Raw genomic sequence first — 57,671 nt, forward strand, 5'->3', positions numbered from 1 at the left:
TCTTAGAAGAAATTATCTTCTAAGAAAGAGAATGTTTATACAGCGCCTTTTGGAGCTGTAAATGCTGTTATTTTAGGCGGTAATCCCTTATATTTTTCTATATTTACTAAGCCTGTATGAGAAATGTTTCCGTTTGCTAATTCAGAAGTTGGCATATCAATAGTTAAGACATTTACATTTCCGTATTTGCACATTCCTTCATCATTTGGATCATACCAGCCACCTTCGCATAATTTTACAACATTTGCCATAATATCTTTAGTTACCACAGCACCTGCGAGAACTTGACCTCTTTTATTGAAAACTCTTACAATATCACCATTTTTGATTCCAAGTTTTTTAGCATCAATAGGATTGATTAAGATAGGTTCTCTATCATTTACTGCATATTTTTCACGCAATGAGGTATGGCACATTTGAGAGTGAAGCCTATCTGTTGGATGATTAGTTAGTAGATGAAAAGGTGTTTCCTTAGTAGCATTTCCTAGCCATTCTATCGGCTCCATCCACATTGGATGTGCTTTGCAGTCTTTATAGTTATACTTTTCGATAGTTTTTGAGTAAATTTCTATCAAGCCTGATTCGGTGCCTAGAGCATTTAAGATAGGATCTTCAATAAATTCAGAAAATCTCACCCATTCCATACTTTCTATAGTTGGAGAAAAAGTTATAGGCTCATTTTTAGCCCAAAATTCTTCAAAACTTGGCATTTTTGGTTCAAATACATCCCCATAAGCTTGAGTTTGTTTTAAAGCGCTATTGTAGTATTCTTTAATAAAATCTTTTGCTTTTTTACCATTTTCGGTATAAGCATTAAATACATCATCTCCATACACTTTACAAATATCAGCAAAAATTTCATAGTCATCTTTGCTCTCGCCTATTGGTAATACTGCTTGCTTCATTGGAGCTATATTCATATTAGAATAATCTCCACTCATGGTAATATCATCTCGTTCATAAGAACTTGTGGTAGGCATTACAATATCTGCCATTTTAGCAGTTGGAGTCCAATAAATTTCATTTACAACTATAGTTCTTGGTTTTTGCCATGCTTTGATGTTAGTGTTTGTATTTTGATGATGAACTAATGGATTTCCACCTGCCCAATAAATAAAGTCAATATCAGGATAGGTTATTTTAGAACCATTATTGTCTATAACTTTCCCAGGATTTAATAAAGCATCAGCTATTCTAGCTACAGGAAAAGAATAACTAGCAGTATTTTGTAGCCATTCAGCACCACCTTGAGATTCTCCATTTTTTGGTATACCTTTAAATTTACCATTTTCCCAAATTCCCACAGCTCCTGCTGTAATACCTCCTATAACACCACCTTTGCATGATGGAACACCACCATTACTATAGTGATAACTTAAGCCAAATCCACCACCTTTAGTGCCAATTTGACCAAGCATTGAAGCTAGGGTTATTAACATCCAATGAGGTTGCTCGCCATGATGAGCTCTTTGCATACCCCAACCACTCATGATCATAGTAGGGTTATCATAAAAACTTTCAGCCAGTGTTTTGATGATTTTTTCATCAATTCCACAAATTTTACTTGCCCATTTTGTATCTTTTTTAATGCCATCATTCTTGCCATCTAAATAAGCTTTGAACTTATCAAATCCACTTGTATAATTTTCTAAAAATTCATAATTGACTTTATTTTTTTCGATCAAATGACTAGCCATGCCTATCATCATAGCAACATCTGTATTTGGTTTTGGAGAGATCCATTGTGCATTTAAAAATTTAGCAGTTTCGGTTTTTATAGGATCTATACAGATAACCTTGATTTTACTATTTTTTAATTTTTCAAAGTAAGCAAGACCTCTTTGATCGTTTGAAGTCCAAGCTATTCTTAAAGTAGCGATAGGATTAGCACCCCAAATAACTACTATTTTAGAATGTTCTAAAATGTTTTCCCATGAAGTTTGCTGTTCATATACTTCAATAGAGCCTACAACATAAGGCATTATTATTTGAGAAGCTCCGGTTGAGTAATCTCCGGTAGTCCCTACAAAACCACCTGTGACATTTAAAAATCTATGGAGCAATATTCTACAATTTTGCATATTTCCACTAGATTTCCATCCGTAGCTTCCACCAAATATAGCTTGAGTTCCTTTTTGCTCTCTTGTTTTTTTAAGTTCTTTTGCTATAAGTTTTATAGCCTCATCATAACTTACACGCACAAATTCATCTTTTCCTCTAAGTTCAGGTTTTGGACTGTCGGGATTTTCAAGATAGCTTTTTCTAACATAAGGATATTTCACGCGCGATTTGTAGATCATATCTGCTGTATAGTGTTGTAAAGGATTGTCAATTTGTGTTACTTTTTCCCATGGCTCACTTTTAATTACCACACCATCTTTAATGGTAAGTTTTAAAATTCCCCAATGTGCTGCTGTTATCACACTTCCATTTTTTACTAAACCAGAATTTATTTGAGAAACTTCTATATTTTTACTCATGGCTAAACTAGGAGCTAAAGGCAACACGCTTAACCCTGCTCCGATTTTTAAAAATTTTCTTCTATCAAGTCCCATTTTATTTTACCTCCTTAAAATCTTTTGCATTTTTTTGCAAATACTGTATCACTAGCCAATGATCTTTTTTATCAATTCCTGTTCTATTTACCATTGATCTAAAAGTAGCAGGCCAGCCATTAGCACTAAATTCACTTTCTTTATGAACGCTATGACAAATTCCGCAATTATTCATATAAAGCTCTTTAGCTTTTATAAACATTTCTTTGTTGCTTTTTGCAAAATCTTTCTTGTCAGTCCAAACTTCTATGGTAGCTTTATCCCATTTTCCATTTTTGCTTTTAGTATAAGTTTTAAAATCAAGTTTTGTATTTTTAGAAAATGCAGCAACTATGATTCTTTGACTATCGTTGTAATAAAGCACAGAAGGCGAAGCAGGATTAACATAGCCTGTGATCTTGATTAAAACTTTATTTCCATCAGTTTTTAATACTTCAAAAGGATTTGTGGGTAGCAATCTACCAACAGCTTTTGTGTCATTTTTGCTTAAGTAAAGTGAGCTTACTTCACTTGTAAAAAATTCATTTTTAGCGCAAACAAAAGAAACAAGCGCTAAACAGAAAACTAAAATTTTTCCCATTTTGCCTCCTTGATATTTTTAATATAAACTTATTGTATAACTTTAGTATTAAAATTTTCTTAGTATAAAAATATAAAAAATGCAATAATAAATATTATCTAATAATTTTTTATTAATTTTTAATTTATTTGTTTTTATATTTTCATAAAGTCTTTTCAATCCTTTAAAGTAAATTTTAGTAAAATATAAAATATTCTTTATAAAGGTTAAAAATGCACTTTACTTTGCTAAATGAAAAAGATTTTTTCAACCCCTACTACCGCAAAAAGCAAATTACACAAAATGAATTTGACACTTTTAGCAAGGCTTTAATGCAGTATTTAGAAAGGCTTGAAAGCTCACAAAGTGAAAATGAAGATTATCTTGTAGCTAACACGCTTAGTCCATTTTTAACCACTCTAAATTTCAAAACCCACATCAAAACCAAGCAAAAAGGCAAAAGCGAGATTGATTTAGCCATCGCTAAAGATGAGCTTAGCAAAGACTTAGAAGTTCTCATCGAAGCTAAAAAGCCCAACTCAAAAGAATTCATCACCCATACAAAGCCAAATTCCAAAGCCTTGCATGAAGCCATTTTGTATTATTTTAGAAACAGAGAGCATAGCTTTAGTTTGAAATTTATCATCATCACAGACTTTTATAAATTCTTCATTTTCAAAGCTAGTGAATTTGAAGAGCTTTTTTATAAAAACACAAGCTTTAAAAAGCTTTTTGAAGAATTTCAAAGCCCAAATTCACTTTTTAAAGGCAACACTGATGAATTTTACAAAGAAGCAAGCAAACTTATAGAAAATTCCAAAGAAAGTTTAAAAGGCTTTTTCATCGATTTAGCCTTTTTAAAAGACAAGCAAAAGTCAAATTTCAAAAATCTAGCAAGCATTTTTAAAACCTTTCATAGAGACTTTTTGCTAAATGAATTTAGCCCAAATGACGCAAACTCACTAAACAACGCATTCTATAAAGAGCTTTTATACATCCTAGGTTTAAGCGAGAGCAAACAGCTTTCTAAATTCATCATCACACAAAGTGAGCAAAGCAAACAAGCCCAAGGCACACTTTATCATCTCATAGCGAGCAAGCTTCCAAAGCATGACTTTGAAGAGGTGCTAAAATTCATCATACTTTGGCTAAACCGCATTTTATTTTTAAAGCTTATTGAGTCTAATTTAGTTAGATTTAACAATGATAAAACCCTAAAATTCTTAAACTATGAAAAAATTCCAAATTTTACTACCCTTTCACATCTTTTCTTTGATATCTTAGCTAAAGAAAAGCACACAAGGACGCAGAGTAAATTTAGCTATTTGCCTTATTTAAATTCATCACTTTTTGAAAAACAAGCCATCGAAAAAAACACACTAGAAATCGCTACTTTAGAAAATGATGCTTTGCTAGAGTACCACCCGCACACACAACTAAAAGATGACAAAGGCAAAAGTAAAAAAGGCAAAGTAGGTTTGCTTGAGTATTTGTTTGAGTTTTTAGACAGCTTTGACTTTGGGGCTGATGAGCAAAGCGAAGAACTCATCAAACAAAAAGAACTCATCAACTCAAGCGTTTTGGGAAATGTCTTTGAAAAGCTAAATGGCTACAAAGAAGGTAGTTTTTATACCCCAAGTTTTATCACTTCATATATGTGTAAAGCAAGTATAGAAAAAGTCGTGCTAGATAAGTTTAACCATACTTTTAAGTTAAATGCCACCAAGCTAAACGAGCTAAGAACCCAGCTACGCCAAGAAAAAATCTCTCAAGAGCAAAAACTAGCCTTGCTAAATTCCATACGCATTTGCGATCCTGCGGTGGGAAGCGGGCATTTTTTAGTTTCAGCTTTAAATGCCATGCTTATGGTGCATTATGAGCTTGGTTTGTTTGAAGAGGACTTTTACTTAAGCGTGCAAAATGATGAAATTTTAGTGCAAAATCACAAAGGTCAGTTTTTAGAGTATAAACGCCCTGATTTTGACAAAGACAAAACCCACCTTTGTCAAAAAGAACTTTTTGAGCGTAAAAAAGACATCATAGAAAACAACCTTTTTGGAGTAGATATCAACCCAAACTCATGTGAGATCACTAAACTAAGGCTTTGGATAGAGCTTTTAAAACACAGCTTTTATGAAAGCTTTGATGATACAAACTATCATGATCTTAAAACCCTGCCAAACATCGACATCAACATAAAATGCGGGAATTCGCTTATAAGTTATTTTGAAATTCACAAAAGCCTTTCTCACTACCCAAACATCAAAGAACGCATGGATAAATACAAACGCATAGTCAAAGACTACAAAGAAGGCTTTTACACCGACAAAACTCTCATCGCAAAAGAGATCAAAAACCTTAAAGAGTCTTTTAAAAATTTCTGCTTAAAAGACAAATTTGCCAAAGAGATCAAGCAACTTACCAACGGCGCTAATGAATACTCTAAAAAATACGGCGATTTTTTAGCACAAGATGAAAAAGATGAGAATTTTAGAGCATTTTTCTCTAAAAATATGTTTGAATTTGACTTTGATGAAAGTGCAGCTAAGAAAGAATTTAAAAAGCTTAAAAAGCTTTATGAGAGTATATTTGACTTAGAAAGTGCAAATCCTTTTGAATGGCGTTTTGAATTTAGCGAAGTGCTTGATGAGGGTGGGAATTTTCAAGGGTTTGATCTCATCATCGGCAATCCACCTTACATAAAAGAAAATGATAATAAAGAAATTTTTGCAAATACTAAAAATTTAAGAACTTATCAAGGTAAAATGGATATTTGGTATCATTTTGTGGGGCGTGGTTTAGATGTACTGAAAGAAAATGGAATTTTATCTTTTATTGCCACAAACAATTGGACTACAAATTCGGGTGCTAAAAAATTACGCAATGTTATATTAGAAGAGTGTCAAATTTTAAATCTTGTCGATTTTTCTTCGTTTATGGTTTTTGATTCTGCAAGCATACAAACTATGATAATGCAATTTCAAAAAACAAAACCACCTAAAAACTATGAATTTAATTTTGCAAAACTTACTACACAAAGTCCAAGTTATGAAGATGTTTTGGATATTTTAGAAAATACAAAGTCGCCTAATAATGAAATTTTAAATATAAATTTTAAGCCAAAGAATTTCATAGACAAAACTTTGAATTTTATAAAAAATGATTATGAAGAGATATTTGAAAAAATCCAAAAATATGGAAAATTTTACCTTGATGATAAAGAAGTAGCAAATGGGATACATCCGCATTATGATTTTGTAAATAATAGAATTAATAGTAATCATAATTTTGTTTTTAAAATAGGGCAAGGTATTTTTGGTCTGAGTGAAGAAGAAAAAGAGAAACTAAAATTAACAAAATTAGAAAATAATCTTGTAAAACCTTATTATGATACTCAAAATTTTATAAAATTCTTTTTTGAAAAAAATAATCATCGATGGATTATTTATACAAATTCATCTTTTAAAAATCCAAATTCTATGGATAATTATCCAAACTTAAAAAAACATTTAGATAAATTTAAAAAAGTTATTACTTCAGATAACAAACCTTATGGACTACATAGAGCTAGAGATGAAAAATTTTTTACAGGTAGTCCTAGAATAGTAGCTTTAAGAAAATGTGTAAATGAGCCTAAATTCAGTTATGTTGATTTTGATTGTTATGTTTCGGCGACTTTTTATGTTATAAAAACGCAAAGAATTGATACAAAGTATCTAGTTGCTATTTTAAATTCAAAACTTATGATGTTTTGGTTAAAACATAAAGGAAAAATGCAAGGCAATAATTATCAAATAGATAAAGAGCCTTTGTTAAATATTCCTATAGTAGATATAAATTCTAAAAATGAAAAACTAGCAAACGAGCTTATAAGCTTAGTCGATGAGATTTTAAATTTAAAAGAGCAAGATAAAAACGCAAACATCAAAACCCAAGAAACCAAAATAAACTCTATCGTTTATAAACTTTACAACCTAAACGAAGAAGAAATAAAAATCATTGAAGGAAAATGATGAATGAATTTGATCAGATATTGACACAATATGGAATTTATGCAACAAATACACAAATATCAATAGGAAAAGATAGAATAAGTGTATTTGGCAATGCAATAATTGAAAAAATAGATTTTAATATTTTACAAGAAAAAGGTATTAAAGATCTTGATATAAGGGTAAATGAAATTAAAAATATTATTTTTACAAAAGATGTTTTGTTAGATATGTCTTTTTCAGGTGTAACTTTTATAAATGAAATCAAAGCTAGCTCTAAATTTATAGGTGAATTAGTTTTTTCAGGTTGTACTTTTAAAGAAGAGGTGAATTTTCAACAAGCAAATTTTGAAAATTTTATTTGCTCTCGTGTTACTTTTGAAAAACAAGTATCTTTTTTAGGTGCTGTTTTTGGAAATACAGAAAATAAAAAAGAGATAAGTTTTTCCAATGTTACTTTTTTAAATGAAGTTGTTTTTTCTAAGGCTATTTTTAGTAGTAATATAGATTTTTATAAAGGTTATTTTCAAAAAGAATTGAAATTTAATAGGGCTGAATTTAAGTGTGATAAAGCTAATTTTTACATAGAATGTAAAGATAAAGTTGCTTTTATTGGAGCTATTGGAAAGAATATAACGATTATAGAATCAAATTTTGAAAATAATTTGATTCTAGGTGTAACATTTGATTTATTAAATATTATTGATAGTGAAATATTGAAAGATTTAACTTTAAATAACTCCACAGGACACAATATAGAAATTATAAATTCCACCATAGAAAAAAATACTGATTTGTCTTTGCTTTCAGCTAATAACATATCTTTAAATAATTCAACTTTTAAAGGAGAAATAAGTTTATCTATAAATAATTTTACACTCACACAAAATATAAATTTTAAAGATATTACTTTTGGAAAATTATATATACCAAAAGAACTTTTTGTAAAGAGCGTGGATTTTGAAAGATGTATTTTTTTGCAAGATATAAATTTGAAGGATTATACCTTCAATGAAGTTGCTTTCAATACTTGCACATTTAAAGAAAGCGTGTATTTTAATAATTCATGGTTTAAAAAGGAAGTTGATTTTCATGAGTGCGAGTTTGAAAAGACAGCTTGTTTTTATGGAGTTACATTTGATAAAGCTCCAAATTTTTCTCAAGCTTTATTTAAGAGTAATATAAATGTTATAAATTCGAATTTAAATTTTGATTATGCTAGAGTAGATGAAAAAATAAAACTATTATCTTCACAAGGAAAAGGTAAGTATAATTATGAAATTGCAAATGATTTTAGAGATTCTTTCAGGAACTTTAAAAGTGCTTTGATAAAAGATAACAATTTTTTAGATGCTTCAAATTTTCATAAATATGAGCTTTATTGTAAAGAGATAGAACTAAAAAATAAAAAAGGCAAGACTCTTAAAGATATAGTAGATAAATGGCAACTCTTTTTCTACCGTAAACTTTGTGATCATCATACAGACTTGCTAAAGGTGTTTCATAATCTACTTATCATCATCATGCTTTTTAGCGTTTTTTCTTTTGTACTTGATAAATTTAAACAACCTAGCATAGAAAATCATGCAAAATACCACATCGTTCAAGTAGATACTAATGAAAGCTATATCTTTAAAGAGCACAATAAAACGACTTATAATTTTTTATCCTTGAATATAGAGCAAGAATTTAAAAACTTGGACAGTTTATTATCTAAAACTGAGATTTATTTTTCTCTCGGTTTTGTATTGTTAGTGATTTTAGTTGCTTTGTTGAATAAAAAATACTTATGGCTCTCGCTTTTGCCTTTGTTTGTAGGGGTGGTTTATTGCATAGGATTTCCTAAGTCGATTATTACTCATTTTATGATCATAATGCTATTTGCATGTACTTTTATACTTATAATGGTTTTTGATAGCAAGCCTAAAAGATTTCTTTTTGTAGGTATTTCTTATATAGTTTGTATTTTTACGCTACTTGCAAAACCTAGTTTAATGCTTCCTGTGTTTGGAAGCTTTTTAGAAAAAGACACCAACGCTACTTATCCTTTATTGCTTAGCTTATCTGTGGTGTATTTTATACTTGTAGCTTTAGTGATATTCTCACTCCAAAAAACCGCACGCAAAAACTCCATAGTACCAAGCTGAAAGCAAAATCATGCTTTTAGCTTTAAAGTGTGATGAAAAATTTGATTTAAAAATACTTTTGATATAAATATTTTTATTATATTTATATTTTGTTTCAAATATAAACAATACTTTATATTTTATTTGTAAAGTGTAAATTTTTGTTTTTATTAAAAGAGAATTTTTATACGAAATGTTACTCTTATACCCATATAGTTAATTTTTTCTAACAAAAATACACAAAAATAAAAATATTTGTTAAGCTAGATATTGGAAATTTTTATCAAAAGGAAAAATATGTGGCAACAAATATATAATCCATTTGACAACATACTTTTAAGTGCTTTGGTGGCTTTTTTGCCTATTTTGTGCTTTTTGCTTTCTCTTGTAGTTTTCAAACTCAAAGGTTATCAAGCAGGCTTTTTAACTCTTATTTTATCAAGTGTTGTGGCATTGTTTGCTTATGATATGCCGTTTTCTTTATTAGGTGCTAGCTTTATACAAGGTTTTGCAAATGGTATTTGGCCTATAGCTTGGATCATCATCGCGGCCATATTTTTATATAAACTTTCTATCAAATCAGGCTCGTTTGAAGTGATAAAACAAAGTGTTATGAGTATCACTCCAGATCATAGAATTCAAGTGATTTTGATTGGATTTTGTTTTGGTTCTTTTTTAGAAGGTGCTATAGGTTTTGGAGGGCCAGTGGCTATCACCGCTGCATTACTTGTAGGACTTGGGCTTAGACCATTATACGCTGCAGGACTTTGCCTTATAGCCAATACCGCTCCGGTAGCTTTTGGAGCAGTTGGAATTCCTATCATAGCGATGAGTAATCTAGCAGGTATAGAACAGCACGGTGTTTCAGCTATGGTGGGTAGAATGCTTGTGCCTCTTAGCTTGACTATACCATTTTTTATAGTATTTTTAATGGATGGTTTAAAAGGGGTTAAAGAAACCTTTCCTGCTATTTTTGTCGCAGCCGTTTCTTTTACTGCTACACAATTTTGGAGTTCAAATCATTTAGGCGCAGAACTTCCAGATATTATTTCAGCGGTTGTTTCTTTGTCTGTTACTACGATATTTTTAAAATTTTGGAAGCCAAAAAATATTTTTAGATTAGATGATGTAAAAGACTTTGAAAACTCACAAAAGCTAGAATTTAAAAAAGTATTTTTAGCTTGGATTCCTTTTATACTTTTGATTATTTGTATTATTATATGGACTCAACCTTGGTTTAAGGCTTTATTTGCTAAAGATGGAATATTAAATTTTATGCAATTTACTTTGAAATTTAATGAAGCCTTAGGAGCTATCATAAGTCCTGATATAGTTAATCCACAAATTACAAAAACAATGATTCCATCACATACTATAGATTTAGTAGCACAAGCAGGAACTGCTATTTTAGTGGCTGCTTTAATGAGCATTGTTGTGTTGAAAATAAAAATCAACGAAGCTACCGAGTGTTTTTGGGAAACTTTAAAAGAAATGGCCACTCCATGCTTAACTATAGGCTTAGTAGTTGCTTTTGCCTTTATAGCTAAAAATAGCGGTATGAGTACTACTTTAGGACTTGCTTTTTCAAATACAGGCGATGCTTATGCATTTTTTTCTCCCATCATAGGATGGATAGGTGTGTTTTTAACAGGTTCTGATACTAGTTCAAATTTGCTTTTTGGGACATTACAGCAAGTTAGTGCTCAAAAGTTAGGAATTTCAGAAACTTTATTTTTAGCAGCAAATTCTGTTGGTGGAGTTGTGGGTAAAATGATATCTCCTCAAAGTATAGCGGTAGCTTGTGCAGCAGTTGGACTTGTAGGAAAAGAATCTGAATTGTTTAGATTTACTTTAAAATACTCAATAGGTTTTATAATTCTAATAGGAATTTGGACTTTTATTATAGCATTTTTCTTCCACGGGATCATCCCTGAAGCAGTGCTTTTAAAATAAGGATTGATGATGAAAAAAGTGTATTTATTTGCTACTTGTTTGGGTAGTGCGATAATGCAAGAAAGTGTTTTAAACGCGGTTAGACTTTTAAGAAGAGAGGGAGTTGAGGTTATATTTAAAAAGCAGCAAACTTGCTGCTCTCAACCCTCATTTAATTCAGGGTATTTTAAAGAAAGTAAAAATATAGCTTTGCATAATATAAAACTTTTTACTCAAGATTATCCTATAGTAGTGCCAAGCGGTTCTTGTGCGGGGATGATGAGTCATGATTATTTAGAGCTTTTCAAAGATGATGAGCATTTTAACTTGGTAAAGGAATTTAGCTCTAGAGTGATTGATCTTAGTCAGTATTTAGATGAGGTTTTAAAGGTTGATTATGAAGACAAAGGCGAACCTATAAAAGTGACTTGGCACTCTAACTGCCATGCATTAAGAATTCAAAAAAGCATACAAGCGAGCAAAAATCTGCTAAAAAAACTCAAAAATGTGGAATTAATTCCTCTAGAATTTGAAGAAGAATGCTGTGGTTTTGGAGGAACTTTTTCTGTGAAAGAGCCTCAAATTTCAAATTCTATGGCACAAGAAAAAATCAAAGATATCCAAAATACAGGCGTAAAATATGTATTAAGTTCTGATGGTGGGTGTTTGATGAATATTGCAGGCACGATGAGTAAAATGGGGCTTGATATAAAAGGAATTCATTTGTATGATTTTTTAAACAAGCGTCTTGAAGGAGTTGCGATATGAAAATGACACATGAACAAATTGTGGATGTGAAAATTCATGATAAGCAAATGCGAGAGAATTTAAGATCTGCTATGCATACTTTGCAAAAAAATCGTTTAAAAGTTATAGATGAGAAATTTAATGATTGGCAAGGACTAAGATCTAAAGCTAAGCAAGCTAAAAACAATGCTTTATCAACTTTACACGATAGGCTTTTAGAATTTGAACAAAATGCCACTAAAAATGGCATAAATGTCCATTGGGCGAGTTCTGATGAGGATGCCTGTGAGATTATATATGAATTAATGGTAGAAAAAAACATCGGTAAAATTCTAAAAGGTAAATCTATGGCTAGTGAGGAAATAGGTTTAAACCACTACCTAGAATCCAAAGGCTTAAAAGCCATAGAAACAGATTTAGGCGAACTTATATTGCAGTTAAATGATGAAACTCCCGTGCATATTGTAGTTCCAGCGGTACATAAGAACCGCTATGAAATTGGTAAAATTTTTCAAGAAAAATTAGGCTCTAATTTAGAAAGTGAGCCAGAAAAGCTAAATTCTATTGCAAGAAAGCATTTAAGAGATGAATTTGAAGGACTTAAAATGGGGCTTAGCGGAGTAAATTTTGCTATGTCTAAAGAAGGCGCTTTTTGGCTTATAGAAAATGAGGGAAATGGTAGGATGTGCACCACAGCAAGTGATATACATGTAGCACTTTGTGGTATAGAAAAAGTTATGGAAAGCTTTGAAGATGCTGCCACTATGGTGTCTTTACTTACTCCATCAGCTACGGGTCAATTTATACCAACTTATAACAATATCATTACAGGACCTAGAAAAAATGGAGATTTAGATGGCCCAAAAGAAGTGCATATTATTCTTTTTGATCATAATAGAAGCAAAATGCTAAATGATGAAGATTATTATGAAGCTTTGCGTTGTATAAGATGTGGGGCTTGTATGAATTTTTGTCCTGTGTATGATAAAATAGGCGGCCATACTTATCAAAGTGTATATCCAGGGCCGATTGGAGAAGTCATAAGTCCTAATCTTTTTGGTATGCAAGAAAATGGTGATATTCTTACTTTTTGCTCGCTTTGTGGAAGATGTTCTGAAGTTTGTCCGGTAAGAATTCCTCTTGCGGATTTAATACGCAAATTAAGAGCAGCAAAAGTAGGTCAAGGAAGTTTTGATAATATCGCTCCAAATACTGCTGAAGCTATGGCATTTAAGATTTTTGAAAAAGTAGCTACAACTCCTATTATTTGGAAAAATACTTTAGCAAATTTACATAATTTTAATTGGCTTTTGCAAAAAGGAAAAAATTCTTTACCAGTAGTTAAAAAATGGAGTGCTTATAAGGAATTTCCACAAATAAAACTTGATCTTTATAAAGAACTTGAAAATATGCAAGGAGTAAAGTGTGAGTAGAATAAATGAAATTTCTTCACAAAGCAAAAAAGCTATTTTGGATAAGATTAAAAATACACATTTATCTTTTGAAAAAATTCCGACTATGGATCCTATAGAGCATATCAAAACAAGTGATGATATGTATAGTGAGTTAAAAGAAAAAATGAGTGCAAATAAATACATAGTAGAAGAAAGCTCGTTAGAAAAATTAGAAGAAAAAGTCAATCAAATTGTTAAAAGTTATGGCTATAAAAGTCTTATTTATCCTGATAATTTAAATTTAGATATAAATAAAATTGAAGCCGAAAAAAAGACTTGTTTTAATCAAGAGATTGAAAAAATACGAAAAGAAGTTTTTCATAGTGATTTTTCTATCATCCAAGCAAGAGTTGGAGTAAGCTCACATGGAGTTGCTTTAGTTTTGTCTGATAAAACTCAACCAAGAATGCTTTCTTTGGCTCCTATGCTTTGTATTGTCTTATTAAAAAAAGAAAATATTGTAAAAAGCATTAGCCAAGCATTGAATTTAGTAAAAGAAGAAAATGAAATTTTACCTAGCAATATTTTGTTTATAGCAGGGCCATCAAGAACTGCAGATATTGAACTTATCACTGTTTTTGGAGTTCATGGATCTCAAAAGGTTCATATTATACTTTATTGATTTATTTAGAATTTGCACTTAGTGTAAATTCTAAAATCACCTTCAAATCAAAAATTAACTTCTTGGTTTTTAAAACATTAATTAAATTATATTTTTATCAACCTTTGCTATTTTATTGATTTTAGTTATATTTAAGATATTTTTTGACATAGTAAAAAAGGTATTAACTTAAATTTTAAAACTATAAAAAGGAAAATCATGTTAAAAACAAGTTTTAAAAAGGCAGTATTTTTACCAAGTATTAGTATTATAGTTGTTTTAAGCCTTAGTTGTATTTTCTTGCCTAAACTTACAAATGATTTTATCAATCATATAAAAAGTGGAATTTTTGCAAATTTTTCATGGTTTTATATATTAAGCGTGAGTTTTTTTGTGTGTTTTATGCTTGCACTTGCACTTTCAAAATTTGGCGATATTAAACTCGGCGATGATGATGAAAAACCTCATTTTAAATTTACTTCTTGGCTTGCTATGCTTTTTGCTACGGGTATGGGTGTGGGGCTTATGTATTTTGGTGTGGCTGAACCTCTCATACATAAAAAAGCCTTGCAAACAAGCGATGAAGAAGCTATGCTACATACTATCTTTCACTGGGGAATTCACCCATGGGCTATTTATGGGGTGTGTGCTTTGGCTATGGCGTATTTTGGTTTTAGATATAAAATGCCTCTTAGTTTGCGTAGTGCTTTTTACCCTTTGCTTAAAGATAAAATTTATGGTTTTTGGGGAAATTTAGTTGATATGCTTGCTTTAATTGTCACGGTTTTTGGCATTAGTACCACACTTGGTTATAGTGCATCTCAACTAAATGCGGGCTTTTCAAATTTGGGTATTTTAAACGGACAAAGCTTTTTAGAACAAAGCGTGATTATAATCATCATTATTTCTTTAGCCACACTCTCATCGATTAGTGGCTTAACAAAGGGTTTAAAAATTTTAAGTGAAGCAAATTTAGTTTTTGCAGTGTGTTTAATGCTTTTTGTGCTTTTTTCAACAAATACCATCCAAATTCTTTCACAATTTAGCTCTAATATTGGAAATTATTTGCAAAATTTAATTTCTTTGAGCTTTAAGACTTATTATTATGAAAAAGAACATATAGAATGGTTTAATAATTGGACTATTTATTATTGGGCTTGGTGGCTTAGTTGGGCGCCTTTTGTGGGCTTTTTCATTGCTAAGATTTCTCGTGGTAGAACGATAAGGGAATTTATTTTTGGCGTGCTTGTAGTGCCTACTAGTTTTAATATACTTTGGTTTAGCATTTTTGGCAATAGTGCTTTAAATTTCAATGATATTTTAAGTCCTTTTACTTCAGCACCTGAAAGTTTGCTTTTTTATTTTTTACAAAATTTTTCTTTTTCTTATTTTAGTTCTTTGCTTGCGCTTTTAGTTTTAGCTTTGTTTTTCATCACTTCAGCAGATAGTGGGATATTTGTGTTAAATTCTTTAAGTAGTGGTGGTGCTCATGAGCCATACAAATGGCAAAATATCCTTTGGGGTTTTGTGCTTGCGCTTTTAGCTACTTCTTTACTGTATTCAGGCGGCTTGGGGGCGATTTTAAGTATCACTATGATAGTGGCTTTACCTTTTGCATTTTTGCTTTGTTTGATGTGTTTTTCATTGCTTAAAGGCTTAATTGTAGATGTGAATTATTCTTTAACTAAGCTTAGTCAAAGTAGTGTGTATTTTACAGGAGAATTTTGGCAAGAAAGACTTGCTAGAATTTTAAAACAAAGCAAAGAACAAGACATACAAAATTTCTTAAATACCAAAGTTAAAAATGCTATGGAATCACTCAGCCAAAGTCTAAAAAACTACGGCTTGAAAACACAGATCGTTCAAGAAAAATCAAGTATAAGTTTGATTATAAAAAAAGAATTTGCAAAAGATTTTATCTATGGAGTGCAAGTAGTAAAAAAACAAGCAAGCCAAAGCATAATCGATGATAAATTTATGCCAACTTATTCTAAAGAATTTATCTTTGAGCCACAAACTTTCTTTGCTGATTCGCGTAATGGTTATAATATAGAGTATTTAAACGAGCAAGAAATCATCGTAGATATACTAAAGCAGTATGAGAGGTATTTGCAACTTTTATTTGATGATAAAAATGAAATTTTTACCAAAGCTTATGATTAAAAAGCGTTATAATTACACTTTATTCTTATAAGAAAGGCCTTTTATGTTGAGATTTTTTTTAATGTTTTTTTGTGCTTTAAATCTTTTTGCTATTACGCCAAAAGATACGATCGTTATAGCAGTGGAAAATGAGCCAGAGCGTATAAATCCGCTTTTTAGTGAAGATCATGATGTGGCAATTGCTCTTGTGTTTTCAGGACTTACACGCTTTGATGAAAATATGAGCTTAGCGCCTGATCTTGCTAGATCTTGGAAAGTTAGTAAAGATGGGCTTGTTTATGAATTTACTTTAAGAGATGATATATTGTGGCATGATGGGACTAAATTTAGTGCCAAAGATGTGGAATTTAGTATAAATGCTTTAAAAGATGAGAAGTTAAATTCACCCTCAAAGGTAAATTTTGACGCAGTTAAAGAAGTAAAAATCATTGATGATTATCATTTGATTATCACACTTTCAAAGCCTTTTCCTGCATTTTTAGACGCTTTGAGTGTGGGAATTTTACCAAAACATTTACTTGAAAAAGAAAATTTAAATACTACTAAATTTAATCAAATGCCTATAGGAACAGGACCATATAAGCTAAAACAATGGAAAAAAGGTCAATACATGATCTTAGAAGCAAATGAAAATTATCATTTAGCTAAGGTAAAAACACCAAAACTCATACTAAAACATATTAAAGATCCAAGTATTAGTGCTATTGAGCTTAAAAATGGTTCTATTGATGTAGCTTTAGTTGATTTTGCTCTAGCTTCAAATTTTGCAAATGATAAAAACTTTAAAATGCTTATAGAACCTTCAGCTGATTATCGTGCTTTGATGTTTAATTTTAATCATGAGTTTTTAAAAGATCAAAATGTGCGTTTAGCACTAAATTATGCTATCGATAAAAAAGCTATTGTGGATTCTCTTTTGCATTCTTTTGGAAAAGTAGCAAATCATCCTTTGGAAAAATCATGGGCAAATCCTAAAGAATTTGCAACTTATACTTATGATGTAAAAAAAGCAAATGAGCTTTTAGCAAAAGCAGGCTTTGTGAAAAACAAAAATGGAATTTTAGAAAAAAATGGCAAAGAATTTAGCTTTGAAATGTATGCTATGAGTGAAGATCCACTAAGAATAGCTTTGGTAAATATCTTACAAAGTGAGTTTTTAAAGCTTGGCATTAAGGCAAAGGCAGTTGCTAAGCCGAGTGGAAGTTTTGACTATACTAAGATTGACAGCTTTTTGGTAGGTTGGGGTAGTCCTTATGATCCTGATTTTCATACTTTTAGAGTTTTTGAAAGCTCTCAAGATAGTGCTTTAAACTCTAGTGGATGGAATTTTGGTCATTATCAAAATGCTAAAGTTGATGAAGCTCTGATAAAAGCGAGAAATTCGCTTGATGTAAATGAAAGAAAAAAATACTATAAAGAATTTATTGACGCTTTATATAAAGATCCTGCATTTTTATTTATAGCTTATATTGATTATCCTTTAGTTTTTGCTAAAAATATCCAAGGTATAAAACCTCATATTTTAGGTCATCATGGGGTAGGTTTTACTTGGAATGCTTATGAGTGGAGCAAAAATTAGTGTTAAAACTCATTTTTAAACGCCTTTTATGGGCGTTTTTTTTGATGATTTTTGCAAGTTTTTTATGTTTTGTGATGATTTATCATGCTAAAGGAAGTGTGGTTTTTGCTAGTGTGCCTCAAGGAACTAGCCTTAAAATAAAAGAAGAAATTGAGCATAATTTAAATTTAGACAAGCCTTTATTAGAGCAGTATGAAAATTGGCTTTTTAATGCCATGAAAGGCGACTTTTCCTACTCTTTAATCAGCGGAGAAAAGGTTAATGAAATTTTAAAAGAAAAACTTCCCTATACCATCATACTAGGAAGTTTGGCTTTTTTTATACTTTTTGTGTTGTCTTTGGTTTTGGCACTTTTTTGCGTTCTTTATAAAGATAGTTTTTTGGATAAAATTATTACCTTTTCAACGATGAGTTTTTTTGCATTGCCTACTTTTTCTTTATCGCTAATGCTTATTTTAGTTTTTGCTGTATTTTTTAAGCTTTTTCCAAGTTCGGCTATTGCTGATATTGGCTTTGAAGATGATGTATTTAATCGTTTGTGGCATTTGTTTTTACCAGTATGTGCTTTAGTGCTTTCACATTTAGCTGTTTTTGTGCGTTTTATAAGGACAAGTTTGATTGATAGTTTAAATCAGGGCTTTATAGAAAGTGCTTTTGCAAGAGGGCTTAGTAAAAAAAGAATTTATTTGCATTTTGTATTAAAAGATGCTTTTGCTTCTATACTCGCGTATTTTGGTGCTTCCTTTGTGAGTTTTTTAATGGGAACTTATATAGTAGAAAGTGTGTTTTCTTATGAGGGTGTTGGAAATTTAGTGATTAAAAGTATATTGTTTAAAGACTATCCTGTGGTGTTAGCTGTGGTAATTTTTAGCATTTTAGTGGTAGTGCTTGTAAATTTGATCGTAGAGATAATTTGCAAGATGATTAATCCAAGGTTTGCTAATGCGTAAGTTTTATGTGATGATGATTTTACTAAGTTTTATTTTAGCGCTTTTTGTACCTTTAATAAGTTCTTATGATCCTAATTTAGTGGATTTAAGCAAGGCTAAAATAGCCCCAAATTTAAGTCATATTTTTGGCACAGATTTACTTGGTAGAGATATTTTTACGCGTATTTTATATGCCTTGCGTGTTTCTTTATTTGTAGGGGTAATGGCAGCATTTTTTAGCGTGCTTTTTGCTTGTGCTTATGTGTTTTTAACAAGATTTTTTGCTTATGCCTTTTTTGCTAGAGTGCTTGATATGCTTTTGGCTTTACCTTCTTTACTTGTGATTATGTTTTTTCAAAGTTTTTTGGCGGGATCTTTGTGGAGTATGATTTTTATCATCGCTTTGGGGCATTTTGCTTTTGTGGCAAAAGTACTTGATACTCAGCTTAATAAATTTCAAAAACTTGAGTTTTATCAAAATGCTATCATTCTAGGCTCTAGTAAGATGAAAGCTTTATTTAGTGAGCTTTTACCTGCTTGTTGGAATTTGCTTTTTGTGCTTTTTGTTTTAAATATCGCCCATGCTATTACAAGTGAAGCTACTTTAAGCTTTTTTGGCTTGGGTGTAGAGCTTTGGACTCCAAGTTTAGGAAATATGTTAAATGAAGCAAGTAAGGCTGTGTTTTTAGGATTTTGGTGGATGATAGTTTTTCCAGTAGCCTTTATACTTATGCTTATCCTACCTTTGCTTGCTTTGGGTAATGACTTACAAGAAGAGATTAAAGCATGATAGAAATTGCAAATTTAAATCTTAGCTTTAAAGATAAGATCTTATTAAAAGATATAAATCTTAATTTAGAAGATGGTAAAGCTTTGGCTATCATGGGTAAAAGTGGAGCGGGAAAAAGCTTGCTTTTAAAAAGCATGATTAAGCTTTTTGATAAACACTATAAGCTTAATGCACAAAAATTTAGGATAGATCAAAAAGATATTTTAATTTTAAAAGAAAAAGAGCTAAATATTTTAAGAACTAAGGTAAATTTACTTTTTCAAGATGTTTATGGGAGCTTTTACCCTCTTGTTGATATAGGGAGTTATTTTAATATAGTTTTAAAAACTCATACTAATTTAAGCACAAAAGAGATTAAAGAAAAGGCCTTTTATTATTTTGAGTGTTTAGGGCTTAAAAATCATGATCTTTTATGGCATTCTTTTATATATCAGTTAAGTGGTGGTATGGCAAGACGCATTCAAATAGCTCTAGCTTTACTAAGCGAGGCTAAGTATTTATTGTGTGATGAGATTACAAGCTCACTTGATAGAGCTAATGAAGAAAAAATCATCGCTATTTTAAAAGAGCTAAAAACACAATTTAAAAATCTCATTTTCATTACTCATGATATAAATTTAGCTAAAGAGCTTTGTGATGAGGTGGCTATCATAGAAGATAAAACTTTGATTTATCAAATGCCTGTGAAAGAGTTTTTAAGCAATCCAAAAGGTGTTTTTGCTAAAGAATTGTTAAATTATTTTGAGAATGAGAATGTTTTTAGAAGTTAAAAATTTAAGCAAATCTTATAAATTTAAAAAACATTGGTATTTAAAGGAAGAGGAAATTTTTGTTTTTAAAGATGTGAGTTTTTCTCTAAATCAAAATGAAAATTTATTGCTTTGTGGGGAAAGTGGTAGTGGTAAAAGCACTTTAGCTAAAATTCTTTGTATGCTTGAACGCGCAAATACTGGAGAGATTTTGTTTGAAAATGAAAATATATTAAAATTAGATTTTAACGCTCAAAGAAAATTACGCCAAAAAATTCAATATATTTTCCAAGATCAAAAGTTAGCTTTAAATCCTTACAAAAGTGCCAAAAGACTTTTGATTGATGTGTATGAAAATTTTAAACTTAAGCCCGATTTTGGAGAGCTTTTTAAACTTTTTGATGCTTTTGAGCTTGAAAAAGATATTTTAAATTTAAAACCTTCTAAATTAAGTGGCGGTCAAAGCCAAAGATTAGGTTTGATTAGAGCTTTGCTTTTAAAACCAAAATTGCTTATTTTAGATGAAATCACAGCAGCACTTGATATACCAACTGCTTGTAAAATTCTAAATTATTTATATGCTTTTCAAAAAAAATACGATATTACTTATATTTTTATTTCTCATCAGGAAAAAATCTTACAAGACATTTGTCATAAAAAAATGTATTTATAATAAAGATAAAAACTGTTTCATTTTGAAATACATAAAAATTTATTTTTTTGATAATAAGTTTTTATATAGCTAAATTGAAGTAAAATAAATTTAATTATGCTTAAATAAAAGGTTTATTATGACGCACGCAACTATAGAGCATCAATACTTTGGCATCTTTGCAATGCTTGTTATTGCAAGTGTTATATTTTTTACTTTGGTGTATATTTCTTCTAAAATAGGTTCTAAGCTAGCCTCTCATAATAGAAAAAAACTTGGACTAGGAATTTATGAGTGTGGGCCTATGGCTTCTAAACAAGCAAATAAAATCAATTCTCAATTTTTTGTTTTTGCTTTGATTTTTATTTTGCTTGATATTGAAGTGGTGTTTTTATTTCCTTGGGCGGTGATTTTTAAAGATTTAACCGCAGAACTTTCAAAATATGGCTTATCTTTATTTGCCTTGGTGGAAGTGTTTGTTTTTATTTTATTACTTGCAGTAGGCTTTTTATATGCTTATAAAAAAGGAGCATTTGCATGGCAGAGTATCAAAAAATGAGTAATGCGCCAGTTGTTTTAACTACGGTTGATAAGTTAGTGCAATGGGGTAGAAGTAATTCTTTATGGGCACTATCTTATGGACTTGCCTGTTGTGCTATTGAAATGATGGCAGCAGGTGGTGCAAGATATGATTTTGATAGATTTGGAACAATTTTTAGAGCAAGTCCAAGACAATCTGAAGTAATGATTATAGCGGGTACTTTAAGTAAAAAACATGCTGAATTTACAAGAAGACTTTATGATCAAATGCCTGATCCTAAATGGGTTATTTCTATGGGTTCTTGTGCAAATACCGGCGGTATGTTTAATACCTATTCTACTGTCCAAGGAGTGGATAGGATTATTCCTGTTGATATTTATGTGCCAGGCTGTGCCCCGCGTCCTGAAACTTTTCAATTTGCTTTGATGATTTTGCAAAAAAGAATTCGTAAAGAAAAAGCAAGCAGAAAAATAGCTCCAAAAAGGCTTATATGATGAGAAAATATAGCGATAAGAAAAATGCTCAGCTAAAAAATTATTATGAGGATAGATTTTACCATGCACCTGCAACTAAAAAACTAAGCACAGAGGGTAGTGTTTTTGAGAATGATCATCAAATTTTAAGTCAAGAATTTGAGTTAAAAAATTCTTTTATAGAGCTTGATTTTTGGGTGATTGAGATAAACAAAGATGATAATGTTGCTATTCTTGATAAGCTTAAGAATTTAGGTTATAGCTGTTTTACTGACGCAAGTGCGATTGATTTTGTCGCTCAAAAACAGGGTTTTGAAGTATATTATCAGCTTTTAAATATGGAGAAAAATTTAAGAGTGAGAATAAAAACTTTCGTTGGTTTAAAAGAAAGGCTTCAAAGTGTTATGAGCGTTTTTAAAGGTGCTAATTGGTGTGAGAGAGAAATATATGATATGTTTGGAATTTTCATCATCAATCATCCAAATTTAAAAAGACTTTTAATGCCTGATGATTGGTATGGACATCCTTTTTTAAAAAGCTATCCTTTGCATGGTGATGAATTTGCTAAGTGGTATGAGATAGATAAAATTTTTGGAAAAGAATACCGCGAGGTTGTAGGTGAAGAAAATAGAGATCCAGGTTTTGTAGATGAAAAAGACACGCTAAACTTTAGTAGAATTTATCATGAGGTTGGTAAAGGCGAAGCTCCAAGAGAGGATAAATACCTACAAGAATATCAAGAAGAAGGTGGCGTGCCTTTTGTGAAAAAAGCCAAAAGAACGCAAGTAAAAATTTTAGATAAGAGAAGATAAAATGCAAATTTCTACTAAATTAAAACCTTATTATGAAAATATAAGCTTTGAGCGTGAAGATGGCACCATGATAGTAAATCTTGGCCCTCAACATCCAAGTGCTCATGGAAATTTACGCCTTATTTTAGAGCTTGATGGAGAAGAAATCACCAAGGCTGCTCCTTGTATAGGTTATATGCATCGTGGTATGGAAAAAATGGCTGAAAATATGATCTATCAAGAGTTTATCCCAACTACTGATAGAATGGATTATATCGCAGCTAGTGCAAATAATTATGCCTATGTAGCTGCTGTGGAAAAACTTTGTGGTTTAGAAATTCCACGCAGAGCAAGTGTGATAAGGATGATTTTACTTGAGTTAAACCGTATTGCTTCGCATTTGTTATGGCTTGCTACACATGCGCTTGATATTGGTGCGATGACAGTATTTTTATACTGCTTTAGAGAGCGTGAGTATGTGCTTGATCTAATAGAAAAATATTGCGGGGCAAGACTTACGCATTCATCTATGAGAATAGGCGGGGTAATGCTTGATTTACCTGAAGGTTTTTTAGATGAACTTTTGGTATTTTGTAATAAATTTCCAAATGATATAAAAGATTATGAAGCTTTGCTTGATGATAATAGAATTTGGCGTGCAAGAACTGAAAATGTAGGAGTTGTAAGCAAAGAACAAGCGCTAAGTTGGGGTTGTAGTGGGGTTATGCTAAGAGGAAGTGGTATTGCTTATGATGTTAGAAAAGAAGAGCCTTATTTGCTTTATGATGAGGTAGATTTTGGCGTGCCTGTGGCCAAAATGGGTGATTCTTATGCAAGATATAAGGTTTATATGCAAGAATTTAGAGAAAGTTTAAAAATTTTAGTTCAATGTGCTAAGCTTTATCAAGATACTCCGCCTGAAATTTTATGCAATCATCCTGAATATGTAAGCGCTTCAAAAGAGCAAATCATGACGCAAAATTATTCTCTTATGCAACATTTTGTCCTAGTAACCCAAGGTTTAAAACCACCAAAAGGAGAGGTGTATGTGCCAACTGAAAGTCCAAAAGGCGAACTTGGATTTTTTATCCACTCAGATGGTAGCGGTAGGCCATATAGATTAAGAGCTAGAACTCCAAGCTTTTTTCATTGTGCATTTTTAGAAGAAATGCTTGTTGGATCATATTTGGCTGATGCAGTGGCAATTTTAGGAAGTATTAATATAGTTTTAGGCGAGATAGACCGATGAGACGCGTGGATTTAAGAAAAAGTCAAGATTTGTTTAAGGATTTAGAGCAAATCATTCAAAATGCTTATATGGGTGAAGTTTTAGTAGTTTTATTTGAAATAGGAGATTTTTCTAGTGTAGAAAAAAGTTTTGCTTTCATAAAAGAGCAAAATTGTGAACTTTTAAATTCTTTAAAATTTAATCAAGTAGATTGGACTATAGTTTTTAAAAAGGTAGGACAATGAAATTAGCAAAATATCAAGAAGGTTTAAATGCTTTGTGTTTTGTGGATTTGCTTTCTTTAAAAAATTCTTCACTTTGCGCTAAGCTTAACAAAAGTAAAAATTATAATATTTCTTGTTTAGAGGATAAAAATTTAAAAGCAAACTTTTATAAATGTGAGATTGCAAGTGCGCCTTTCGTGCTTGCTTTGCTTTGTAAGATGAGCTTGGAGACTGAATTTAACGAATTTGATGAGGGGTATTTAAGTGCTGAATCTTGCTTTGGTGAAGAAGAAGCTTTAGAGATTTTAGAGTTTTTAAAAGAAGCAAAATGTATTATTTTTGATGAAAATTTATATCAACATAAAGATTTTGAAAATATTAAGTATTTTTTAGAAAAACTTTGTCATAAATTTAATCTTTTGCTAATTTGCTCTAATGAAAATGAAGAAAATTTATCAATACAAAATTCTTTTAGTGAGCTTTTAGAACTTGATAATTTTGATGGAACTATTATCATGCAAGCACCTTTGGGAGACAAAAATTTGCATTGCTCTTCTTCTTTTGCTTTAATTGCTAAGGTTAAGGATGGGGATAAAATTAATTTAAAAATAAACACTCAAGAATTTACAACTATAGTAAAAATCAATCATGATTTGAAAGGCACGGTGGCTTTGTTTGATTATGAAAGCGCTGATTTTGCTTTTTCAAAAGCTCAAGTTAAGGTTATAAAATGAAAGTTATCATTAATGGTATAGAATGTGAGGCAAATGAGGGTGAGTATATCTTAAATGTCGCAAGAAAAAATGATATTTTCATTCCTGCAATTTGTTATTTAAATGGTTGTTCTCCAACACTTGCTTGTCGTATGTGTATGGTAGAAGCTGATGGTAAAAAGGTTTATTCTTGCAATACTAAAGTTAAAGAAGGTATGGTAGTAGAGAGTGATTTATCAAATTTATGGGATGAGCGTAATGCTATCATGCAAGCATATTGCATCAACCACCCTTTACAATGTGGGGTATGTGATAAATCCGGTGAGTGTGAGCTTCAAAACTTTACACACAAAGCAAGAGTAAATGTGCAAAATTATTGGATTAAAGATACCCATAAAGAGCATAAAAAATGGGGCGAGATTAATTATGATCCAGCTTTATGTATCGTGTGTGAAAGATGTATCACAGTTTGCAAAGATAAAATAGGAGAAAGTGCTTTAAAAACTACTCCAAGAGGGGCAAGCGCGCCCGATGCAAGCTTTAAAGAAAGTATGAGTAAAGATGCGTTAGCTATTTGGACTAAATTTCAAAAGAGTTTAATTGCGCCAAGTGGTGGCGATATACTTGATTGTTCTTTTTGTGGAGAATGTACAAGTGTATGTCCAACGGGAGCTTTGGTGGGTTCGGCTTTTCAATATACATCTAATGCTTGGGAGTTAAAGAAAATTCCAGCTAGTAATCCACATTCAAGTGATTGTGAGTTGATGTATTATGATATTAAACAAACTAGTATTAATAATCAAAAAGAAAAAATTTATAGAGTGAGCAATGATTTTGCTTTTGCTACGCTAAATAAAGCCGCAAGATATGGTTTTAATACCCAAAATGAAGTTCAAGGTAAAGATGAAAAAGCCTTTGAAAAATTAGTAAATATGATAAAAAATAATGAAATAAAAAATATTTTATTTAATAGTTTTATTACTAATGAAGAAGCTTTAATCTTGCAAAATTTAAGTAAAAAATTTAATCTTAATCTTATAAATCATGAAGCTAAAAAATTCCAAGATTTCCTAGCTTGTTTTTATCAAAATGCAAATGCAATGTATAATGCAAATACAGACGATATCACTCAAAGTGATTTTTTAATCATCGTAGGTTCATTTTTACGCTATGATGCGCCAACGCTAGGATATAAAGTTAATAACGCTTTGGTAATGAATAAAGGTGCAGGGCTATATTTTCACCCTATAAAAGATAAAGGTGTGGATAAATATTCTAAAAATTTCTTGCAGATTAATCATGATATTAAAGATAATGAAAGTATTTTATTATTTATCTTGCAAAAATTTGCCAAAGAGCTTCCGCAGGATTTTAAAAACACATTAGAAAATGCGTATTATCAAGATACAAAAGAAATAGAAGAAACTATCAATGAAGAAGTTACTGAAAAGATAGAAAAGCAAAATGAAAACGGCGAAACTATTATAGAAGAAGTTAAAAAACTTGTGCCTAAAAAAATTAAAAAAAGCATAGAGGTGCAAAGATCAAATTATGCGAAAAATTTTGGCATAGATGAGGATATTTTAGAAACTTTACTCGCAAAAAAGCAAAAATTTACACTTATTATAGGAAGTGATTTTTACTATGATGAGCAAAGCGTCAAGCTAGCAAAACTTTGTGCTTTGGTGCAAAAATATACTGATTTTAAAGTCTTTTTAAATCCAACTTGCACTAATACCTTAGGTGTGAGTTTAATTTGTGATTTAAGTCAAGATTTTCAAGCAGGAAAAACATTAGGTTATAACGAAAAAGGCGATTTTACTTTTTCTTATGATGGGCATTTTGATCTTGCAAGTTCTAGTTTAAATCAACAAGAAGGTAGCTTTGTAAATTATGATAAAAGATTAGTTCCTACAAATGCGGCTTTAGAATTTAAAGGTTATTTTTTAAATGATTTGGCAAATGCCTTAGGTTTTGATGAAGAATTTACAATCAACTATACTAAATTTTTACCACAAAATAAAGGCTTTAGGGTAATTGACTTTGATGAGTTAGAAAATCATTATGATAATGGTGGGGTAAATCATAGAGGTTATGAGCTCGATTTTTCCCATTTTGAGTTTGAAAAAACATTAAGTGTTCAAGAAGTTAAAGAGCAAAATGAAGGAAATTTAACTTTATATCATGCAAATAGCATTCATCAGTTTTCAAAGCTTAGTAATAGAGCTTTTAATGAGGTTGGAGCTTTATTTTTATCGTCTGATTTAATGCAAAAATTTGATTTAAACCAAGATGATAGTGTTATTTTAAAAAATGAAAAAACTCAAATTGCTATAAGTGTAAAATGTGATGAATCTTTAGAAAATGGTGCGTATTTAGGGGATTATGATAGTAAGATTGATTATAAATCTTTATTTGATAATACTCGATATGTAAAAGTTTGGCTTGAAAAAGCAGGAGCTAAAATATGAGTGATATTACTTTTTTTATTGTAGAAACAATTATAAAATGTGTGCTTGTTATAGCTATTTTTGCTACTTTAGCAGGCTTGGCAACTTATCTTGAAAGAAAGGCTTTGGCTTTATTTCATCGTCGTTTAGGGCCTGATATGGTAGGTCCTTTTGGATTGCTTCAAGTAGTTGCTGATATGATTAAACTTTTTACTAAAGAGGATATAGTGCCAACTTATGCTCAAAAAGTGGTATTTTTAATTGCTCCATTGATTGCAGCAATTTGTGCTTTTGTAGCAATTGCAGCTATACCTATTTTTCCTGAATTTACTTTATTTGGTAGAGTGATTCGTCCTATTATCGCTGATATTAATGTAGCCTTGCTTTTTGTTGTAGGTATGGGTGGAGTTAGTTTTTATGCGATTTTTTTAGGAGGTTTAGCAAGTAATAATAAATGGTCGCTGCTAGGCGGGGCAAGAGGGCTTGTTTCTATTATCTCTTATGAGAGCGTTGCAGGGCTTTCTTTGGTGTGTGTTGTAATGCTTGTTGGATCTTTGTCTTTAGTAGATATTAATAACTATCAAAGTGATGGCATACTTTCTTGGCTTATTTTTAAACAACCTTTAGCTTTTATTTTATTTGTGATAGCTATTTTTATAGAAACTAATAGAACTCCACTTTGTTTAAGTGAAAACGAAACTGAACTTGTTTCAGGTTATGGCACTGAATATAGCGGACTTAGATGGGGTATGTTTTTTATCGGAGAATATACAGCCATGATTACCGGAGCGATTATGATATCGCTTTTATTTTTGGGTGGATTTAATGATTTTTGGATTATACCAGGGGCTATTATGATGCTTTTGAAAGTGTCTTTTGTGTTCTTTTGGTATTTTTGGGCTAGAGGTGCTTTTCCGCAACTGCGTCCTGATCAAGTAATGAGAATGTGTTATTTGATTTTAATACCTTTAGCGGTTTTAAATTTATTAATTAGTGCTTTAGTACTTGTGATATAGGAAAAAACAATGAAAAAAGGTTATTTTAAAGTAGATTTTGAGCGTAAAAATCCTCAAAATACTTATGAAAAATTCATACAAGTAATCAAGCGTTCTTTAAATACAGAGCTTTTTGTAGGTTTATTTGTCGTATTAAGAGAAATGTTTAAAAAAAACAATAGCGCAACGATTAAATATCCTATGGAAAAAGTTGCTTTAGATGATAGATATCGTGCAGTTCATCGTTTGATGCGTTTTATTGAAAGTGAAAATGAATGTTGTATTGGTTGTGGCTTGTGTGAAAAAATTTGCATTAGTAATTGTATAAGAATGGAAACGAGTTTAAGCGAAGATGGACGCAAAAAGGTCGAAAATTATAGTATTAATTTAGGGCGTTGTATTTATTGTGGATTTTGCGCTGATGTTTGTCCTGAACTTGCCATTGTGCATGGTAAAGAATATGAAAATGCCGCAGAGCAAAGATCTTATTTTGGTCAAAAGGAAGATTTTTTAACTCCTATCGATGAGCTTAAAAATCAAGTGGTGTTTGAAGGAAGTGGTAGTTTAAGAAAAGATGCTGATGATTTAGTAAAGAAAACTCCAAATTATTATGAGACAGATTTGCAAAGACAGCAAGATGCTCCAAAGGAAGAAAATGTTTGAAATGATAGCTTTTTGTTTATTAAGTGTTTTGGTGTTGGGATTTTTTTTAATTAGTGTTTTAAGCACTAGCGTGCTTTATGCTATCAGTTCTTTGGCCGTGGCTATGGTTTTTTTAAGTGGATTTTATTTTTTACTTAATGCTGAATTTATTGGAGCAATTCAAATAATCGTTTATAGTGGAGCTATTTTAGGTCTTTATAGTTTTGCTATGATGTTTTTTGATGCTTCTATAAAAGTAAAAGAAAGTTTAAAAGGTAAAAGAATCTTCATTTTTGCCGTGATTTTTAGTGCTGTTTTATTAATTAGTATTATTATGGGATATGAGTTTGGTTTAAATGAAACTAGTGAAGTTTATAGTCTTGATTCTACTCAGCAAATAGGCTTTGCTCTATTTACAAAATATATGCTTGCTTTTGAATTTATGGCAATTTTACTTTTAATAGCTTTAATTTGTGCTATAGCACTTACTCAAAAAAATATAAAAAAGGACGAACAATGATGTTAGAAAAATACTACATTGTGGCTATTTTGATGTTTATCATTGGTCTAATAGGTATCATAAAACGCCAAAATTTAATTATGCTTTTTATTTCAAGTGAAATTTTATTAAATGCTGCTAATTTGGCTTTAGTTACAGCAGGAGCTTCTCATAAAGACATAGAAGGTCAAATTTTTGCTTTATTTGTAATGGGAGTTGCAGCTTGTGAAGTAGCTGTTGGGATAGCGCTTTGTGTTTTATGGTATAGAAAAACAGGAACATTAGAGCTTAGCTCTTTAGCTGAAAAAGGAGAGATAAAATGCAAAATTTAGCTTTAATTGCACTTTTTTCTCCTTTGGCTTCAGCTGTTATTTTAGGTATTTTTGCTTTTAGTGCTAAGAAAATTATTTTAGGTTATTTAGCTTCTTTATTTATAGCTTTTTCAGCTTTTGCTTCAATTGTTTTATTAAATAATGGAGTACATTTTAATTTTGAACTTGGTACTTGGATATCTTTAGTAGATGTTAGTTTTGGTTTTAAAATAGACTCTATTACTTTGATTATGATGAATGTGGTAAGTATAGTAGCGACTTTTGTGCATTTATATAGTATATTTTATATGGAGCATGATGAAGGGTTTAATCGCTATTTTAGCTATTTGGGACTTTTTGTTTTTTCTATGATGTTTTTGATTATGAGTGATAATTTCTTAGGACTTTTCATAGGTTGGGAAGGTGTTGGACTTTGCTCATGGCTTTTGATAGGTTTTTGGTATCATAATAAAAAATACACTTTTGCTGCTAATGAAGCATTTATCATGAATAGAATTGCAGATTTGGCTTTGCTTTTAGGAATTTTCTTAATTTATATAGAATTTAACTCTTTAAAATATGATGAATTTTTTACCCTTTTATCTTTAGGGCATGAAAATGATGTAATTTTGATTTTAATAGCACTTTTACTTTTTGTAGGTGCTATGGGTAAATCAGCACAATTTCCTTTCCATACTTGGCTTGCTGATGCTATGGCAGGACCTACGCCAGTTTCAGCTCTAATCCATGCTGCTACTATGGTTACTGCGGGAGTTTATTTGGTAATTCGCGCAGGGGAGCTTTATTTACAAGTTCCTGAAGTAGGGTATTTTATCGCTATACTTGGAGCTTTTGTAGCGCTTTTTGCTGCTTCTATGGCTATGGTAGCTAAAGATTTAAAAAGAATTATTGCATATTCGACGCTTTCTCAACTTGGGTATATGTTTGTAGCAGCAGGTCTTGGAGCTTATGCAATAGCTTTATTTCATCTTGCAACTCATGCATTTTTTAAATCTTTATTATTCTTAGGTGCGGGTAATGTTATGCATGCTATGAATGATAAGCTTGACATTAGTAAAATGGGTGGACTTTATAAAAGTATGCGTTTTAGTGCTATTTTAATGCTTATAGGTTCTTTAGCTTTAGCAGGAATTTATCCTTTTGCAGGATTTTTCTCTAAAGATTTAATTTTAGGATTTTCTTTTATAAGCCATCATCATGGAATTTTTTTAGTACTTTTAATAGCAGCTTTTATGACAGCTTTTTATAGCTTTAGACTTTTAATGCTTGTATTTTTTACTCCAAAAAGACATGAAGAACATCCCCATGAAGCTAGTAAAATAGCTTTGCTTGCGATGAGTCCTTTGGCTTTACTTGCTATTATAGCAGGATTTTTTGAGCATAGCTTTATGGATTTTGTAAGTAAAAATTTAGCTTTTATTGATGGTCAAAATTCTTTAGTTATGATACTTGCAAGTGTTTCTGCGGTACTTGGAGTGCTTTTAGCTATCATAGCTTATTGGAAAAATTGGTTTAAACCATCACTTTCTAAAACAAGTATTTACAAACTTTTGTTTAATGAATACTACATACCAAAATTTTATCATCAATTTATTGTTAGTAAGTATGCTTTATTTTGTGAATTTTTAAGAAAAGCTGATAAAGAAATTTTAGATGCTTTGGTAGATAGTATTGCATTTTTCCTTAAAACATTTGCTAGGGTTCTTAGTATGGGTAAGGATTATTCTTTGGCTTTAAGAATTGTAGTTTTGGCTTTTGTGTGTTTATTTTGTTTAGCTTTGGCGGTGTAATATGCTTGGTTTATTAATGTTATTTCCATTTTTTGCGGCTTTTATAGCTTTATTTTTACAAAAAGAAGATAGCAAGTCCTTTGCTGTTTTAGTTAGTTTTTTGATTTTAGTTTTTAATGTTTTTTTGTTATTTAACTACGATGGTAGCATGGCTTATGAATTTAGTTTAAATTCTTTGATGGTTAATTTTCACATAGGTGTAGATGCTATAGCGCTTTATTTAATATTACTTTGTTCTATTATGATTTTTTTATCTTTTATATGTTTGGATATTCAAGATAAAAGTGTTGTAATAAGTATATTTTTATTACAATTTTGCATTGTAGGACTTTTTGCTTCATTGGATGCTTTATTGTTTTATGTATTTTGGGAGTTTTCTCTTATACCGCTTATTTATTTAATAGGTAGATATTCAGATAATTATAAGGCAGGGATTAAATTTTTCATTTATGCATTTTGCGGTTCTATGCTTATGCTTTTAGCTATTATTTATGTGGGATTTTTGTATTATCAAAGTTTTGGATATTGGAGTTTTGATTTGTTAGCTTGGTATAAGAGTGAATTTTTTATACCTGAGAATGCACAAAATCTAATATTTGTAGGATTTTTTATTGCTTTTGCGATTAAAAGTCCTTTATTTCCTTTTCATACTTGGGCTCCAAAGGTTTATACCAAAAGTCCGACTTTAGTATCTGTAATGCTTGTAAGCTTTAAAATGGCACCTTTTGGGTTTTTAAGATTTATTTTGCCTTTAGCGCCTGATACTTTGAATCATTATTATTCTTTACTTGCTATTTTATGTATAGTTGGAATTTTATATGCAGCCTTAATTGCTTTTAAAGCCAAGGATTTAAAAGAATTAATTGCTTATAGCTCAATTTCGCATTTGGGTGTGGTAATTTTAGGTATCGTAACTTTTACTTATAATGGGGTTAGTGGTTCTGTATTTTATATGTTTGCACATGGTATAGTAACAGGTGGCTTATTTTTAGCCGCTTATATGCTTTACAAAAGATATCATACTTTTGATTTAGACTTTTATAAAAATTTAGCTAAAACAGCCCCATTATTTAGCTTTTTCTTTGCAGTATTGTTGTTTTCATCTATTTCATTGCCTTTGACTATTTCCTTTGTAGGTGAGTTTTTGATCTTGCAAGGTGTGGCAAGTGTAAATTTATGGTATGCATTATTTGCAGGCGGTGTAATCGTTTTAGGAGCTATTTATATGCTAAATATTTATAGAAATATGTTTTTTACTACTTGCGAAGAAGAAGTGTGCAGTAAATTTACGCTTAAAAAAGGTGAAATTTTTGTTTTAAGTATTTTAAGTGCATTAGTGATTTATTTAGGGGTAGCTCCAAGTGCTATGCTAGATCAAATTGCTTCTAATGTAAATAGTATTCTTGAAGTTATGCAAACAAGAAATATCGCCATAGAAAATCAAAAAATCATAGATAGTATAAGAGGTTTTTAATGAGTGGTTTTAGTTTAGAAAAATTAAATTTTGTATTATTATTTCCTGTGTTGTCATTGCTTTTTTGGGCTATTGTATTACTTTTATTGAGTGCATTTAAAAAACTTTCTAGAAATTTTTATATAGGAGCAAGTGTTATAGCTTTGCTTAGTACTTTGTGTTTTTTATTGCTTTATAATGGTTTTGTTTTAGATAATTCTCATGCTTTTTTTGGTTTATTTGTAAGCGATAATTATGCAATTTTTGCACAAATAATTATTTTGTTTTTTTCTATGCTTTATTTGCTTATAGACAAAGATGAACAAAGAGCAGAATTTTTTTCTTTATTTTTGTTTATGGTTGCTTCTTTAATATTAATGGTTTCAAGTACTAATTTGATTGTGATTTTCCTAGCTTTAGAAGGATCTTCTTTAGCTCTTTATACATTAATAGCATTAAGAGGAACTCATAATGCTATTAGTTCTAGCATAAAATATTTTGCCTTAGCTGCAGTAGGGGCTGGATTTTTTGTTTTTGCTTGTGCTTTTGTGTATTTAAAAACAAAGTCTTTGGATTTGGATAATTTATTGCATTCTGAATATATTTCAGATCCTATATTATTATGTGCTGGAGTGATGTTTTTGGTTATTGTTGGAGTAAAACTTTCTATCGCTCCTTTTCATTTTTGGCTAAAAGATGTATATTGTGGAGTTCATACAAATTTTATAGCTTTCATATCTATTGTTCCAAAAATTGCTATGATAATAGTAGTTTTAAGAATTTTTTCTGCTTTAGGCGGTGGAGTAAAATTTGAATACATAGTCGCATCGTTAGCAATTTTTTCTATGCTTGCTGTAAGCATAGTAGTTTTAATTCAAAAAGATGCAAAAAAAATGCTTGCATATAGCTCTATTACTCATTCTTCTTTTATATTGGCTGTTATTGTTTCTAGTATGAGTGTGAGTTCTCAAGGAGATGAAACTTCTTACCTGCTTTCAATTTTTGCTTTGTTCGTTTATTGGGTTTCTTTTGCTTTTGCAAACTATGGAATTTTTTTAATCTTAAGTTTATTTCAAAAAAGCTCATTTGAAAGTTTTTCTGGCTTATTTGATCAAAGACCCGTATTATCTATAATATTAGCTATGTTTATTTTATGTATAGCAGGAATTCCACCTTTTGGGATTTTTTGGGGTAAAATTTTAATTTTAGCTTCTATTTTAAATTCAGGCTATTATGTGCTTGTATTTGCTATAGCTTTAAGTTCCATGATTATGCTTTATGCTTATTTGAAAATTTTAATTTATATCTTTTTTAAAAAAAGTCAATCTATAAAGAGTATAAATTTAGATATTAGGCAAAAGATTATTTTAAGTTTATGTTTTATCGGAAGCTTATCATGTGCGTTTTTGCTTTTGTGAAATAATATTGCTATAATCACGCTCATGATAAGGATTTTATTTTTATTATTATTAAGCATAAATTATATATTTTCTTTTGAAGTTATTGTTAATAAAGGGGAAGAACAAAATCGTCCCTTTACACTTTTGCATTTAAAAGATAATAAAGATTTTACTTGCAAGAGTATTTTTGAATTTGAAAAAACTCATTTTGAGTGTAATGTTTTGGGCGTTAGTAATATGCAATTTCAAAATAAAGAATTTGATGATTTTACAATTTATTTTGAAAAACACCAAACTTTTTTGACAATTAAAATATATCCTAAAATTTTAGCTAAAATGTTTAATTATTCTCAAGATATTTTTAATGCTAAAGAAATTCAAAGTCAAAATGGAGATACTTCTAAACATTTTGTGTTTATTTTTACTAAGGATTTAAGGTATTATAAACCTAGCGATGGACTTGATTTTGATATTTATTTTGATGATGCATTAATGCCTTATATTGGAGCATTGGATTTAAATTCTAATCCTATGGAAACTTCAAAAAGTGCAGATTTTAATGCTTATTTTAATATCAAACAAGAATATGAAGCCAAAAAATACGATCAAGTTTTACGAGATGCTGTTAATGCTATTAAGCGTTATCAAGGTAGTGTATTTATGAATGAATTTGAGCTTTATAAATTAAGAGCGCAAAATAAGCTTTACACTTATGAGCTTGATAAAGATCAGCAAATTTTAGAGCAAATGCTAGATGATGCTAAAAGATGGGTGAGAACTTATATTAATGATAAAGATTATACGGAAGTAATGTATATCATGATGAGAGTTTATATGGGCTTATCTCAAAGATCTAATGTCGATTATATTATTGATACTTTAAGCACTGAGCACAAAGACGATAAATATACCATAATAGCTTTACTTGATTATGCAGATTATTTATATCATTTGGGTAAAAAAAATATAGCAAATAATATTTATCAAGATGTGTATTATTCTACTCCGAATGCAGATTTAGCTAGTAGAGCTGCTTTATTTTTGTCTAAAAATTATTTAGAAGCGCAAAATACAAAAGAAGCCAAGGAGTTAGCAAGTAAAATTTTAGAATCAAATCCTGAATTTTTTATGAGTGATTTAGAAAATTCTTTATCTTTAGCTAAGGCTTTTAGTAATCATAGAATTTATGATTTAAGTTCTAAAATTTATGAGTATATTTTTACGCATTTGACTAAAGTCGATAAAGAATATGAAAGAGTATTAAAAGATCTTTCTTTGGCTTTGTTGAATGCAAATGAACATACTAAAGCTCAAAAGTATTTAGATCTTTACACAGAAGATTTTCCTTTGGGTGAATATGTGAGTTTAATAAAAGAAGCTCAAGATAAAAATTTCTTATATTTAAAAGATAATAATGCAAGTTTTTTACATCAAAGATATGAAGAGATCATGCAAAAGTATGCTGGAGAAATTTCTAGTATGGCTTTATTTGATAATGTGAGATTATATTTTCAAGAAAAAAATTATGAAAAAGTTGTAAGTTATCAAAAAGACATAGAAAAATATTCCAACAAAGAAATCAAAAATCTTTTAGAACAAGCTGCTATTTTAGTTTTAGAACAAAATTTAAAAAATGATGAGTGCTTAGCTGCTGTTAAAATATATGATGATTTTAAGGTCTATGATGTGGGAAATAAAATACAAAATAAAAAACAAATGCTTGAATGCTTTAAGCGTACTACTCGTATAGAAGAAGCTAAAAAATATATAGTTGAAAATGAAAATGATGATATTATTTTTTATAAACTCCAAAGTGCAGATTTGGCGCTTAAAGATAAGCGTTATCGTTTTGTTGTAAAAACAATTAATGATATTTTAAATACAAGAACTATTATTAGCGATGATGAAAAATTTGAAGCAAATTATATTAAATTTTTTGCTGAACTTAAATTGCAAGATTATAATACTATGATAAGAACTTTGCAAAAACTAGAGCAATTTCCTATGAATTATCGTATGGTGGAATTATATTATGAGTTTTTGCGTTATTGTGAAAAAAATAATTTTCTAACAAGTATTTTAACTTATGCTCCAAAGGCTATTGATTACCAAAATTTAAAAGGAGTAAATCTTTTTAGTCCGGATTTAGAATTTATCTACATCAAAGCCTTAAAACAAAACAATCAAGCTCAACAAGCCTTAACTTTGTTTAAAGATTTACTTGCTAATCCTTTAAAAGACGATGAGCGCGCAAGAGCTTTTTATATGCAAAGTAATATTTATGAAGATTTAAAAGATGTACAAAATCAAAAGCAAAGTTTGCAAAATTGTATAGATATTAACACAACAAGCAATTGGCAAAATTTATGTAAAGATAAATTAAATGTCTTAAACACTCAGCCTTGATGTTTTTTTAAAATATAAGCTTTTAAATTTTCATAAGCGTTTTGAAAAACTAAAATTTCTTTGTTGAATTTTTTATTAAAAGTTCTTTGTCTTTTGGCAAGTTGTCTTGTGTGAATGATGATGAGTTCTTCAAGCTCGTTTAAATTTATTTTTTTATCTAAAAAATCTTTACATTCTTTTAAGCCTATGGAATTTAGTGCTTTTAAATGATGATCGTAGTTACTATATAGCATTTTAGCTTCATCTATTAAACCCTCATCAAGCATATTTTTAGTGCGTTTAATAATGCGTTTTTCCAAAAGATCTTTTTGCCAAGAAATTTCAAAAATATCAAGTTTTTTAATTAAAGCTTCTTGTTTTGTTTCTTTTAAAACTTCGCTTGGGATTTTATTAGTTTGCTCATAAATTCCAAGCCATTTTTTTAAGCGATAGGTGTCGTTTTTTTCTATTTTGGCATGTGGATCAGTTTTTATCATTAAATGATAAATTTCATCATTACTTAGCGTGCTTTGACTTTCTTTGAAATTTTCACTCAAGCCATCCATTAAAGCTTTTAAATAAAAACTAGTTCCACCTGTGATGATAAGCATTTGATCGTTTTTTTGTGCAAAAGCTTTTGCTTTTTTATATTCTTCAAAAAACAAAGCGATGTTAAAATGCTCATTGACATTTAATAAATTTATGCCAAAATAATCAAGCTCATCTAAGGTTTTTTGCTCTGTTTTGGCTGAAGCGATGTTGATTTGTTTATACACACAAAGACTATCAAGGCTTAAAATACTTGCATTAAATTCATAAGCTAGTTTGTTAGCAAGTTCTGTTTTGCCACTTGCAGTAGTTCCAATAAGAGCAAATTCAAAAAACATCGTAAAAATATCCTAAATTTAAAATTATTTTAGTAAAATCATAACAAAAATATACTATAAAGAGAAAAAATGCCTTTATTAAAAGAAAAATTAAAAGATATTTTGGACTTGATTGTTTTTAAGCATTCTATTTTTGCTTTACCATTTTTGTTTGTTTCTATGATTGTAGCTTCTGTTATTTTAAATGATAGCACTTGGTTTGGTTTTAAAGCTTTGTTTTTGGGTGTTATTTGCGCGGTAAGTGCAAGAAATTTTGCAATGGCAATCAATCGTTTGATGGATGAGGACATTGATAAAAACAATCCAAGATGTGCAAATAGACCTAATATCGATGGTCGTATAGGTAAAGCTAGCATTTTACTTTTTATTATTTTAAATGCTATTATTTTTGTTTTGGCAAGTTATTTTATCAACAAACTAGCCTTTGCTCTTTCTTTGCCGGTATTGTTTATTTTAGCTATTTATTCAGCCTTTAAAAGATTTTCATCCCTAGCGCATTTAGTATTAGGATTTTGCTTAGGACTTGCTCCTATTGCAGGCAGTATTGTGGTTTTGGGAAGTATTGAAATTTATAGTGTTATTTTGTGTTTGGGTGTTACTTTTTGGACAGCTGGTTTTGATTTACTTTATGCTTTGCAAGATATGGAGTATGATAAAAAGACAGGCTTGCACTCTATACCTGCTAAATTTGGGCTTGAAGCGACCTTGTTTATCTCAGCATTTTGTCATGTTTTAGCAGTGCTTTTTTGGTTTTTATTTGTTTGGGTAGCTCCAACAGGAAATATTGCATTTTTAGGTGTGATTGTTAGTGCTGTTATTTTATTTTTTGAGCACCGCATTGTTAGAAAGAATTTTGCAAAAATTGACAAAGCATTTTTTACTTTAAATGGGTATTTAAGTATAGTCTTTTTTATTTTTATATGGGTTGATCTTTTATGGAGATGAAATTTTTTAAAAGCTCTTTGGAATTAGAATTTGAAGAGAGCAAAGAAAGATATGAAGAGTTTTTGCAAGAATATGTTTCAAGTAATAATTATGTCAATTTAAGCAAATGGAAAAAGCTTGCTTCAAGGGTAGAATTTAGCGAGGGTGAGCAGTTGATTTTTGATTTGCTTATGGATTTAAAGCAAGAATTGTATTTGATAAAAAATGATATTAATAAAACAAAATTATTTGTTAATTTAAAATATAAATCTTTTGTGATTGGGGTAAATTTTACACATATTCAATTTAAAGATAGGTGTTTAATGCAAGATGAAGATTATTATGCTAGATTTAATTTAAATGGTCAAAAAATTAGTATTTTTTTTAAAGCATTAAATGAGAATGAAGCAAAAATCACGCAAATAAAAGCAGAAGATGAGCTCGTGTATGATAATTTTGTAGCAAATATGCAAAGAGCAATGATTAAAATTTTAAAGGAGCAAGAAAATGGATAGTGATTTATTATTGTGGCTAGTTGTAGCTTTATTAATTTTTGCTATGTTTGCTTATATGATGATTAAAGAAAAAGAAAGTATTGTTAAGATCAATGAGCTTGGTAAAATGATAGAAGATTTAAATAAACAATATCATTATTTAAAAAAAGAAAGTTTAGATGAGCAAGAGCAAGAAAAAGAAGAAATAGACACTGAAGCCATAAGAGAAGAATTAAAAGAAGAACTTTTGCAGGTGCTAGAACAAAAAATCAATCAAAATATTATTCCTATTTTAAGTGCTTTAAAAGAAGTAGAGGAAGTAATTGAAGAATTTCAAAGTGAGCAAAAAAATCGTTTATTAAATTTAGAACAAAAAACCCAAAGTATTACAAAATTAAGCCCAAGCTATGATAATGAAGAACAAAAAGTCATAGAACTTTTTAATCAAAAAAAATCCATAGAGCAAATTGCAAAAGATTTGCGTATAGGTATGGGCAGGGTTGAGCTTATTTTAAAATTTAATAAATTATTATAAAGGCCTTTGATGTTGGTAGATAGCTATGGAAGAGTGATTGATTATTTAAGAATTTCAGTAACACAAAGATGTAATTTTCGTTGCCTTTATTGTATGCCAAAAACTCCATTTGAATGGAGTGCTAAGGAAAATCTTTTATCATTTGAAGAACTTTTTATGTTTGTTAAAGTTTGCATTGATGAAGGAGTTAAGAAAATTCGTATTACAGGTGGTGAGCCTTTAGTAAGAAAAGATTTGCATAAATTTATTGCTATGATTAGTGAGTATAAGCAAGATATAGATCTAGCGCTTACTACTAATGCTTCTTTATTAAAACAACAAGCAAAGGATTTAAAACAAGCGGGCTTAAAAAGAATTAACATCTCTTTGGATACTTTAAAAGAAGAAGTGGCCTTTAAATTAGCTCAAAAAAACATACTCAAAGATGTGTTAAATGGTATTAATGAGGCTTTAGAATTAGGTTTTAATATTAAATTTAACACCGTAGCGCTTAAAGGAATTAATGATAGTGAATTTATCGATCTTTTAGAATTTGCCAAAGCACGCAAAAGCCAAATTCGCTTTATAGAATTTATGGAAAATTATCATGCTTATGGAGATTTAAAAGGCTTAAAATCAACAGAAATTTTAAATATCATTGCTCAAAAGTATTCTTTTAAACAAGGACAAAAAAGTCCAAATGCACCTGCGACTATTTATGAACTTGAAGATGGGTATGAGTTTGGCATTATTGATCCACATAGCCATGATTTTTGTGATAGTTGTAACCGTATAAGGCTTTCAGCCGAAGGGCTTTTAATACCTTGTTTATATTATGATGAGGCTTTAAGCATTAAAAAAGCTATACGCAATAAAGACATAGCAAGTGCTTGTGAAGTTTTAAAAACCGTGATAAAAAATAAATCAGAAAAAAATAGATGGGCAGGAAATGAAGCCAATCAAAGTTCCACAAGAGCCTTTTATCAAACAGGTGGATAATGGAAGTTGTTGAAACTTTTTTAAGCTTGCAAGGTGAGGGAAAATATAGTGGAAATTTGGCTATATTTGTAAGATTTGCCGGGTGTAATTTTAACTGCGCAGGCTTTGGAGTAAAAAAAGAAAAAGATTCTAAAATACTTTTGGGCTGTGATACTATAAGAGCTGTTTTTACTAAAGAATTTAAAACTTGTTATAAAACATATACTTCAGCAAAGCTTTTTGATGAGGTTTTGAAGCTAGCAAATTCACGCAAAGTTATAGTTGTAATTACGGGTGGTGAGCCTTTGTTAAATTATCAAAATAAAGATTTTTTGTGTTTTATTAATTTACTTTTAGAAAATGATTTTATGGTGCATTTTGAAACAAATGCAAGTATTGAAATTGATTTTGAAAAATATCCTTTGTATAAAAAATGTTATTTTGCTTTAGGAGTAAAGCTTAGCAATAGTGGTGTAAAAAAAGAAAAAAGAATTAATGAAAAAGCTTTGGAAGCTTTTAAAAATTATGCTAAGGAAAGTTTTTATAAATTTGTTTTGGATAAGGATTTTTTACAAGAAAATAAAGCCTTAAAAGAAATCAATGAAATTTTACAAGTTTGTAAAAATGATGTTTTTTGTATGCCTATGGGGTCAAATGAAGAAGAAATTTCTAAAAACGCCTTAAGTGTTGCTGAATTTTGTATAAAAAATGGATATAATTACTCCGATAGATTGCATATTAGAATTTGGGGAGATAAAGAAGGCGTATGATTATTAGAAAAATGTTTGAATTTGAAAATGCTCATATTGTTAGATTTTGTAGCTCCAAGCGATGTAAAACAAGCATACATGGCCACTCTTATAAGGTAGAAATTTTACTTGAGAGTAAATACCTTGATAATGCTGGAATGGTGTATGATTTTGGTTTGTTAAAAGATGAGATAAAACAAATTATTGATAGTTTTGATCATGCTATTACGCTTTTTAAAGATGATGATAAAGCTTATTTAGAAGATATGAAAAAGCACTCGCAAAGATGGGTAAGTTTACCTGTGAATGTAAGTGCGGAAAATTTTGTACGCATATTTTTTGTACTGATTGATACTTTGCTTTTAAAGACTAAGATGGTCAATGGTGAGCAAGGTGTTAGTTTAAAAAGCATTATTGTACATGAAACAAGAACAGGTTATGCACAAGGTTTTAGAGAAGATGCTTATAGTGAATTTTTACCAAAGATTGATTTGGCAGATATTGACTTTTCACAAGCTATAAGAGAAGAATGGAAAGATAAAGATTTTTTTGAAAAACTTCAAGATGTAAATTTTGTTTTTATCAATCAAAAGGAGGTGTAATGAAAAAGATTTTATTGATTGTGCCAATATTGCTTTTTATGGCTTGTTCAAATCAAGAGAATAAAAATATAAAAAAAGAAATACAAACCGAGCAAGTTCAGATTGAACAAAGTGATTCTAATGTCATTATAGATGATGAAACACTTCCTATACCTGTTGATGATGATATACAAGATGAAAATAATACACAAGGACAATAATGGATCAAAGTTATGAATTTTTTTTAGCATTGCATGTGTATAGTTTATATACAAATGGTTTTTTAATGTTGTTTTATTTGTATTTGACTCAAAGTAACTTCTCACAAGAATTTATCTTTATAAAAAGAATTCGTCTATTTTTGCCAATTTATTATTTGTTTTTAGCAATTACACTTTTTACTGGAAGTTTGTTATGGGCTTTAAAGCATTTTGAATTTAATTTCTATGTGCTTTCTATGTGGTTTTGTTGGATTTTGATTTTTGCTTTGGCTATTTATCAATTTGTTTTATTTAAAAAAGCAAGATTGTTTAAACGCTATGCTAAATTTAGATTTTTAAGTTTTTTTATTTTGTGTTTAGGTATATTCTTACTTTTTGTACCTTATTTACTTAAGAGGTTTTATTTTTAATGCAATTTTTATATCACCCACAAAGTGGTACTGCAAGTTTAGAGCTAGAAAATGAAGCCTTTTTGCACTTAAAGGCTCGAAGAATTAAAGTGAGTGATAAAATTATATTAAAGAATTTGAAAGATTTTTATGCTTACACTTATGAATGCATAGAGCTTTCTAGACGCTCTTGCGTATTAAATTTACTTGACAAAAAAGAAGAAAAACAAGAATTAAAAACATATATACATTTAGCTTTGGCGGTGATTGATCCAAAGGTTATAGAAAAAACTTTACCTTTTTTAAATGAACTTGGAGTAGCAAAACTTTCTTTTGTGTATATGGAATACTCGCAAAAAAATTTTAAATTAGATTTTAAAAGAATGGAAAAAATTCTTATAGAATCATCCCAGCAATGCGGTCGTGCTTCTTTAATGGAACTTGAAAGTTTTGATGACTTTAAAAAATTTCAGCAAGCTTATGAAAATATTGTTTTGATAGATTTTGAAGGTAAAGATTTGATGAATTTTGATCCCGATAGATATGTATTTTTGGTTGGCGCTGAAGGCGGATTTTCGCAAAAAGAAAGAGAAATAAATATAAAAAGAGCAAAATTACAAGCCAACTATATACTTAAAGCACAAACAGCACTTATAGGGGTTGCTTCAAAATTTATAATTTAAAAACATGCTTAAATTTAGCTATTTTTTATATAAAAATCTATATAATTACGCCTTAATGTTTTGAAAAAGGATAAACAATGAAGAAAGAAATTCACCCAGAATATGTAGAGTGTAAAGTTAGTTGTGCTTGTGGAAATTCTTTTACTACTAAGTCAAATAAATCAGAAATTAAAGTTGATATTTGTTCAAGCTGCCACCCATTCTTTACAGGTAGTGAAAAAATCGTAGATGCTGCGGGTCGTGTAGAGAAATTTAAGAAAAAATACGCAATGCAATAATGTTATATTTTATTCCTACGCCCATAGGAAATTTAAACGATATTTCTTTTCATTCTTTAGAAATTTTACAAAAATGCAAGCTCTTTTTATGTGAAGATACAAGAGTTTGCAAATCTTTAATTCATCTTCTTAATGAAAAATTTAATTTAGAAATAAAGCCTGATAAATATATAGCTTTACATACTCATAATGAAAAAGATTTTTTAGCAAAAATAGATGAGGATTTTTTTAAACAAGATATTGCATATTTAAGTGATGCAGGTATGCCAGGTATTAGCGATCCGGGGCAATTTTTAATCGAATATGCTATTAAAAACAATATTGACTATGAAGTCTTAACAGGATCAAATGCTGCTTTGCTTGCATTGGTTTCAAGTGCATTTTGTAAAAAAGAATTTATTTTTATGGGTTTTTTGGCCAATAAAAATCCTCAAAGACAAAAAGATATTGAAAATTTAATGCTTAATCCTTATCCTAGTATAGTTTATGAAGCACCCACTAGAATACTTAATTTAGTAGAAGAAATTAGTAAAATTGATCCTTTAAGAGAAATTTTTATCATAAAAGAAGCAACAAAGAAATTTGAAACTAAATTTAGAGCAGAAGCTTTAGAGGTTTTGGAAAAATTAAAAACAATGGATTTACGCGGTGAATGGTGTGCAGTGGTAAATGCTAAAGAAAAGCAATTTCATCAAAACACCTTGTGTGAGCAAGATATTTATGAGCTTGATTTATCTTTAAAGGCAAAGGCAAAACTTCTTTCGAAAATCAATGCAAAATCTCCAAAAGAAAATTATCAAAAACTGCTTTTAAGTTGAATTTGGTTATTATTTAAAAATGATAGTTTATGGTAAGCAAGTGTTTTTTTATATCTTAGAAAAGCATGAAGAAAAAATTAAAGAAATTTATTTGGCAAAAGAATGTGAAAAAGCTGATTTTTCAAAAATAACAAGGGCATCAAAAAAAATTAAAAAGCTTGATTTTAAAACCGCACAAAGCTTAGCAAGAGGTGGAAATCATCAAGGTTTTTTAATGGAAATTGATGAATTTGAATTTAGCTCTTTTGAGAGTTTAAAAGAAAAAGATTTTATAGTTATTTTATATAATATTAGCGATGTTGGAAATATAGGTGCTATCGTGCGTAGTGCTTATGCTTTAGGTGCTGATGGGGTTATTTTGGTAGCTAAAAGCGTGGCTATGGATGGAGTTATTCGTGCAAGTAGTGGAGCAGCTTTAGATATGGAAATAGTCTTAAATGATGATATTTTAAGCATGATAAATGAGTTAAAACAAAAAGGTTTTTATATCTATGCTAGTGCAAGCGGAGGTAGTGATATACATACTATCAAGGCCAAAGATAAAAAAGTTTTGATTATGGGAAGTGAGGGTTTTGGTATAGCGCCAAAGGTACTTAAAAAATGCGATGAGTGCGTAGGTATAAAAATGCACAATGATTTTGATAGTTTAAATGTTAGTGCAGCATTTGCAATACTTTGCGATAGGATGAAAAATGGATAGTTGGAAAAAATTAGAAGATTTAAATTTGTTAGAAGTTCAAAAAAGAACACAAATAGAAATAGCTTGTCTTGAATATATCATTAAGAAAGATTTTAAGTCTTTATCTCGCTTTAATGTAAATGGCTTTATTAAAATTTTACAAAGAGAGTATGAGCTTGACTTTTCTAATTTTTTAGAAGAATATCATGTCTATTTAGAAGAAAATGGTATTGAGAAAAAAAATCATGTGCATATTTCACCTAGAATGAACTCATATACCAAAGAAAGCTCAAGTGTATGGTATATTGTGATTATAGTAGTAGTACTTTTGATAGTAGCTTTGGCCTGGGGTGTTTCAAGATTTTTTCAAAGTTCTACTTTAGATGAAAATACCACCAATGTATTAAATCAAGAGCAGGTTGTTTTAGAAGAAAAAGTTGATGAAAATGAAACACCAGTTCTTAATTTTTTTGCTGATGATGCTATGGAAAATAATGAAACAAACGCGACTATTTTAGAACCAATAAGCGAGAACAATAATACAGAAAAAACATTAGAAGATAATGCTAGCTCAAATATGCCTGAAGAAAATATCATTTTACTCAATGAAAGCATTATAAAACCAAGTGCAGAGCTTTGGCTTGGTATGGTGGATTTAAAAACTTTTAGAAAGAGCTCTTTAACTATTAAAAATGATTATGTTTTACCTTTGGATAAAGATATGTTAATTACCACAGGCCACGCTGCTTTTAGCTTAAACGATGAAAATAATAATACTTTAGAGTTTAAAAACGGTGTGTCTAAATTTTTAATGATTAAAGATGGTAAAATCAAACAAATTACAAAAGCTGAATTTATCAAAGAAAATAGAGGAAAATTATGGTAAGAATTTTAATATTTTCCATTTTTTTTACTCTTAACGCTTTTGCACTAAGTGCTTTAGAAGTTGCAAAACATATTGTTAATGATAATTCTAAAGATGCAAAATTAGAGCTCTTGTTTGCAAGGAATGATTATAAAGATGAACGCGGAAATGTAGATATTTACACTATTTCTCAAATTTTAAAAACTAATTCTTTGGCAAATTTTATATTAAATGAGCCAAAAACTCTAACTTTTAGTTTTAAAGCTCAAGCTGATTCTGTTTTATTTTTTAAAACTATTAATGATACTTTAAACGAATTAGGCTATGTGTATTTTATACCAACTGAATTAACTTTAAGGGAAAATTATATCACCTATAAGTTAGCTGTAGATTCTCAATATATGCTTGATCCAGGAGTTTTCTATAAAGCCTTGTTATCAAGCTCTGTTTTTATTAAAGATATTTCTAAAATTTCAGAATTAAATTATGAGTATGAGCTAGATTTTTCAAAAGCAAAACCTAAAGTCAATACTCAAATTCCACTAAATACCATCACTCAATTAAATAAGCCTTTAAGGGAATATATTGTTGATTTACAAGGAGCAAAAAGCATAGAGCTTAGTGCGCACAATCTTGATTCTTGGTTTTGTAAAATTCAATTTTTAGATAAAAATTTAAATTTTATTCAAGGTATAGAAAACACACACAAACAAAATGAAATTAATATAAATATCCCATTGGGTGCAAAATATGCTATCATTGGCGATATGTTTAGCCTTGATAACATAAAAAGGGGTTTAAAAATTTACTTAAGACGCTAAAAAGGATGGAAAATGTTTGAAGAAATTCATTTTAATACCATAGAAAGACTTCCAAATTATGTTTTTGCTGAAGTTAATGCGATTAAAATGGCAGCAAGAAGAGCAGGGGAGGATATAATAGATTTTTCTATGGGAAATCCTGATGGTAAAACTCCTCAACACATTATAGATAAACTTTGTGAAAGTGCAAATAAAGAAAAAACTTCTGGTTATTCTGCTTCGAGTGGAATTTATAAACTAAGACTTGCAATTTGTAATTGGTATAAAAGAAAATACGATGTTGATTTAGATCCTGAAAGTGAAGTAGTTGCAACGATGGGCTCTAAAGAAGGCTTTGTAAATTTAGCAAGAGCTGTTATTAACCCAGGAGATGTAGCTATTGTACCTACACCCGCTTATCCTATACACACTCAAGCTTTTATCATAGCAGGTGGTAATGTAGCAACTATGAATTTTGATTTTAATGAAAATTATGAATTAAATGAAAATACTTTTTTTGAAAATTTACAAAAAACACTACATGAAAGTATTCCGCGTCCAAAATATGTAGTGGTAAATTTTCCGCACAATCCTACAACAGTCACTGTGGAAAGAAGTTTTTATGAGAGATTAGTTGCAATGGCAAAAAAAGAAAGATTTTATATTATTTCTGATATTGCTTATGCAGATTTGACTTTTGGTTCTTATAAAACCCCTTCTATTTTTGAAGTTGAAGGTGCTAAAGATGTAGCGGTAGAAACTTATACACTTTCAAAGTCTTACAATATGGCAGGTTGGCGTGTAGGTTTTGTAGTGGGTAATAAACGCTTAATTGCGGCTTTGAAAAAAATCAAGTCTTGGTTTGATTATGGTATGTATACTCCTATACAAGTTGCTGCTACTATAGCTTTAGATGGAGATCAAACTTGTGTTGAAGAGATTAAGGCAACTTATGCAAAAAGATTAGAAGTCTTGCTTGATTCATTTTTTCAGGCAGGATGGGAGCTGAAAAAACCAAATGCAAGTATGTTTGTTTGGGCAAAACTCCCTCAAAGTAAAGCTCACCTTGGAAGTATGGAATTTTCTAAACAGCTTTTGCAAAAAGCAAATGTAGCGGTAAGTCCTGGAGTTGGTTTTGGTGAAGCGGGTAATGAGTATGTTAGAATAGCTTTAATAGAAAATGAAAACCGCATTCGTCAAGCAGCAAGAAATATAAAAAAATATTTAAGAGAATAAAATGAAAATCGCAATTTTGGGATATGGTACGGTAGGAAGTGCTGTTGTAGAGACTTTGCTAAAAAATCAAGATTTAATTAAAGCAAGATGTGATGAAGAAATTATTCCAGTAATTGCTTTGGCAAGAAATCCAAAACCAAATGCATTAATTCCTGTGGTAAATGATATTGATGAGGTTTTAGAGCGTGAAGATATTGATGTATTTGTGGAGTTAATGGGTGGTATTGATTTACCCTTTGAGATAATTTCAAAAATTTTAAAAAGAAAAAAAGCAGTGGTAACTGCTAATAAAGCTTTGCTTGCTTATCATCGTTATGAGCTTGAAAAATTAGCACAAGATACAGCTTTTGGTTATGAGGCGAGTGTGGCGGGTGGAATTCCTATTATTAAAATTTTAAAAGAGGGCTTGAGTGCTAATAATATTGTTTCTATTAAAGGCATTTTAAATGGCACAAGCAATTATATTTTAAGTAAAATGACCGAAGATAATACCAAATTCCAAGAGGTGTTAAAAAAAGCACAAGATTTAGGATATGCTGAAGCTAATCCCACTTTTGATATAGAGGGTTTTGATGCAGCGCATAAACTTTTGATTTTAGCAAATATTGCCTATGGATTAAGAGTAAAACCTGAAGATATTTTGATTGAGGGTATTAGCAAAGTAAGTAATGAGGATATTTATTTTGCAAAAGAATTTGAATATACCATAAAACACTTGGGTATTGCTAAGATTAAAGATGAAAAAATAGAATTAAGAGTTCATCCTACCATGCTTAGCAAAGATAAAATACTAGCAAAAGTTGATGGGGTAATGAATGCTATTAGTATTGATGGAGATGTATTGGGTGAAAGTTTATATTATGGCCCAGGAGCAGGTGGCAGGGCAACTGCAAGTGCTGTTATAGCTGATTTAATCGATATAGCAAGAAAAGAAAAAAATAGTGCTATTTTTGGGTATTTAAATGATACTTCTTATAAACTTTTAAGTAAAGATGAAATTTATACAAGATATTATTTAAGATTAAAGGTATTAGATAAAATAGGAGTTTTATCAAAAATCACACAATTAATGAGTGAACATCAAATTTCAATCGATACTTTCTTGCAAAAGCCTAAAAAAGAAAAGCAAGATTATAGCACTTTATTTTTCATCACTCATCAAACTTATGAAAAAAATATACAAATTTTAACTCAAAAGCTTAGAGAACAAGAATTTGTAAAAGATGATGTTTTTATGATGAGAATAGAAGAGTAATGGCATTATTTGAATATCTTTTTGGTAAAAAAGGAGAAGAGTTAGCGTGTGAATTTTTAAAAACACAAGGATTTGAAATTTTAAAAAGGAATTTTTATTCTAAATTTGGAGAAATTGATATTATTGCTAAAAAAGATAAAATTTTACATTTTATTGAAGTTAAAAGCACGCAAGGTGATTATGAGGTAGAATATAGATTGGATAATAAAAAATATAATAAAATTATTAAGACTATAGAATATTACTTTATGAAACATAAAAATGATGAAAATTATCAACTAGATTTACTTTGCGTATATAAAGATGATATAAAACTTTTAGAGAACATTAGTTATTAAGGGAATGTTTATTCTATTTTAATAGAATTTGAAAAAACAAAGGAGAAAAAAATGGGAAAATATATTGATTTAACTACAGAAAATTTTGCACAAGCAAAAGAAGGTGTAGCTTTAGTAGATTTTTGGGCTCCATGGTGCGGACCTTGCAGAATGCTTGCACCGGTAATTGATGAGCTTGCAAATGATTTTGATGGTAAAGCTAAAATTTGTAAAGTAAATACAGATGAGCAAGGTGATTTGGCTGCACAATTTGGTGTAAGATCTATCCCAACTATCATTTTCTTTAAAGATGGTGAAGTGGTTGATCAACTAGTTGGTGCTCAATCAAAACAAGCTTTAGCAGATAAACTAAACTCACTTTTATAATCTTAAGCCACTTTTTGTGGCTTTTCTTCATATTTTTTACTATTTAATAATTTTTATTATTTATAATTAAAGAAAAATTTGTATAATACTTATAAATAAAACTATAAGGAAAATATCATGTTAGATTTAGCTATTATAGGTGGTGGACCTGCAGGTTTGAGCGCAGGTTTATATGCTACAAGAGGTGGATTAAAAAATGTTGTAATGTTTGAAAAAGGTATGCCTGGTGGGCAGATTACTTCGAGTTCAGAGATAGAAAATTATCCTGGAGTTGCTCAAGTTTTAGATGGAATTTCTTTTATGGCTCCTTGGAATGAACAATGTATGCGTTTTGGTTTAAAACATGAGATGGTAGGTGTTGAGCAAATTAGTAAAAATTCTGATGGAAGTTTTAATATAAAATTGGAAGGCGGTAAAAACGAACAAGCAAAAGCAGTTATTGTTTGCACAGGTTCTACTCCGCGTCGTGCTGGTTTTAAAGGCGAGGACGAATTTTTTGGTAAAGGTGTGAGTACTTGTGCAACTTGCGATGGCTTTTTTTATAAAAATAAAGAAGTGGCTGTTTTAGGTGGGGGAGATACTGCTTTAGAAGAAGCTTTGTATCTAGCTAATATTTGTTCAAAAGTGTATTTAATCCACAGAAGAGATGAGTTTAGAGCAGCACCTTCAACAGTTGAAAAAGTAAAAAATAATGACAAAATAGAATTAATCACAAATGCGGTTGTTGATGAGGTTTGCGGTAATAATATGGGTGTTAATAAAATTAAAATAGCATTTAATGATGGTTCTAAAAGAGAGCTTGATGTGCCTGGAATCTTTACCTTTGTTGGATTAAATGTAAGAAATGAAATTTTAAAACAAGATAATGGTGAATTTTTATGTGCTATGGAAGAAGGTGGTCAAGTTAGTGTTGATCTTAAAATGCAAACTAACATAGCAGGGTTATTTGCAGCAGGTGATTTAAGAAAAGATGCTCCAAAACAAGTAATATGTGCAGCAGGCGATGGAGCGGTTGCAGCGCTTAGCGCTTTAGCTTATATTGAAAATTTACACTAGAATTTCTAGTGTAAATTGATTAACTTCCAATAACTCCGCCATCAATTTTACTTATTGCTATTATACTTGATCTTGGTGTTTTGCCATAAGGAAATTGACTGCCTTTTAATTTCTCTCCTGGATGTTGAATTCCAACAAACATAGTTTTATAATCTTGACTAAAAGCAATTCCTGTTATTTCGCAAGCTATTGGTCCTGTTAAAAATCTTTTTATTTCCCCTGTTTTTGGATTAGCTGCTAACATACAATTATTTCCCATGCCTTCAAATTCTTCTTGATTAGAATAGTTTCCATCAGTTTGTATCCAAAGGCGACCATCTCTATCAAAACTTAATCCATCGGGGGAATTAAATTTATTATTACTTGTAATGTTGTTTGAACCTTTATTTAAACTTGTTTGATTATCAGGGTTTCCTGCAAGTGCAAAAATTTCCCAAGTAAATTCATCATCTTTATGAGAATTTTTATGCTCCCATTTAATTATTTGTCCGTAAATATTTTTTGTTCTTGGGTTTGCTGGATTTGGGTTATTATTTTTTTTATTGTTTGTTAAGGTAGCAAATACTTCTTTTGAGCCACTTTCTTTATGGCTTGCTATCCATTCACATCTATCCATAGGAGTTGCATTTACAATAGTTCCAGCAATTCTAGCATTGATTAACACATCTGCTTGAGAGTTAAAACCATTTTCTTTATTAAGGTTATTTTTACCATATTCTAACTCAATCCATTTTCCACTCCCTCTAAAATTTCCTATTTTTCCATTAAATTGTGCTACATATAAGGTTCCTTCATCTAAAATTTTGCTAGTATCTAGACCTTTTTTATATTTATGTTTGCTTATAAATTTATAAATAAATTCATTGGCTTCATCATCTCCCATATAAATTACAACGGTTCCATCATCTTCTACAATTAATTCTGCATTTTCGTGTTTAAATCTTCCAAGAGCTGTTCTTTTTATAGGTATGCTGTTTGGATCAAATGGATCAATTTCTACAACCCATCCAAATTTATTTGCCTCGTTTGGATTTTTACTTAAATCAAATCTTTCATCAAATTTTTCCCACCCATATTGACTTTGAGCTTTAAATCCAAATCTAAGTTGCTCTTTTGAAAATTTAATTTTTTCATCTAAACTTCCAAAAAAATCATTTATATTTTCTTCGCAAGTAAGATAAGTCCCCCAAGGTGTTTTTCCATTGGCACAATTATTTAAAGTTCCATATATAAAATTTTCATTTTGAAGTACTTGTTGTTTTGCTGGACCACTAACGCTCATTTTTGTATTTGCATCGATTCTGCGATTGTATTTAGAATCAAGCACCACAGACCATTGATCTTTTTCTTTTTTTATTTCAAAAATACTCACCCCTAAATTTGCTTGTTCATATAAAATATCATCTAAGCTAAGATTTTTACCTTGATGTTTAAACATAATTTCAGGATTTATATATTCATTATTAATAGCTAGTATAGCCCTATCTTTTGAAAGAGGAAAAAAACTCATACCATCGTTATTGTCCCCAAAAGTTAATTTAGCATTTTCCACAGCTTTTTTATCGATATTTTTTTCTTCATCATAAGTAGATGCTTTGCTAAAAAGAGGATCGCCCCATGAGATTAAAATATCTGCTTTGTAGCCATCTGGTACGATAACTTTATCTTCTGTGCTAGCAGGTATTTCTTTAAAATTTATCAAATCTTTATCTTTTAATAAACTCGCATTTAAATTTGAGCTAGCAAAAAATGCTACCATAGAACCCAAAGCTGAGCCTTTCAAAAATGTTCTTCTTTTCATAAAACTCCTTTTAAAAATGTGTTATAAATTTAAAGTTTTTTGGAAACTTTTTGGAAACTTTTGCTCATGGTATGTAATATTGTATTAATTAACTTAGTGATACAATTTCTCACTGCAAATATAAAGGATAAATTTATGATATGTATAGGAATTCATGGGAGCAATGGTCGCATGGGTAAACAAATTGAAAATTGTTTACAAGATCAAAAAGATGTTAAAGCAAGTGCATTTTTTTATCAAGGATCAAGCTATGAAGAATTTTTTAACAAATGCGATGTAATAATTGATTTTTCTTCCCCGAAAGGTTGTGAGGATTTGTTGTTATACGCAAGAAGCAATCCTAAACCTTTAGTGATAGGTACTACAGGATTAGATGCTAAGCAAAATGAGTTAATGCAAAGTGCAAGCATTACTATGCCAATTCTTTATGCTACCAATATGTCTTTGGGTGTAGCTATTTTAAAAAAACTTTCATGTTTAGCAAGTGAAGCTTTAAGGGATTTTGATATAGAAATACTTGAAATGCACCATAATAAGAAAAAAGACGCTCCAAGTGGTACAGCTATGACTTTAGCACAAAATGTCGCTAAGGCTAGGAATTTAGATTTGGAAAAGGTTAGAGTAAGTGGTAGAGATGGGATTATTGGTCAAAGAAGTAAAGATGAAATCGCAGTGATGAGCTTAAGAGGTGGTGATATAGTGGGTTCTCATAGAGTTGGATTTTATAATGATGGTGAATTTATAGAATTAAATCATAGTGCTACTTCAAGAGCTACTTTTGCTATGGGGGCTATTAGATGTGCTAAATGGCTGGTTTCTCAAGAAAATGGCTTATATGATATAGACGATTGTTTAGGAATTTAAATGTGTGCGGTAGTTGGAGTAATTAATTCAAAAAATGCAAGCACGGTGGCTTATTATGCTTTATTTGCTATGCAACATCGTGGCCAAGAAGCAAGTGGAATTAGCGTGAGTGATGGTTTAAATATCAAAACTCATAAAGCTAAAGGTGAAGTAGGACAAATTTTTAATACTCAAATTTTAGCAGATTTAAAAGGTAGTATAGCTGTAGGCCATAATCGTTATTCTACCGCCGGAAATTCTTCTTTGCATGATGCACAGCCTGTTGCAGCTACTTGTTCTTTGGGTGATATTTCTTTAGTGCATAATGGAAATTTGATTAATAAAGAAGAAGTTAGAAAAGAGTTAATTGATAATGGAGCTATTTTTCATTCTAATATGGACACGGAAAATGTTGTACATTTAATAGCAAAAAGCAAAAAAGAAACTTTAAAAGATAGGTTTATAGAAAGTCTAATGCAAAGTAAGGGTGCATATTGCTTTATGTTAGCTAGTAAAAATCAACTTTTTGTGGTAAGAGATCCTTATGGGGTTAGACCTTTATCTTTGGGAAAATTAAAAGATGGTGGATATATTGTAGCGAGTGAAACTTGTGCTTTTGATTTGATAGAAGCTGAATTTATCCGCGATATAAAGCCCGGTGAAATGCTAGTTTTTACTCAAGGTAGTGATGAGTTTGAAAGCATTCAAGTTTTTGATAAAACAGATCCAAGAATTTGTGCATTTGAATATATTTATTTTGCTAGACCTGATAGTATTATAGAAGGTAAAAGTGTATATGAAGTGCGTAAAAAAATGGGTGAAGCCTTGGCTAAAAAATTTAAAGAAAAAGTAGATTTTGTAGTGCCTGTTCCTGATAGTGGAGTAAGTGCTGCTATAGGTTTTGCGCAATATTTAAAAATTCCACTTGAAATGGCCATAGTTAGAAATCACTATGTTGGAAGAACTTTCATAGAACCAACTCAAGAAATGAGAAATTTAAAAGTAAAACTGAAATTAAATCCTATGAAGAAAGTTTTAGAAGGCAAAGATATAGTGGTGATTGATGATAGTGTAGTAAGAGGAACAACTTCTAAAAAAATCATCACACTTTTAAGACAAGCAGGTGCTAGAAAAATTCATTTGGCTATAGCTTGCCCAGAAATCAAATTTCCTGATATTTATGGTATAGACACTCCAACTTTTGAAGAGTTAATTTCAGCTAATAAGAGTATTGAAGAGGTTAGAGAATATACAGGTGCAGATAGTTTGACTTTTTTAGATATTAATGAGCTAGTTTCAAGCATAGGCAATGAAAGAAAATATTCTTTGATTAGTTTTGATGGGGATTATTTTATTAAATAATCCTTATCTGCATTTTAATTGTTTAAAAATTTTATAACTTTGAAAATGAGGTGGCAATCCTACTTCAAAAGAAAAGTCTTTGTAGGTATGACCTGATAATTGATTTGCAATGTTAATATTATACGAAACATCTCTTTGTTGTTGATTTGCTTTTTTTATGCTATTAAAATTTTGTTGATTAAAAATTTCTCCACTGATTTCATGCTTTTTATTATTATCAATAATTCTAAGTTCTAAAAAGCATTCTGAAATTTTAAAATTAGTATCGTTGGTTACTCTACCTTTTATAATAATACTTTCTGTAGCTAAGCGTCTGTAGGTTGAAAAATTACTCAAACTAGCTTTTTTTGTGTATTGATCTATAGTTAATAATAAAGAAATAGTTAAGATTGAGGCTAATATAAAACTTATTATGCAAAAAATTATCATATATTTTTTGTTTTGTATTTTTAAATAGAATAAAATCCAAGTAAGGAAAGTTGAAGCTAGCATAATAAAAATGATAAGAATATGAAAAAAAGTAAAATATCCCATTAAAAACACTTTGAATTAATTTTAATATCAAAATCTTGACCTTCATTAAAATCGGAAAATTTGGTTTTTAGATTAATAGTTTGGTTGGGACTTATTGTTTTTTCGATAGTGGTAGATTTGCTTCTTAATGGTTTTAATAAATGTATTAAATTTTTAAAAGTATTATTTTCATCGCTTTTTCTAAATACCTCTACTTTTATTTTGCAAAATTTAAAACTTTTTTTAGAAGTATTTGTCAAGCTATAATCAACACTTAAAGAATTATCATATACAAAAAATTGAGCATTATCTAAGCTGGCTATTCTGGATCTAACTTTAGTATCAATTAAAAAATATCCCAAATACGCAATACTAAGTGAACATAAAATTCCTAAAAAAATTATAATAAAAGCAAAAGTAGGTTTGTTTCTAACAATCAAAGCAATAAATAAAGTGATAATGAAAAAGAATACAACTAAAGCCATTAACAAAAAATCGATCAAGTGCAAATGAGCTGTATAAAAGATCATTTGCTCTCGGATATGTTGAACATTCATTATCACTTCTTTATTTTTTAATTTGCTACTGAACTTGTTCTTTTATTATCTTTGCTATCAACCCAAATATTTGGCACAGCTCCGCCTGGTGTTAAGAAAATTTTAGCATCTTTATTGACTTTAAGTGCTTCATTAAATTGCTTTTGGGTTTCAATTTGTTTTAAATCAAGTAAAGGATTATTTAAACTTTTTGCTATTTCTCTATTTGAATATGCTTGTGCATCAGCTTCAATTTTTACCGCACTTGCTCTACCTTTAGCACTAATAATAGTTGCATTTGCCTCCCCTTCAGCTAAAGCCGCTTTTTTAAGTGCTTCTTGGTTAGCTCTTTCAACTTCATATTTAGTTCTTTCAGCTTCTTGTTTAGCAATTTGTACTCTTTCGATTTGTTCTTTTACTTTTATAGGTAAGATAATTTCTCTAAGCTGAACTGCTTGAAGCTCTGCTGGCTCATTTGGTTGGCTTTCAATAGTTTTTCTAATACCCTGATCAATTTGCACCGCTATAGTATTACGATTTGTTGGAAGCTCTTCTGCGGTGTATTGACCTACAACATTTCTTACAACATCTCTTACTACTGGATCTATGATTTTATTTTCCCAATTAAGCCCCCATGTTGCGATAGTTTGAGGAACTTGTAAAGGATTTAATCTGTATTGAACGGTTACATCAATAGATACAGGCAAGCCTCTTGAATCAAGCACTGAAATACTATTTTTATTAACAACGCCTGATCCTATTTGTAAATTTTCATTTATTCCTTCGATTGAAGCATAGTTGATTTGTCTTACTCTAGTATCTACGATAGTGATTTTTTGCAGTATAGGCATAAAAAAATGAAGTCCTGGTTCAAGTGGGGTAGGGCTGTATTTACCTGTAGTGGATTTGATCCCCATTTCCCCTGAATTTACTATTGCAAAAGGTTTAAAAAGTGCAAAAACTAAAATAATCGCAATTGCACTATAAATTAATGGGGAAAATTTCCCAAAACCTTTGAAATTAAATTCTGGTGTTTTGAAGTTTAAATTTTGCTTATTGTTGTTTTGATTGTTTTTTTTATTAAAATAATCATTCAAATCAGCTGGCATTTAGTTCCTTTGTTAAATATAAGTTAGCATAGAAGCGTATTTTTCATTGCGTCCATAAACTATATCAAAATACGCATTTTGAAGCTTTGTCGTTAGCTCACCTCTTTTTCCATCTCCTATAATTCTTGCATCAATATTATTTATCGGAGTTATTTCTGCTGCAGTTCCTGTGAAAAATGCTTCATCAGCTACATAAACTTCATCTCTTGAAATTCTTTGACGCACTACACTTATGCCCAAATCATGTGCAATTTTTAAAACAGTATCTTGAGTGATACTTTTTAATGAAAAATCATTTGGTGGTGTGATTAGCTTATTATCTTTAATCATAAAAAAACACTCACCTGTTCCTTCTGCTACAAAACCTTCTTCATCGAGCATTAAGGCTTCCTCATATCCTGCTTCTATAGCTTCATATTTAGCCATTTGAGAATTTAAATAATTTGCACTTGCTTTTGCTTTACCTAAGCTAGATTTTACACTATTTCTAGCAAAAGAAGAAATTTTAACCTTAATACCTTTTTCTAAGCCTTCTTCACCTAAATAAGCACCCCATTCCCAAGCAGCAATAGCTACCCTAACAGGAGCTTTAGCATGATAAACTCCCATAGTACCATCACCTAAAAAGATTAATGGTCGCAAATAGGTGTTA

General features: G+C 30.0%; 55 protein-coding genes and 2 pseudogenes (1 of these 57 running past the window's edge). 49 read left to right on the plus strand and 8 right to left on the minus strand.

Features of this window, described 5'->3' with window-relative positions; genetic code table 11:
• Window positions 1-35: 35 nt before the first annotated feature.
• Together L8X33_RS04280 and L8X33_RS04285 are read right to left on the minus strand one after the other, a co-directional pair.
• Window positions 36-2,555, minus strand: coding sequence for a molybdopterin guanine dinucleotide-containing S/N-oxide reductase (locus tag L8X33_RS04280; RefSeq protein ID WP_263670033.1), 2,520 nt, complete (start codon window positions 2,553-2,555; stop codon window positions 36-38).
• 1 nt (window position 2,556) lies between these two features.
• Complete coding sequence (locus L8X33_RS04285; protein WP_220566522.1) at window positions 2,557-3,135, minus strand: cytochrome C; 579 nt, start codon at window positions 3,133-3,135, stop codon at window positions 2,557-2,559.
• Window positions 3,136-3,347: 212 nt separating this feature from the next.
• Between L8X33_RS04285 and L8X33_RS04290 the strand changes: the two genes are divergently transcribed.
• The 28 genes and pseudogenes from L8X33_RS04290 (at window position 3,348) to L8X33_RS04420 (ending at window position 36,765) form a co-directional block, all read left to right on the plus strand.
• Complete coding sequence (locus tag L8X33_RS04290) at window positions 3,348-7,127, plus strand: Eco57I restriction-modification methylase domain-containing protein (protein ID WP_263670034.1); 3,780 nt, start codon at window positions 3,348-3,350, stop codon at window positions 7,125-7,127.
• 209 nt (window positions 7,128-7,336) lie between these two features.
• Window positions 7,337-8,146 (plus strand): annotated as a pseudogene (locus tag L8X33_RS08775) (pentapeptide repeat-containing protein); the annotation flags it as partial.
• 12 nt (window positions 8,147-8,158) lie between these two features.
• Window positions 8,159-9,253: pseudogene (locus tag L8X33_RS08780) on the plus strand (pentapeptide repeat-containing protein); the annotation flags it as partial.
• Between the two features lie 276 nt (window positions 9,254-9,529).
• Window positions 9,530-11,185 (plus strand): L-lactate permease, encoded by a 1,656-nt coding sequence (locus tag L8X33_RS04300; RefSeq protein WP_412175225.1) that lies wholly within the window; start codon window positions 9,530-9,532, stop codon window positions 11,183-11,185.
• Window positions 11,186-11,191: 6 nt separating this feature from the next.
• A complete protein-coding gene (locus L8X33_RS04305; protein ID WP_115614003.1) occupies window positions 11,192-11,932 on the plus strand; it encodes a (Fe-S)-binding protein in 741 nt (246 codons plus the stop codon).
• A complete protein-coding gene (locus L8X33_RS04310; protein ID WP_263669176.1) occupies window positions 11,929-13,344 on the plus strand; it encodes a LutB/LldF family L-lactate oxidation iron-sulfur protein in 1,416 nt (471 codons plus the stop codon). The genes L8X33_RS04305 and L8X33_RS04310 overlap by 4 nt, the downstream gene beginning before the upstream one ends.
• Window positions 13,337-13,987: a LutC/YkgG family protein gene (locus tag L8X33_RS04315; protein ID WP_263661522.1), complete on the plus strand. Its 651-nt coding sequence runs from the start codon at window positions 13,337-13,339 to the stop codon at window positions 13,985-13,987. Before L8X33_RS04310 ends, L8X33_RS04315 begins: the two co-directional genes overlap by 8 nt.
• A gap of 198 nt (window positions 13,988-14,185) precedes the next feature.
• Complete coding sequence (locus L8X33_RS04320) at window positions 14,186-16,129, plus strand: BCCT family transporter (protein WP_070255432.1); 1,944 nt, start codon at window positions 14,186-14,188, stop codon at window positions 16,127-16,129.
• A gap of 43 nt (window positions 16,130-16,172) precedes the next feature.
• Window positions 16,173-17,708 (plus strand): ABC transporter substrate-binding protein, encoded by a 1,536-nt coding sequence (locus L8X33_RS04325; RefSeq protein WP_070255429.1) that lies wholly within the window; start codon window positions 16,173-16,175, stop codon window positions 17,706-17,708.
• Window positions 17,709-17,719: 11 nt separating this feature from the next.
• Window positions 17,720-18,658, plus strand: coding sequence for an ABC transporter permease (locus L8X33_RS04330; protein ID WP_318529719.1), 939 nt, complete (start codon window positions 17,720-17,722; stop codon window positions 18,656-18,658).
• Complete coding sequence (locus tag L8X33_RS04335) at window positions 18,651-19,427, plus strand: ABC transporter permease (RefSeq protein WP_263670040.1); 777 nt, start codon at window positions 18,651-18,653, stop codon at window positions 19,425-19,427. Before L8X33_RS04330 ends, L8X33_RS04335 begins: the two co-directional genes overlap by 8 nt.
• Complete coding sequence (locus L8X33_RS04340; protein WP_133319468.1) at window positions 19,424-20,197, plus strand: ATP-binding cassette domain-containing protein; 774 nt, start codon at window positions 19,424-19,426, stop codon at window positions 20,195-20,197. The genes L8X33_RS04335 and L8X33_RS04340 overlap by 4 nt, the downstream gene beginning before the upstream one ends.
• On the plus strand, window positions 20,181-20,849 hold the full coding sequence (locus L8X33_RS04345; protein ID WP_263670041.1) for an ATP-binding cassette domain-containing protein: 669 nt from the start codon (window positions 20,181-20,183) through the stop codon (window positions 20,847-20,849). The genes L8X33_RS04340 and L8X33_RS04345 overlap by 17 nt, the downstream gene beginning before the upstream one ends.
• Before the next feature lie 118 nt (window positions 20,850-20,967).
• Window positions 20,968-21,387, plus strand: a complete 420-nt coding sequence (locus L8X33_RS04350; protein WP_220566531.1) for an NAD(P)H-quinone oxidoreductase subunit 3 — start codon at window positions 20,968-20,970, stop codon at window positions 21,385-21,387.
• Window positions 21,366-21,863: a NuoB/complex I 20 kDa subunit family protein gene (locus L8X33_RS04355; protein WP_039619352.1), complete on the plus strand. Its 498-nt coding sequence runs from the start codon at window positions 21,366-21,368 to the stop codon at window positions 21,861-21,863. Before L8X33_RS04350 ends, L8X33_RS04355 begins: the two co-directional genes overlap by 22 nt.
• Window positions 21,863-22,654 (plus strand): NADH-quinone oxidoreductase subunit C, encoded by a 792-nt coding sequence (locus L8X33_RS04360; protein WP_263670043.1) that lies wholly within the window; start codon window positions 21,863-21,865, stop codon window positions 22,652-22,654. The genes L8X33_RS04355 and L8X33_RS04360 overlap by 1 nt, the downstream gene beginning before the upstream one ends.
• A 1-nt stretch (window position 22,655) precedes the next feature.
• A complete protein-coding gene (gene nuoD / locus L8X33_RS04365; protein WP_133319472.1) occupies window positions 22,656-23,882 on the plus strand; it encodes an NADH dehydrogenase (quinone) subunit D in 1,227 nt (408 codons plus the stop codon).
• Window positions 23,879-24,106 (plus strand): NADH-ubiquinone oxidoreductase subunit E family protein, encoded by a 228-nt coding sequence (locus L8X33_RS04370; RefSeq protein WP_263661514.1) that lies wholly within the window; start codon window positions 23,879-23,881, stop codon window positions 24,104-24,106. The genes nuoD and L8X33_RS04370 overlap by 4 nt, the downstream gene beginning before the upstream one ends.
• The gene (locus L8X33_RS04375; protein WP_263661513.1) at window positions 24,103-24,819 is read left to right on the plus strand and encodes a hypothetical protein; all 717 of its coding nucleotides are present in this window, start codon (window positions 24,103-24,105) and stop codon (window positions 24,817-24,819) included. The genes L8X33_RS04370 and L8X33_RS04375 overlap by 4 nt, the downstream gene beginning before the upstream one ends.
• Entirely contained in the window at window positions 24,816-27,269 is a 2,454-nt protein-coding gene (locus L8X33_RS04380) for an NADH-quinone oxidoreductase subunit G (RefSeq protein WP_263670045.1), read from the plus strand. The genes L8X33_RS04375 and L8X33_RS04380 overlap by 4 nt, the downstream gene beginning before the upstream one ends.
• Window positions 27,266-28,264: an NADH-quinone oxidoreductase subunit NuoH gene (gene nuoH / locus L8X33_RS04385; protein WP_133319476.1), complete on the plus strand. Its 999-nt coding sequence runs from the start codon at window positions 27,266-27,268 to the stop codon at window positions 28,262-28,264. Before L8X33_RS04380 ends, nuoH begins: the two co-directional genes overlap by 4 nt.
• Window positions 28,265-28,273: 9 nt before the next feature.
• Window positions 28,274-28,906, plus strand: coding sequence for an NADH-quinone oxidoreductase subunit NuoI (gene nuoI / locus L8X33_RS04390; RefSeq protein ID WP_263670047.1), 633 nt, complete (start codon window positions 28,274-28,276; stop codon window positions 28,904-28,906).
• Window positions 28,899-29,405 (plus strand): NADH-quinone oxidoreductase subunit J, encoded by a 507-nt coding sequence (locus L8X33_RS04395; protein WP_263670049.1) that lies wholly within the window; start codon window positions 28,899-28,901, stop codon window positions 29,403-29,405. The genes nuoI and L8X33_RS04395 overlap by 8 nt, the downstream gene beginning before the upstream one ends.
• Window positions 29,405-29,716, plus strand: a complete 312-nt coding sequence (nuoK, locus tag L8X33_RS04400) for an NADH-quinone oxidoreductase subunit NuoK (protein ID WP_087699810.1) — start codon at window positions 29,405-29,407, stop codon at window positions 29,714-29,716. The genes L8X33_RS04395 and nuoK overlap by 1 nt, the downstream gene beginning before the upstream one ends.
• Window positions 29,704-31,506: an NADH-quinone oxidoreductase subunit L gene (gene nuoL / locus L8X33_RS04405; RefSeq protein ID WP_263660449.1), complete on the plus strand. Its 1,803-nt coding sequence runs from the start codon at window positions 29,704-29,706 to the stop codon at window positions 31,504-31,506. Before nuoK ends, nuoL begins: the two co-directional genes overlap by 13 nt.
• Window position 31,507: 1 nt before the next feature.
• Window positions 31,508-32,980, plus strand: coding sequence for a complex I subunit 4 family protein (locus L8X33_RS04410; protein WP_263666591.1), 1,473 nt, complete (start codon window positions 31,508-31,510; stop codon window positions 32,978-32,980).
• Entirely contained in the window at window positions 32,980-34,377 is a 1,398-nt protein-coding gene (locus tag L8X33_RS04415; protein ID WP_263666592.1) for an NADH-quinone oxidoreductase subunit N, read from the plus strand. Before L8X33_RS04410 ends, L8X33_RS04415 begins: the two co-directional genes overlap by 1 nt.
• A gap of 24 nt (window positions 34,378-34,401) precedes the next feature.
• Window positions 34,402-36,765 carry a tetratricopeptide repeat protein gene (locus L8X33_RS04420; protein WP_263670050.1) on the plus strand — a complete coding sequence of 788 codons (2,364 nt, stop codon included), beginning with the start codon at window positions 34,402-34,404 and terminating at the stop codon, window positions 36,763-36,765.
• On the opposite strand, the gene miaA is transcribed toward L8X33_RS04420, so the two are convergent.
• Window positions 36,756-37,631, minus strand: a complete 876-nt coding sequence (miaA, locus tag L8X33_RS04425) for a tRNA (adenosine(37)-N6)-dimethylallyltransferase MiaA (protein WP_263670052.1) — start codon at window positions 37,629-37,631, stop codon at window positions 36,756-36,758. The genes L8X33_RS04420 and miaA overlap by 10 nt on opposite strands.
• A 69-nt stretch (window positions 37,632-37,700) precedes the next feature.
• Here miaA and mqnP point away from each other — a divergent pair, with 69 nt between their 5' ends.
• The 19 genes from mqnP (at window position 37,701) to trxB (ending at window position 50,855) form a co-directional block, all read left to right on the plus strand.
• Window positions 37,701-38,576 carry a menaquinone biosynthesis prenyltransferase MqnP gene (gene mqnP / locus L8X33_RS04430; protein ID WP_263670054.1) on the plus strand — a complete coding sequence of 292 codons (876 nt, stop codon included), beginning with the start codon at window positions 37,701-37,703 and terminating at the stop codon, window positions 38,574-38,576.
• The gene (locus tag L8X33_RS04435; RefSeq protein WP_263659526.1) at window positions 38,573-39,070 is read left to right on the plus strand and encodes a hypothetical protein; all 498 of its coding nucleotides are present in this window, start codon (window positions 38,573-38,575) and stop codon (window positions 39,068-39,070) included. Before mqnP ends, L8X33_RS04435 begins: the two co-directional genes overlap by 4 nt.
• Window positions 39,063-39,584 (plus strand): DUF6115 domain-containing protein, encoded by a 522-nt coding sequence (locus L8X33_RS04440; RefSeq protein ID WP_133319486.1) that lies wholly within the window; start codon window positions 39,063-39,065, stop codon window positions 39,582-39,584. Before L8X33_RS04435 ends, L8X33_RS04440 begins: the two co-directional genes overlap by 8 nt.
• Window positions 39,585-39,593: 9 nt before the next feature.
• Complete coding sequence (gene moaA, locus L8X33_RS04445; protein ID WP_263670056.1) at window positions 39,594-40,562, plus strand: GTP 3',8-cyclase MoaA; 969 nt, start codon at window positions 39,594-39,596, stop codon at window positions 40,560-40,562.
• Entirely contained in the window at window positions 40,562-41,311 is a 750-nt protein-coding gene (locus tag L8X33_RS04450; RefSeq protein ID WP_263670058.1) for a 7-carboxy-7-deazaguanine synthase QueE, read from the plus strand. Before moaA ends, L8X33_RS04450 begins: the two co-directional genes overlap by 1 nt.
• On the plus strand, window positions 41,308-41,892 hold the full coding sequence (locus L8X33_RS04455; protein WP_263670060.1) for a 6-pyruvoyl trahydropterin synthase family protein: 585 nt from the start codon (window positions 41,308-41,310) through the stop codon (window positions 41,890-41,892). Before L8X33_RS04450 ends, L8X33_RS04455 begins: the two co-directional genes overlap by 4 nt.
• Entirely contained in the window at window positions 41,892-42,092 is a 201-nt protein-coding gene (locus tag L8X33_RS04460; protein WP_133319490.1) for a cytochrome C, read from the plus strand. The genes L8X33_RS04455 and L8X33_RS04460 overlap by 1 nt, the downstream gene beginning before the upstream one ends.
• Complete coding sequence (locus L8X33_RS04465) at window positions 42,092-42,502, plus strand: hypothetical protein (RefSeq protein ID WP_220566545.1); 411 nt, start codon at window positions 42,092-42,094, stop codon at window positions 42,500-42,502. The genes L8X33_RS04460 and L8X33_RS04465 overlap by 1 nt, the downstream gene beginning before the upstream one ends.
• A complete protein-coding gene (locus L8X33_RS04470) occupies window positions 42,502-43,164 on the plus strand; it encodes a 16S rRNA (uracil(1498)-N(3))-methyltransferase (RefSeq protein ID WP_263670062.1) in 663 nt (220 codons plus the stop codon). Before L8X33_RS04465 ends, L8X33_RS04470 begins: the two co-directional genes overlap by 1 nt.
• A 77-nt stretch (window positions 43,165-43,241) precedes the next feature.
• On the plus strand, window positions 43,242-43,442 hold the full coding sequence (gene rpmE, locus L8X33_RS04475; protein WP_039664588.1) for a 50S ribosomal protein L31: 201 nt from the start codon (window positions 43,242-43,244) through the stop codon (window positions 43,440-43,442).
• Window positions 43,442-44,260, plus strand: a complete 819-nt coding sequence (rsmI, locus tag L8X33_RS04480) for a 16S rRNA (cytidine(1402)-2'-O)-methyltransferase (RefSeq protein ID WP_263660455.1) — start codon at window positions 43,442-43,444, stop codon at window positions 44,258-44,260. The genes rpmE and rsmI overlap by 1 nt, the downstream gene beginning before the upstream one ends.
• Window positions 44,261-44,279: 19 nt before the next feature.
• Entirely contained in the window at window positions 44,280-44,960 is a 681-nt protein-coding gene (rlmB, locus tag L8X33_RS04485) for a 23S rRNA (guanosine(2251)-2'-O)-methyltransferase RlmB (protein ID WP_263660456.1), read from the plus strand.
• Window positions 44,953-45,825 carry a hypothetical protein gene (locus L8X33_RS04490; RefSeq protein ID WP_133319495.1) on the plus strand — a complete coding sequence of 291 codons (873 nt, stop codon included), beginning with the start codon at window positions 44,953-44,955 and terminating at the stop codon, window positions 45,823-45,825. The genes rlmB and L8X33_RS04490 overlap by 8 nt, the downstream gene beginning before the upstream one ends.
• Window positions 45,819-46,625, plus strand: a complete 807-nt coding sequence (locus L8X33_RS04495; RefSeq protein ID WP_263659525.1) for a hypothetical protein — start codon at window positions 45,819-45,821, stop codon at window positions 46,623-46,625. The genes L8X33_RS04490 and L8X33_RS04495 overlap by 7 nt, the downstream gene beginning before the upstream one ends.
• A gap of 12 nt (window positions 46,626-46,637) precedes the next feature.
• Window positions 46,638-47,840 carry an LL-diaminopimelate aminotransferase gene (locus L8X33_RS04500; RefSeq protein ID WP_220566550.1) on the plus strand — a complete coding sequence of 401 codons (1,203 nt, stop codon included), beginning with the start codon at window positions 46,638-46,640 and terminating at the stop codon, window positions 47,838-47,840.
• Window position 47,841: 1 nt separating this feature from the next.
• Window positions 47,842-49,095 (plus strand): homoserine dehydrogenase, encoded by a 1,254-nt coding sequence (locus L8X33_RS04505; RefSeq protein ID WP_133319498.1) that lies wholly within the window; start codon window positions 47,842-47,844, stop codon window positions 49,093-49,095.
• On the plus strand, window positions 49,095-49,433 hold the full coding sequence (locus L8X33_RS04510; protein ID WP_133319499.1) for a YraN family protein: 339 nt from the start codon (window positions 49,095-49,097) through the stop codon (window positions 49,431-49,433). Before L8X33_RS04505 ends, L8X33_RS04510 begins: the two co-directional genes overlap by 1 nt.
• A 51-nt stretch (window positions 49,434-49,484) precedes the next feature.
• Window positions 49,485-49,799: a thioredoxin gene (trxA, locus tag L8X33_RS04515; RefSeq protein ID WP_039619298.1), complete on the plus strand. Its 315-nt coding sequence runs from the start codon at window positions 49,485-49,487 to the stop codon at window positions 49,797-49,799.
• 117 nt (window positions 49,800-49,916) lie between these two features.
• Window positions 49,917-50,855, plus strand: coding sequence for a thioredoxin-disulfide reductase (trxB, locus tag L8X33_RS04520; RefSeq protein WP_263670063.1), 939 nt, complete (start codon window positions 49,917-49,919; stop codon window positions 50,853-50,855).
• 19 nt (window positions 50,856-50,874) lie between these two features.
• Here trxB and L8X33_RS04525 read toward each other — a convergent pair whose 3' ends face one another.
• Window positions 50,875-52,656, minus strand: a complete 1,782-nt coding sequence (locus L8X33_RS04525; protein WP_263670065.1) for a PhoX family protein — start codon at window positions 52,654-52,656, stop codon at window positions 50,875-50,877.
• A 135-nt stretch (window positions 52,657-52,791) separates the two neighbouring features.
• Here L8X33_RS04525 and dapB point away from each other — a divergent pair, with 135 nt between their 5' ends.
• Together dapB and purF are read left to right on the plus strand one after the other, a co-directional pair.
• Entirely contained in the window at window positions 52,792-53,520 is a 729-nt protein-coding gene (gene dapB / locus L8X33_RS04530) for a 4-hydroxy-tetrahydrodipicolinate reductase (RefSeq protein WP_263661500.1), read from the plus strand.
• The gene (gene purF / locus L8X33_RS04535) at window positions 53,521-54,861 is read left to right on the plus strand and encodes an amidophosphoribosyltransferase (RefSeq protein WP_133319503.1); all 1,341 of its coding nucleotides are present in this window, start codon (window positions 53,521-53,523) and stop codon (window positions 54,859-54,861) included.
• A 3-nt stretch (window positions 54,862-54,864) separates the two neighbouring features.
• On the opposite strand, the gene L8X33_RS04540 is transcribed toward purF, so the two are convergent.
• The 4 genes in view from L8X33_RS04540 to ilvE are tightly spaced (at most 17 nt apart) and all read right to left on the minus strand, a layout consistent with a single transcriptional unit that may run on beyond the window.
• Window positions 54,865-55,395 carry a DUF2393 family protein gene (locus L8X33_RS04540; protein WP_318529602.1) on the minus strand — a complete coding sequence of 177 codons (531 nt, stop codon included), beginning with the start codon at window positions 55,393-55,395 and terminating at the stop codon, window positions 54,865-54,867.
• Complete coding sequence (locus tag L8X33_RS04545) at window positions 55,395-55,931, minus strand: DUF2393 family protein (RefSeq protein WP_133319505.1); 537 nt, start codon at window positions 55,929-55,931, stop codon at window positions 55,395-55,397. The genes L8X33_RS04540 and L8X33_RS04545 overlap by 1 nt, the downstream gene beginning before the upstream one ends.
• 17 nt (window positions 55,932-55,948) lie before the next feature.
• On the minus strand, window positions 55,949-57,019 hold the full coding sequence (locus tag L8X33_RS04550) for a prohibitin family protein (RefSeq protein WP_133319506.1): 1,071 nt from the start codon (window positions 57,017-57,019) through the stop codon (window positions 55,949-55,951).
• 12 nt (window positions 57,020-57,031) lie between these two features.
• Window positions 57,032-57,671 carry the 3' portion of a branched-chain-amino-acid transaminase gene (gene ilvE, locus L8X33_RS04555; RefSeq protein WP_263666599.1) on the minus strand. Its footprint extends 275 nt past the window's final position, so only the last 640 of its 915 coding nucleotides appear in the window; its start codon lies off the right edge, out of view; the stop codon is at window positions 57,032-57,034.

It is taken from the genome of Campylobacter sp. CNRCH_2014_2849, from assembly GCF_025772845.1.
Classification (GTDB): Bacteria; Campylobacterota; Campylobacteria; order Campylobacterales; family Campylobacteraceae; genus Campylobacter_D; species Campylobacter_D lari_D.

Bases quoted from the DNA above. Each gene is read 5' to 3' on its own strand.
- L8X33_RS04280 (WP_263670033.1), bottom strand. From the start codon at position 2,555: ATGGGACTTGATAGAAGAAAATTTTTAAAAATCGGAGCAGGGTTAAGC.
- L8X33_RS04285 (WP_220566522.1), bottom strand. From the start codon at position 3,135: ATGGGAAAAATTTTAGTTTTCTGTTTAGCGCTTGTTTCTTTTGTTTGC.
- L8X33_RS04290 (WP_263670034.1), top strand. From the start codon at position 3,348: ATGCACTTTACTTTGCTAAATGAAAAAGATTTTTTCAACCCCTACTAC.
- L8X33_RS04300 (WP_412175225.1), top strand. From the start codon at position 9,530: ATGTGGCAACAAATATATAATCCATTTGACAACATACTTTTAAGTGCT.
- L8X33_RS04305 (WP_115614003.1), top strand. From the start codon at position 11,192: ATGATGAAAAAAGTGTATTTATTTGCTACTTGTTTGGGTAGTGCGATA.
- L8X33_RS04310 (WP_263669176.1), top strand. From the start codon at position 11,929: ATGAAAATGACACATGAACAAATTGTGGATGTGAAAATTCATGATAAG.
- L8X33_RS04320 (WP_070255432.1), top strand. From the start codon at position 14,186: ATGTTAAAAACAAGTTTTAAAAAGGCAGTATTTTTACCAAGTATTAGT.
- L8X33_RS04325 (WP_070255429.1), top strand. From the start codon at position 16,173: ATGTTGAGATTTTTTTTAATGTTTTTTTGTGCTTTAAATCTTTTTGCT.
- L8X33_RS04335 (WP_263670040.1), top strand. From the start codon at position 18,651: ATGCGTAAGTTTTATGTGATGATGATTTTACTAAGTTTTATTTTAGCG.
- L8X33_RS04340 (WP_133319468.1), top strand. From the start codon at position 19,424: ATGATAGAAATTGCAAATTTAAATCTTAGCTTTAAAGATAAGATCTTA.
- L8X33_RS04345 (WP_263670041.1), top strand. From the start codon at position 20,181: ATGTTTTTAGAAGTTAAAAATTTAAGCAAATCTTATAAATTTAAAAAA.
- L8X33_RS04350 (WP_220566531.1), top strand. From the start codon at position 20,968: ATGACGCACGCAACTATAGAGCATCAATACTTTGGCATCTTTGCAATG.
- L8X33_RS04355 (WP_039619352.1), top strand. From the start codon at position 21,366: ATGGCAGAGTATCAAAAAATGAGTAATGCGCCAGTTGTTTTAACTACG.
- L8X33_RS04360 (WP_263670043.1), top strand. From the start codon at position 21,863: ATGAGAAAATATAGCGATAAGAAAAATGCTCAGCTAAAAAATTATTAT.
- nuoD (WP_133319472.1), top strand. From the start codon at position 22,656: ATGCAAATTTCTACTAAATTAAAACCTTATTATGAAAATATAAGCTTT.
- L8X33_RS04370 (WP_263661514.1), top strand. From the start codon at position 23,879: ATGAGACGCGTGGATTTAAGAAAAAGTCAAGATTTGTTTAAGGATTTA.
- L8X33_RS04375 (WP_263661513.1), top strand. From the start codon at position 24,103: ATGAAATTAGCAAAATATCAAGAAGGTTTAAATGCTTTGTGTTTTGTG.
- L8X33_RS04380 (WP_263670045.1), top strand. From the start codon at position 24,816: ATGAAAGTTATCATTAATGGTATAGAATGTGAGGCAAATGAGGGTGAG.
- nuoH (WP_133319476.1), top strand. From the start codon at position 27,266: ATGAGTGATATTACTTTTTTTATTGTAGAAACAATTATAAAATGTGTG.
- nuoI (WP_263670047.1), top strand. From the start codon at position 28,274: ATGAAAAAAGGTTATTTTAAAGTAGATTTTGAGCGTAAAAATCCTCAA.
- L8X33_RS04395 (WP_263670049.1), top strand. From the start codon at position 28,899: ATGTTTGAAATGATAGCTTTTTGTTTATTAAGTGTTTTGGTGTTGGGA.
- nuoK (WP_087699810.1), top strand. From the start codon at position 29,405: ATGTTAGAAAAATACTACATTGTGGCTATTTTGATGTTTATCATTGGT.
- nuoL (WP_263660449.1), top strand. From the start codon at position 29,704: ATGCAAAATTTAGCTTTAATTGCACTTTTTTCTCCTTTGGCTTCAGCT.
- L8X33_RS04410 (WP_263666591.1), top strand. From the start codon at position 31,508: ATGCTTGGTTTATTAATGTTATTTCCATTTTTTGCGGCTTTTATAGCT.
- L8X33_RS04415 (WP_263666592.1), top strand. From the start codon at position 32,980: ATGAGTGGTTTTAGTTTAGAAAAATTAAATTTTGTATTATTATTTCCT.
- L8X33_RS04420 (WP_263670050.1), top strand. From the start codon at position 34,402: ATGATAAGGATTTTATTTTTATTATTATTAAGCATAAATTATATATTT.
- miaA (WP_263670052.1), bottom strand. From the start codon at position 37,631: ATGTTTTTTGAATTTGCTCTTATTGGAACTACTGCAAGTGGCAAAACA.
- mqnP (WP_263670054.1), top strand. From the start codon at position 37,701: ATGCCTTTATTAAAAGAAAAATTAAAAGATATTTTGGACTTGATTGTT.
- L8X33_RS04435 (WP_263659526.1), top strand. From the start codon at position 38,573: ATGAAATTTTTTAAAAGCTCTTTGGAATTAGAATTTGAAGAGAGCAAA.
- L8X33_RS04440 (WP_133319486.1), top strand. From the start codon at position 39,063: ATGGATAGTGATTTATTATTGTGGCTAGTTGTAGCTTTATTAATTTTT.
- moaA (WP_263670056.1), top strand. From the start codon at position 39,594: ATGTTGGTAGATAGCTATGGAAGAGTGATTGATTATTTAAGAATTTCA.
- L8X33_RS04450 (WP_263670058.1), top strand. From the start codon at position 40,562: ATGGAAGTTGTTGAAACTTTTTTAAGCTTGCAAGGTGAGGGAAAATAT.
- L8X33_RS04455 (WP_263670060.1), top strand. From the start codon at position 41,308: ATGATTATTAGAAAAATGTTTGAATTTGAAAATGCTCATATTGTTAGA.
- L8X33_RS04460 (WP_133319490.1), top strand. From the start codon at position 41,892: ATGAAAAAGATTTTATTGATTGTGCCAATATTGCTTTTTATGGCTTGT.
- L8X33_RS04465 (WP_220566545.1), top strand. From the start codon at position 42,092: ATGGATCAAAGTTATGAATTTTTTTTAGCATTGCATGTGTATAGTTTA.
- L8X33_RS04470 (WP_263670062.1), top strand. From the start codon at position 42,502: ATGCAATTTTTATATCACCCACAAAGTGGTACTGCAAGTTTAGAGCTA.
- rpmE (WP_039664588.1), top strand. From the start codon at position 43,242: ATGAAGAAAGAAATTCACCCAGAATATGTAGAGTGTAAAGTTAGTTGT.
- rsmI (WP_263660455.1), top strand. From the start codon at position 43,442: ATGTTATATTTTATTCCTACGCCCATAGGAAATTTAAACGATATTTCT.
- rlmB (WP_263660456.1), top strand. From the start codon at position 44,280: ATGATAGTTTATGGTAAGCAAGTGTTTTTTTATATCTTAGAAAAGCAT.
- L8X33_RS04490 (WP_133319495.1), top strand. From the start codon at position 44,953: ATGGATAGTTGGAAAAAATTAGAAGATTTAAATTTGTTAGAAGTTCAA.
- L8X33_RS04495 (WP_263659525.1), top strand. From the start codon at position 45,819: ATGGTAAGAATTTTAATATTTTCCATTTTTTTTACTCTTAACGCTTTT.
- L8X33_RS04500 (WP_220566550.1), top strand. From the start codon at position 46,638: ATGTTTGAAGAAATTCATTTTAATACCATAGAAAGACTTCCAAATTAT.
- L8X33_RS04505 (WP_133319498.1), top strand. From the start codon at position 47,842: ATGAAAATCGCAATTTTGGGATATGGTACGGTAGGAAGTGCTGTTGTA.
- L8X33_RS04510 (WP_133319499.1), top strand. From the start codon at position 49,095: ATGGCATTATTTGAATATCTTTTTGGTAAAAAAGGAGAAGAGTTAGCG.
- trxA (WP_039619298.1), top strand. From the start codon at position 49,485: ATGGGAAAATATATTGATTTAACTACAGAAAATTTTGCACAAGCAAAA.
- trxB (WP_263670063.1), top strand. From the start codon at position 49,917: ATGTTAGATTTAGCTATTATAGGTGGTGGACCTGCAGGTTTGAGCGCA.
- L8X33_RS04525 (WP_263670065.1), bottom strand. From the start codon at position 52,656: ATGAAAAGAAGAACATTTTTGAAAGGCTCAGCTTTGGGTTCTATGGTA.
- dapB (WP_263661500.1), top strand. From the start codon at position 52,792: ATGATATGTATAGGAATTCATGGGAGCAATGGTCGCATGGGTAAACAA.
- purF (WP_133319503.1), top strand. From the start codon at position 53,521: ATGTGTGCGGTAGTTGGAGTAATTAATTCAAAAAATGCAAGCACGGTG.
- L8X33_RS04540 (WP_318529602.1), bottom strand. From the start codon at position 55,395: ATGGGATATTTTACTTTTTTTCATATTCTTATCATTTTTATTATGCTA.
- L8X33_RS04545 (WP_133319505.1), bottom strand. From the start codon at position 55,931: ATGAATGTTCAACATATCCGAGAGCAAATGATCTTTTATACAGCTCAT.
- L8X33_RS04550 (WP_133319506.1), bottom strand. From the start codon at position 57,019: ATGCCAGCTGATTTGAATGATTATTTTAATAAAAAAAACAATCAAAAC.